Source organism: Henriciella sp. (assembly GCF_029937755.1).
In the GTDB taxonomy this organism is placed as follows: domain Bacteria; phylum Pseudomonadota; class Alphaproteobacteria; order Caulobacterales; family Hyphomonadaceae; genus Henriciella.
The window spans coordinates 1-57206 of sequence record NZ_JAPYPG010000003.1 but is presented as its reverse complement, the minus strand read 5'-3'; the positions used below and the strand labels follow the sequence as shown (position 1 = coordinate 57206).

Genomic DNA, 57206 nt, shown 5'->3' with positions numbered 1-57206 from the left:
GTTTTGTGGCAAGTCGCCTGTGCCGGGCCTTAAGGGACGCGTGTCGGCAAGGCCCGTGACGCCGGCAATCAGCTCAGCAGGGACGCCGGTCGCGATCAAGGCACGACGAGCTGCATTGGCGCGTCCGGCAGAGAGTTCCCAGTTCGAGTAGTCCGATCGCATAACCGGTTGACTGTCTGTATGTCCCTCAATCCAAATGGGTTGTGCCAGACGGATAATGGCTTGCGAGGCGAGATCGATAAGCCATAGCCCACGCTCATTGAGGGATTCTTCGCCGGTTTCGAACAGGGGTGTGTGGTCCAGATCAATCAATTCGATGCGAAAGCCATCGACTTCGCGGGTTAGGCTGACGTTTCCCGTTTTGGCCGAAAGAAGCTCTGATTGGCGTAACGTTGCTTCCGCCTGATCCAGGGCCGAAAGCTGGGAAGCAACCACATCAGAGACGGGCTTTGCGCCGAACTGTTCGGCAAGATTCGAACGTTCTTCAGATGTCGCGCCGCTAGCCAGCCACAGGACGATAAACAGCGCGCACAAGGCTGTCAGGAAGTCTGCATAGGCAAGCTTCCATGCGCCAATCCGGCGTACGGGCGCCCGAGGCGTTCTGCCTTCGATGCGCATTGAGGCGTATTCAGAGGCCATTCCAGTCCGATCTTTCTGATCTGAATATTGCCTACCAAAACATGCTTGAGGCCAGGTCGCTGGAATCCTTGCAATTTCAAAGAAATCAAACTGACTGGCTGATGTGGAGCAAATATGTTTCGTGCACTCGTTTGGAATGACTGGTCGTCACGATAAGTTGACGGTACGCACGAAGACAGCAGAAGAGGACAGATCATGAGCAAATGCGCCTTTCTCGGCCTTGGCGTTATGGGCTTTCCCATGGCGGGCCACCTCGCAAGGCATGGTCACACGACGAAAGTCTGGAATCGAACGACCGCAAAAGCGGACACTTGGGCAAAAAAGCATAACGGGGAAGCGGTTGGTGATGCTGCGGGGGCGGTATTCGGGAGCGAGTTTGTGTTCATGTGCCTTGGCGATGATCCCGATGTCGAAGCCGTATTCGACGAGATCGAATCGAATCTGGCTGCAGGCATGGTTGTCGTTGACCACACTACAGCCAGCGCGGATCTGGCCAGACGGCTGCACGAACGATGCGTTACCCGCGGGGCAAGCTTTATTGATGCACCTATTTCAGGCGGCCAGGCCGGTGCAGAGAATGGCAAGCTCACCATCATGTGCGGTGGCGATGATGCCGCGATGGAGAAGGCGGTGCCGGTCATGAAGGCGTATGGGCACCGCATCACCCATATCGGAAAATCGGGTGCGGGCCAGCTGGCCAAATCGGTGAACCAGATCTGTATTGCCGGTATAGTTCAGGGCCTGTCCGAAGGTATTCACTTCGCTGAGCGCAATGGTCTGAGCGTGAACAAGGTGATCGAGGCCATTTCCGGTGGTGCCGCTCAAAGCTGGCAGATGGAAAACCGGTGGGAAACCATGAGTGAGCGGAAATTCGACCATGGCTTCGCAGTCGACTGGATGCGCAAGGACCTGCGGATAGCCCTTGATGCGGCGCGTGGATCGGGCGCGAGCCTTCCTGTGACGGCACTTGTTGATCAATACTATGCTGATATCCAGGCGATGGGTGGCCGACGGTGGGATACATCCAGCCTGATCAGCCGGCTGAACTCGGAGGATGAATCCTAGGTGCGCCAGATCGATGTGCATCTGAAAGATCGCGACAAGGACACCGTCGTTCGGGCCATAAAGGCCTTTGAGCCGGTCGACTGGATGATTTTTTCGGTAGAACAACAGGATCGCACTCTGATCCGGGTGATCATGCATGACGGGCGCAGTCAGGCGCTAACGGATGGCCTACAGGACGCACTGAAGGATGGCCGGGATTGGCGGATTACCATGGCCCCGCTGGAAGCCACGCTGCCAGTACCTGAACCGTTGAAGGACGAGGAAGCCCGAGCAAACCTTCAGGTGCTTCGTGAAGAGCTGCTCGACGATGTAACACGCGACGCTGCGCTGAACCGGGACTTTCTTATCCTGTCAGGCCTATCAACCATCGTGGCTGCCATTGGCCTTAACTCTGATGGTGTTGCCGCTGTTATAGGAGCGATGGTGATCGCGCCATTGCTGGGCCCAATTCTTGGCTTCTCACTTGGGGCGGGCCTCGGAAACTTTGCGCTGTTGAGGGAATCCACACGCACGCTCGCAGCCGGGATTGGGGCGGCCCTCCTTGTAGCCTTTCTGATCTCCTTTTTGCTTCCGCTGAACAAGGAAAGCCACGAGCTCATGTCGCGAGCGGAGGTTCGTCTTGATGGCGTCGCGCTGGCTCTGGCTGCTGGCGGCGCCGCCGCACTCTCCATGGCACAGGGTAGGTCGGCCGTTCTAGTCGGCGTCATGGTTGCCGCAGCACTTCTTCCGCCGGGTGCCGCACTGGGCCTTTTCCTTGGGTCGGGGGAATGGGGGCTGGCATGGCGGGCCGGCATGCTGCTTTTGCTGAACATAACCTGTCTCATCTTGTCCGCATTGATCGTTTTCCGGTTCAAGAATATCCGCCCCAGAAAATGGCTTCAGCAGCGTAATGCGGACCGGGCCACCTGGATCAATGCTGGTCTTTCGACAGGCTTTCTCGCACTCTTAATCGTACTGATTGTTGTTCTCGACCTCGGTAAAGCCGTCGAACTTGGGTGATCTTGCCCGCGAGGATATCCTGTCAGCATGGGCTTGTTTTGGAACAAGGGGAAGCAGATGTGGAAGGCAGACAACAAGACGCAGCCGACGGCACAAACGCCTGAGAGTTTCATTGCACGCATAGAAAATGAAACGAGACGTCAGGACGGTTTTCGTCTTCTGGATATATTCAGGGAAGCGACAAACCTTGCGCCGAGAATGTGGGGACCAAGCATTATCGGTTACGGGCGCTACCACTACAAATATGAAAGCGGGCGGGAGGGCGACTTCCTGATGACCGGTTTTTCGCCCAGAAAGGCGCACCTCGCCATATATATCTTGCCGGGCTATCGAGATATGGGCGAACCGCTGTCGCGTCTCGGAAAGCACAAATTGGGCAAGTCGTGCCTTTACATCAACAAACTCGCAGACGTGGATGAGGCGGTGTTGTCCGAAATTATCCGCCAAGGCGTACAGTATATGCGAGCCAAGTACGAAACCTGGGAAGAGTAGCCTGCTAATCAGTAGGTCGCGATCAGGGTACGGAGCAGGCTATCAATCCGGCTGCGCGCCGCAGGATGGGTCATGGCGCTGTCATTGATGTAGATCGCAAACGTATATTCACGACCGCTTACCGCCTGGAAATACCCTGCCAGACCGTCTGCCCCGAAGACGCTACCACTCTTGGCGCGGACCGCTCCTTCCGGTAGCCCATTCGTCAACCGGTATTCGAGCGTCCCATCTTCTCCATTATCGGCAAGCAGGTTTTCCCAGCTTTCAAACCAGGTCTGATCGGACGCCCAGACAAGAAGACCACTCATCGCTTCCGGCGTGATACGATTGTAAAATGACAGGCCGGATCCATCGAACAGGTCGAAGTCGTCTTCCTCCGCGCCGGCCTCCATAAGGATGTGCGCCATAAGCTTCAGGCCGGCATCGGTCGTGCGATCCCGGAAGGTCAATGAAATATGATGCAGCAAGACTTCTGCGTGAACATTGTTGCTCTCATGAAGAATCTCCTGCAGCATTTTTCGCGGGTCGGGGCTGGCGTGGCGGTAGATTAGCTGCGGCTGTGGGGTCCGGGCTTCTATTGGGCTGACAGTTTCCCGGCGCAGGACCGTCCCATGCATTTCGATGCCAGCTTGGCGGAGTCGTTCGCTGAACAGCTGGCCCGCATAGAGTGAAGGGTCATCAAGCCCAAACTTCAGATCGACACGGCCGGCAGTTCTGCCGATCGTTCCTGTAATCTCCCCCGTGCTTGCCCCAGGGCGTTTGAAATAATCGAGATCGAATCCGTATGAGCTTGTTTGTGCTCTCGTGAGGTCGATACTGAAGGCGGGGACACTATCCCATTCGAGGACTGGGGGTGATCCTATCGCAGGCCCGGGAGCAATCGTTGCTTCAGCCACACCGTCATTGACAGAAAGTGCTGAAATCGCCGTACCATAGGCAAACCTAAGATCGTCTTGTGCCCAGCCCGCTGGCCATCTCGGTTCTTCGAACAGGCTGTCGTCAACCTCTATGTTCTGGATGTCCGTTATGCCCCTGGCTTGAACGGCCTGAACCAGCTGAACAAGGCATGAGCTGTCGCAATTTTGCCCGTCCGATAGCGTTGCATCGCCATTGCCCCTCAGAACAAGCGTTGGGAAATCGGCGGTCGGTCCATCGATGATATGAAGCGCCGTGCCGAGCGGCCAACCAGCGTTCGAGAAGTCTCCAAACAGATGAAGAGCTGTCGCCGTCGTTACAAGCTTCAGGGTTGAAGCGGGCACCACTCTCCGATCGGCATTCACCGACAAGAAGGGTGTCCCGTCGAGCGCTCGGACGCTCACGCTCCAGCGGCCGCCCTTGAGATCATCTTCTAGCGCCTGGTCCACTGTCGTCTGCGCCGTTGCCGAAGCGGCAAAGAGCAGAAGCGCCGGAAGGACTGCAGTTCGAATGGCAGATTCCAGAGACACGGCCAGCAGGGGGCGCATCAGGCCCCCAGAGCTTTCGCAGCGTCCTCAGCAAAGTAAGTGATAATGCCAGCCGCTCCAGCACGTTTGAATGACAACAGCGTTTCCATCATCACCTTGTCGCCGTCAATCCAGCCGCGTTCGCCAGCAGCCTTGATCTGGGCATACTCGCCTGAAACCTGAAAAACGATCGTCGGCACGGCAAAGGTCTCGGAGACCCGCCTGACAATATCGAGATAGGGCAGGCCTGGTTTGACCATGACCATGTCGGCCCCCTCGGCAATGTCCATCGCCACTTCCCGTAAGGCTTCGTCGGAATTGGCGGGGTTCTGCTGATAGGTTTTCTTGTCGCCTTTCAGGGCGGTCGCAGAGCCGATGGCGTCGCGATAAGGGCCATAAAATCCACTGGCATACTTGGCGGCATAGGACAGGATCATCGTGTTTACATGTCCAGCGCTCTCGAGGGCATCGCGGACGGCACCAATCCGTCCGTCCATCATGTCGGAAGGGGCAACCACGTCGGCGCCGGCTTCAGCCTGAACGATGGCTTGTTTGACAAGAAGCTTGCTTGTCTCGTCATTCAGCACATAGCCATCCTCGTCGATAAGGCCGTCATGGCCGTGACTGGTGAATGGGTCGAGCGCCACATCACAGATGATACCGACTTCGGGCGCGGCATCCTTCATCGCCCTGATCACGGTTGGTATGAGCCCATCTGGATTGAGCGCTTCACTGCCCGTTGCATCTTTGCGTGCAGGGTTGATGTGTGGAAACAACGCAATAGCGGGGATCGAAAGCTCCCGCGCACGACGTGCAGCCTTTGCGGCCTCCTCGATATTCAGCCGATAAAGGTCTGGCATTGATCCAACAGGAATGCGCGCTTCATCCCCATCATGGACCACCATGGACCAAATGAGATCAGATGGTGTCAGACCGGTTTCTGCCGTCAGAGAGCGAATCCAGGGCGAAGTGCGTAGCCTGCGAAGGCGGGTACGGGGAAATGTTTGGGGAAAGGGGGAAGTCATGCGCCCGTTCTAGCGCGAAACAAACGCTTGCGAAGGCGCTTTCTCATGAAAGTCCGTTTTGAAACATCCATATGCGCGGCCTGGGCGGCTTCGATTTCAAGCATGTATGGAAGGAAGTCGGCGCGTTTAATGTGCTTGTAGCCTAATGAAGCATAGAAGGGGGCGTTCCAGGCAACATCGCGAAATGTCGACAGAGTGAGCTCGCGGAAGCCAGCCGACACGGCTTCTTGCTCAATGTAGCGCATCAACGCACGGCCAATACCACTACGGCCCATGGCAGGATCGACGCTGATCTGATCAATATAGAGCGCCTCGCCCTTCTCGGTTGCCATGACAAAACCGATCGCCAGCTCTTCTTCTGTATAGGCTGCGATCAGCCAGCCTTTGGATACAGCCTGTGCGAGCGCTTCAGCTGGTACATGATCGGCGAGTGAATCCGCGCTAAGCAGTCCTGTCGGTTCGAAGAGGCCCGAGGCGCTTTCGTCGATTTCAATCAGGCGGGAAATGTCGTCCTTGCTGGCACGACGGAATGTGCATGCCACACCATCGCGCAGCAATATCGATGAAGATTCGCTGTAATCGAGAGGCAAGGAAGAATGTACCGTTTGATAAGTAAGCTAATCGGGTGAGACCTGCACCAGATAGGGGCTATCCGTTCAGCGTCTACCCCCGCCGGGCTACAATTCGATCGTTTCCGCGCTTAGCAGACGGATGCCGACGAGCGGGCCACGCTGCCACTGACGCGAAGACTTGCAGCGTTTGATCTTTCGTTTGTCCGGACTGACAATCTCAACTGTAAATCTCTCGGGCAGGACAACGCTATGCTGCAGCAGTAACTTTGCGCCACGCTGCGACATGTCTTTCACCACGAAAGGGATCTTGAACCCGGTGTCCAGGACGAGAGTGCCGTTGGTGCTGATGTCGAAACGCGGGTATTCGCGGCCATCGTTCATTGAGGCCGTCTCAGAGCCACTTGCCGGGGTGGGCTTTCTGGAAAAGCCTTGAGGAGATTTCTTCGGAAAGGTTGTCATCTGTTCGATAGTACCACTGCACAGTCAGGGACGCGACATTGTCCGCGCCCGGATAATACAATTCCTGTAAATACAAGTGATGCTTAGCTTTGTAACTACTTTCAAGTCCGCAACTGCGGCAAGAATTTAACCAAATCCACGCATTTTGTTTACGAATCGGCCCTCGGAAGGGGGTGTGTTTAACGAAATATCAGGAAGAGCAGTCTAAATCTCATCAAACTACAACAAAAGTTGAGTGATGATGGTGGTAACAATGAACAACGCTGCACAAGCAGTGACCGGAGAAGAGCCGGTTGCTGAATCTTTCCTGAAGTCTCTTTCCTTGCTCGAGCAGGCGCACCGCCGTCTGCATGATGTCGTCAAGGACGATCTCGAGCGTGGCGGGGAACGCCACCTTACAGGCGTTCAGGCTCTCCTGATCTACGAGATTGGCGAAGGCGAGACGCCGGCATCGGTCCTGCGGGCGCGTGGCGCATTTGCCGGAACCAGCCTTTCCTACAATATCAAGAAACTTCAGGAAGGTGGATATCTGGTGCAATCGCGGTCGGAAGCAGACAAGCGCACGGTGCATCTGCGGCTGACTGAACGGGGCCATAAAGTACGTCAGCGCGTCGAGGGACTTTTCTCCAAGCAGGCAACAGCCCTTGAGCCAACAGCCAGTGTTCGTCCGACGGACCTTGCGCAGCTCAACAAGACGGTCTCGCGTCTGGAGCGCTTCTGGTCCGACCAAATCCGGTTCCGCCTCTAATTTAGGCCTTCTCAACATCTGATGGAGTTTGTAAAAGGACTCCATCAATGCTGAGGTGGGTTCCGATATGTTTCGCAGCGGCGTGGGCTTTGCCCGCGTCGGCTTCGCCGTGGGCGCGCGGCGATAGCGAGCTCTATTCCCGGCTTGCTTTGTCCCGGCACAATGTCGAAGGCCTGAGCGGCACACGTATTGATGCCTACTCGGAATATGGCCTCACTGAGGACTGGACTGTGACGGGCAAATACGAGGGGCTCTATTTCGACCGCTTCGGGGAATTCAATCGCGATGGGTGGCGTGTAACAGCACGTCGCGGCTTTCACATTGCGGAGGGCGTTGTCGCTTCGCTGGAAGGCGGCATGCTCCAGGGGGAGGCGATCGGTGGTGCAGCGGGGTGTGATGCGTTTGGAGCTGAAGCCCGCATTGGGGTAGGGCAATCGTCCCAGCTGGGCGGAAAAACCAAAATGGATATTTTCTGGTTCGCAGAAGGGGCTCTGCGAGCACATGATGATGACTGCATGCGTGAGCGTCTCGAGATCGGTTTTGGTCAGCGCGTCTATCAGGATGTCTGGCTCGTTTCGCAGGCCTGGTTTGATCAGGGCGATCAGAATGCCGCGTCGAGCAAGTATCAGCTGGAGTATCTCTGGAAAGCACAGGGCTTCGATGTCTCAGCGGGGACTATGCTCGAATTCGGCGGCGAATTTGATGAGTCCGCCTTCTTCATATCTTTTGCGAAGACATTTTAAGGGTTCGATGCGTCTTTCTCGGACTTGGCTTCGCTGTTGGTCCTGTAGCCGCTCTCGATCATCAGATAGGCAATAACGGCATGGCGGTCTTGCGGACGATGTACGCCAGAGAAAGTCATATTATTGCCAGGCAGGAAGCTGCGCGGATTGCCGAGCCACTCTTCAAGTTTTTCTGGAGTCCAGAAGAAGTTGGCTTCCTGGAGAACCTCAGAATAGTTGAAGCCCTCAAGCGACCCAGCTTCCCGGCCGATGATGCCGTAAAGATTGGGCCCGACCAGGTTCTGACCGCCTTCTCTCACAGTATGACAGGACCCACAGAGCTTGAAGGTCCGCCGCCCCAGCGAATAGTTTGCCTCGTTGTAAGGGGCCGGAAGCTCTGAGAAGTCTTCCGAGTGTGCGTTGCTTGTAGTTGATGTGCTTTCTTTTTTTGCCGGTTGCTCCGAATTGGCTTGTTGCGGTGACCCGGGTGGCCGGCTATCAGCCGTTTGATCACCATTTCCACAGGCTGAGAGACTGAGAATGACAAATGGGATCAAGAAAACTATTAAAAATCGGAGGCTTATCGGCATAAATTTCTGTTGTGCTTAAGGGTGAAAATCCTGAGTGTTCTGAGAGATATATGTCTCTTGCGGCCTCAAGCCGTTAGGGCGCGTTGTCGCAAGCGTTGGCCTAAATGGCGCGTTTCTGAAAATCTCACTCGCAAGCGAAGGTTGCTGTTAAGCGCTGCGCTTCATGCTGTTGCCGATGATGAGTTGGGTGTTTCGGATCAGTGCTTTGCTGAGCCTGGCAACGTTGCTTGCCAGCGTTTCGGCCATGGCTGGCGACCGTGGGCCGGACATGCCGCTCAGCGTTTCGTGGCAGGCCGGTCGGGCAATCGCGCCGTCTTACCCGGCTGCTGCCGGACCGGTCGGCTTGCACAAGGTGCAGATCGGGACCGAGCGTGCCTTCCTGCGTATCCAGTACGCTGTTGGTGGCGACCTGATCGATCCTCGTGGGCTTGTCTCGGCTCTCGGTCGTGACATTCGGGAGGCTGAAGGCAGTCTTATTTTTGATCGCCCGCAGACCGAAAAGCGCGCTGAGCTTGATCTTGCAGATGGTGCCCTCCTCATTGATGGCCGCGTGACAGGACATCTGGATCTTGCCGAGGTACGCACGGGAAACCGTATATGGCTGAGCGCAAGCATACTCGAAGCCATGACGGGCCAAACAGTCGTGATTGAGGGACGAGAAAGGGAACCGCCAGTGGCAACCGGTAGCGCTAAACCAGAACGAGCGCAGGATATGTCGGCTTTGATGCTGCCTCGCCAGACCAGGCGCGAAGCAGAACCGGCACAGCTGCTTCTGGCGTCATTCAGGGGAGGCGCGAGCCGCAATTTAACATCAGGGAAAGCCAAGGGGGCTGACTATGCGGGGGTGCGCTCAAAGCTCCCTTCATTCGCTGAGGCTTTTGATGACACTGTGCAGATGCCGACGCAGCGTGAAGCACCGACAGACTGGCGTGCACGGACCTCTTGGGATGTCGTCCCCGTTATTGATGGCGAAGAGCTACAGGAAACGCCAAAGCCAAGGCTGCAGCCGGTGTCACTCAGAAGGGACATCACGAGAAGCGAGAGGGGCCCATCTCCAACCTCAGCCAAGTTGCGCGAGCGGCCCAAGCCGAAGGCCCATGGTCTCAACCAGCCCTTTGAGACGAGACCAAAGCTTCTCAGGGTGAAAGCCGTGCCCGAGCAGACTTTGGAATCTGTTCGCAGCGTCTTTCCTTCGGAGGTCGGGATGGTGGCCTCCAACTCATCTCAAACGTCTCGCCCAAAGCCCTACCGCGGTACCGACGTGCTATATGCGCGTCTTCGCGAAGCTGTCGCCGGGCTCTCCTCCGAACGTGTCGAGGTGACACCAGCTGTGTTGGAAGAGGTCCCTGTAGAAAGCGTGCCATCCGCCCTCAATACCACTGAAATTCGCGGTACAGTCTTTCTTGACCGTGATGGCGACGGGCGTGCGGGTGAGCGTGACCAGTCGCTTGAGGGTGAGGTTCTGTCCCTTATCCGCGTCGCAACAGGAGAAATCGTCGAAAAGCGAAGTGCAGCCTTCGGCCGATACGTGTTTGCCGACCTGCCCCCGGGGTTCTACAGGCTTCGAGCTATGGTGGGTTGGACAGAGCATGTGCGCGATGTGCAGATCACGTCCGGCGAAAGTGTTGTCGATCTATCTGTGGCGATAGGGACGGGCCCGCCTGATCCCCAACAGCGACGACACTTCGCCGGGATCTGACACGGACAGGCAAAGAAAAAGCCCGGCAGCGGACTGCCGGGCTTTGACGTACTGCGGATCCGTAATCGATCCTTATTCTTCGTCTTCGGCAAGAAGCTCGTCGCGCGAGACTTTCTTGTCCTTGACCTCGACCTGCTCGAGGAGGTGGTCGACGACCTTGTCCTCATAGATCGGGGCGCGCAGCTGAGCCATGGCATTCGGATTTTGCTGGAAGAACTCGATCACCTGGCGTTCCTGGCCCGGAAAGCGCTGGGCTTCACGGATCAGCGCCTGCTGAACTTCCTGCTCGGAGATTTTTATGTCTGCCAGGCGACCAATCTCGGCCAGCACGAGACCAAGGCGAACGCGACGCTCTGCGATCTTGCGATACTCTTCCTTGAGCTGGTCTTCCGGCTTGTCCTTGTCTTCATCAGCAACCCGTCCGGCATCCATCTCCTGCTGCAGCTGTTGCCAGATCTGGTCGAACTCCATGTCGACCATTTTCGGCGGCAGCTCGAAATCGTGCTTGTCATCGAGCGCGTCGAGAAGACTGCGCTTGGCTTTTGAGCGGGATGCACTGTCGAGTTCCTGCTGAAGCTGCTGCTTCACGAGATCCTTGAGCTCGTCGAGCGACTCGATCCCGAGCCCCTTGGCGAATTCCTCGTCGATATCGGGTTTCTTGGGAGCGCGGACTTCGTGGACGGTAACGTCGAACACGGCGTCCTTACCGGCCAGGTGCTCGGCCTGATACTGATCAGGGAACTTCACCTCGACGGACTTCTCGTCGCCGGCTTTCACGCCGACAAGCTGCTCTTCGAAGCCCGGTATGAAGCTGTTTGAGCCGAGCACGAGCGTGTGGTCTTCCGCAGCGCCGCCTTCGAACGGTTCGCCGTCGAGCTTGCCGACAAAGTCAATCACGATGGCATCGCCATCGCGGGCCTTGGCGGTCTTTCCGCGGGCCTCGTACTTCATGTTGTTTTCTGCGACGCGGTCGAGCGCCTCGTTGAGGGCCTCGTCATCCACCTCTGACACGGGACGTGTTACCTTCAGCGTCGTGGCATCAGCAGGTTCAAAGTCTGGCATGACGTCGACATGCATGTGATAGGCAAGATCTTCCTCGCCATCGAGCACCTTTTCCATGTCGCTTTCCATGTGCATGTCCGGCTGGGAAGCGGGGCGCACATTGGCGTCGGCAATGGCCTTTTCGCTCGTTTCCTTCATGGCGGCCTCGACGACTTCGCCCATGATGGATTTGCCGAACATCTTGCGCACATGGGAGGCCGGCACCTTACCCGGACGGAAGCCCTTGAGCTTCATTTGCGGGCGGATTTCCTCGATACGCTCATCGAGACGGGTCTTAAGCTCGCTTGCCGGCACCTTGACCTTGTACATGCGGCTGAGGCCATCGGTGGTTTCGGTGCATTCCATCGTTCTAATTCCTTGTGCCCATTGGGCGCTGATTGCGCGGGATTGGCATAGATTATCCTTGAAGCGGCGCTGTATGTCACAGGGCTGCTCCACTGTCTATGCGGGGGACATTAGCAATTTCACATGGTGCGGATGGAGGGACTTGAACCCCCACGCCTCGCGGCGCCAGAACCTAAATCTGGTGCGTCTACCAATTTCGCCACATCCGCATCAGTTGCGAGCCGTCCTGTTAATCGCAGCGGGCAGGGCATTCAAGCCTTGCTGTCATAGAAGTCCGCAAGCAGTGCAGGTAGCGCGTCTGGAAGGTCTTCAGCGATCAGGCCGGGGCCGAGACGGCAGCCAAGATCGCCATGGACCCAGCAGGCAGCGCAGGCCGCCTCGAAGACGGGCATGCCTTGCGCCATCAGGCCGCCAGCGATTCCCGCCAGAACGTCTCCGCTGCCTGCTGTCGCCAGGAAAGGCGAAGCATGGGTATTGCGCACGATGCTGCCATCCGGTGACGCAATCACGCTTTCTGCCCCCTTCAGTATGACGACAGCCCCCGAACGCACGGCCGCCATGCTGGCAGCTGCTTCGCGGGTCTCCGTGTCCAGCAGCTTCGGGAAGAGCCGCCCGAACTCGCCGGGATGGGGTGTGAACAGGGTAGGGCGATTGACCTTTTGAAACAGCGTTTCGGGCTCGTCCTTGAAGACGGTCAGCGCATCTGCATCGAGCACGGCTGAGCCGGCTTTTTCCAGTATTGTCAGTGTGTTGTTCCGAGTGGCGTCGCTGACACCGGCACCAGGGCCGATCAGGGCGCACTGACAGGTTTCGGCCAGAGCAGCGAGCTCTTCCGTGTCACGAAAGGGTTTCACCATGACAGCCGTCTCGTGGCTGGCATTCACGAGAACCGCGCCCGGTGGCGAGAAAAGGGTTGCCAGACCCGCGCCGACGCGCAGTCCGGCCCGGGCTGACAGGCGGGCGGCTCCGGTCGAGGCGGCTGGCCCTGTTACGCATCCAAGCGCACCCCGGGCATGCTTATGGGTGTCGCCTTCCGGCCACGGCCAGTGCTTGAACCATAGATCAGGAGAGTTGGTTTCGATGTCTTGGGCGCTCATGCGTAAGATAGACCTCGGGAGGGAAATTCGATCAAGTTTCCCGATAGGCGATCATGTGGCCGGTGGCAAAACGTCCGGAGGATATTCTGCCAGAATCGGGACTCCAGAAACGTTCCAGTTACAGCCCAATTACAGCCCACTTTTGGAAAGGCTTTTGGAGCGCCGCAAAAAGAACTGATCAGAGAACCTGGGTCGCCGCTTCGCTTCCCAATTCGCTCACCGACAATCCATCCGCCCCCTTGTTGAGCCGTGTTACAGAGCAATGACCCGGCCGGAAGCTGGTAACCAATTGCGAACCACTGAGATGCCCGACAATGCTATTGATGGCGATGAAATGCGTGAAGACGACGGTATTGTCGGGAAGGGCTTCGACCCGTTCGATAAGAGCTTTGCGCCAGTCGTGGAGCAGCGGCAGGGCCTCGTCCCAGGTGCCGGCCATAAAACCACGTAGCCAAGCGACGCGATCGTCAAGCCCCTCCGGCGTCGGGATCTCGCTGACCTTCGGTTCGGTAGCAATTGTGAGGCCGCTTCGCCTGGCGAAGGGGCGGGAGGTCTGCTGGCAGCGCGCCATGGGGCTTGAGAACGCCTGCTCGAAAGGCTGACGCGCGAGCTGTTCACCGACAGCCTCAGCCTGTTGGCCACCAAGCGTGGAGAGGCCCGGATCGGCCGCATGGCCCCAGCCGGCTTCGGCTTCACCGTGTCGGACGAGGCAGATCAAGCTGCCATTGCCTGATATGGATCCAGTCCGTGGGCACGGACGACCTCATGGGCCCGATGGTAGGCGGCCGGCTCGTGGATGTTGAGCTCACGGCGGACCTCATCAAGCTGGCGGGGAAGGAGGGCCTCGATATCCTGTTCGATGATGCGGCTGGCCAGCTTGCCATTGCGCCGGCCTTCGCGGATGACCTCTCGGATGCGCGCATCCCGGGGCGCCGCCTTGGCGATCTGGCGCCCGCCCATGAAGGCGATGAAGCTGACGCCCAGTCCGCCATGCTGGCTGTGCGTGAAGCCGAGTAGGGCGGCTTCGCCGAGCGCGTCGCGGCCATAGCCTGTGAGGATGTGCATCATGTCATGGGTGTCGCGCAGGCGATTGCCGTACCAGAGCAGGTCGTCCTTGATGTCCCGCCAGGGTGCGGGGCGCTTTTCGCTTTCAGCAACCAAACCGGCGGCTGAAAGCCCTTCGCGCTCCATGAATTCGGCATAGGTGCGTCCGACACTGCCGTCCGGCATTTGGTGTAGCGGGGCGTGGTCATCGAGAATGGGCGGCAGGAAGGTCCGTTTCCGAAGCTGTGCCTGGCCTTGTTCGGTCGCCATGAAGCGCTCGAAATCCTTGAGGGTCGAACTGCCGTTCAGCGATTCAATGATGTGGAAGACCTGCTCGGTGTCTTCCTTGTTCGCGATAAGACGTTGCATATGGGTCCAGGCCTTGAGGGGCCTGAATTTCGGGTGTTCCCGTGAGGGGTCTATATAATAACTGGCGGTTGTCATGGTGCTGTGCCCGCATCCTGTTCTTATTGCTGACAAGCTAGCATTCCGGCGGGATAAAAACAATGACGGAGGCGTCATTTTTGGCCCAGGAGGCGCTGCTCGATTTTTGGTCGCGTGCGCCCATGCATTGTGCAAATGTGTCTACAGCGACGCGAATTCCTTCCATTCGATTATCGCCTCCAGCAGCCATGCTGCTACGTCACGCCTCAGTGTTCGAGGGAAAGGTTCAAGCGGCAATGAAGAAGATTGAAGCCATCATCAAACCGTTCAAGCTTGATGACGTTAAAGAAGCGCTTCATGCAGTAGGCATGCAGGGGATGACAGTCACGGAAGCCAAGGGCTTCGGCCGACAGAGGGGGCATACCGAGCTTTATCGCGGTGCCGAATATGTCGTCGATTTCCTGCCGAAACTGAAAGTCGAGCTCGTCATCGCAGATGACAGCGTTGCGGGGGCTATTGAAGCCATCTCGAAAGCAGCGCACACCGGTAAGATCGGTGATGGCAAGATCTTCGTTTCCGACATAACCGAAGCGGTCCGTATTCGCACAGGCGAAACGGGCGAAGGCGCGCTGTAATAACAAAGTCCAATCTTTCCGCCTCCCGGGCGGCGAATACATTCGATATCAACTGGAGGGCTAAATGGCCGAAAACCTAATGAAGCTGATGAAGGAAAAGGACGTCGAGTTCGTTGACCTTCGTTTCACTGATCCGCGCGGCAAGATGCAGCACGTCACCTTCGACAAGGGCATGGTCGACGACGACTTTTTCGTCGAGGGCCAGATGTTCGACGGTTCGTCCGTTGCGGGCTGGAAGACGATCAATGAATCCGACATGCTGCTCAAGCCTGACACGAGCGCAGCGATCATCGATCCTTTCTTCCAGCAGACGACGCTCTCGGTCTTTTGTGACATTCTCGACCCGATGACCGGCCAGGCTTATGGTCGTGACCCGCGCACCACAGCCAAGAAGGCCGAAGCCTATCTGAAGCAGGCTGGCGTTGGCACCACTGCCTATTTCGGCCCTGAAGCGGAGTTCTTCGTCTTCGACGATGTTCGCTGGTCGACCGACCCGCACAATACCGGTTACTCGTTCGATTCCACCGAGCTGCCGTTCAACACCGGCAAGGAATACCCGACCGGCAATATGGGCCACCGTCCGCACACCAAGGGCGGCTATTTCCCGGTGCCGCCGATCGATTCCGAGCAGGACATGCGGTCTGAAATGCTCGCCATCATGGGTGAGATCGGCCTCGAGCCAGAAAAGCATCACCACGAGGTGGCGCCGGCTCAACACGAGCTGGGCTTGAAGTTTTCGACGCTGACCAAGATGGCCGACCGGCTGCAGCTGTATAAGTATGTCGTCCACAACGTGGCGGCCCAGTACGGCAAGACGGCGACGTTCATGCCGAAGCCCTACTTCGATGACAATGGCTCGGGCATGCACGTTCACCAGTCCATCTGGGACGGCTCCAAGCCAACCTTTGCGGGTGACATGTACGCCGGCCTGTCTGAGCAGTGCCTCTTCTATATCGGCGGCATCATCAAACACGCCAAGGCGCTGAACGCGCTGACAAATCCGTCAACCAATTCGTACAAGCGGCTTGTGCCGGGCTTCGAAGCCCCGGTCATGCTGGCCTATTCTGCCCGCAACCGGTCTGCCTCCATCCGCATTCCGTTCGGATCCAGCCCCAAGGCCAAGCGTATCGAGACCCGCTTCCCGGATCCGACGGCCAACCCGTATCTCGCCTTTGCGGCCCTGCTGATGGCTGGTCTCGACGGGATCGAGAACAAGATCCATCCGGGCGATGCCATGGACAAGGACCTCTACGACCTGCCGCCGGAAGAGGCGAAGTCGATTCCCCAGGTCTGCGGCTCGCTGCGTGAAGCGCTTGAAAGTCTCAATGCCGATCGCGGCTTCCTGACCAAGGGCAATGTCTTTGATGACGATCAGCTCGATGCCTATATCGACCTCAAGATGGAAGAGGTGGAGCGCCTTCAGCTGCACCCGCACCCGGTCGAATTCGACATGTACTACAAGGTCTAGGGCCGAATCTCCTTATGAGACGATTGCGCCGGGCCACGCGTCCGGCGCAATTTCATTTGGCGGCCAAAGATTTCCACGGCTGTCATCATAACCGGCCTTGCGTGAATGCGGTGCTGGACAAATATGCAAAGCTCTGCGACGACGCAGGCTGGAATCTTACATTTTTATGGCTGGAAGTGCTCGAATGAACGACCCCCACGAAACCGCTCTCAATCTTGTCCCCATGGTCGTCGAACAGACGAGCCGTGGCGAGCGGGCCTTCGACATTTTCTCCCGCCTTCTCAAGGAACGGATCATCTTCGTGACCGGCGGGATCGATGACGGCATGGCCGCGCTCATCACCTCGCAGCTTCTCTTCCTGGAGTCCGAGAGCCCGAAGAAAGAGATCTCGATGTATATCAACAGCCCCGGCGGCTATGTTTCGTCCGGGCTCGCGATTTACGACACGATGCAATATATTCGCTGCCCGATCTCGACCGTGTGCATCGGTCAGGCGGCCAGCATGGGCTCGCTCCTGCTTGCGGCCGGCAAGAAGGGGATGCGGATCGCGCTACCGAATGCGCGCGTGATGGTCCACCAGCCGTCCGGCGGCTATCGCGGTGTCGCAACCGACATTGAGCGCCATGCCGAGGAAATTCTCGAACTGAAACGCCGTCTCAATAATATTTACGTAAAACACACCGGTCAGGATTATGACACAATCGAGCGCAAGCTTGATCGGGACACGTTCATGACTGCGGAAGAGGCCAAGGATTTCGGCCTGATCGACCAGGTTTATGAGCGTCGTCAAAGCGAGGACGACAAATAGTCCGGATTGGTGTGCAGGTAGACTTGCGTGCCCGGGCTTAGAAAATAAGATCGAAAGCAAGCGAGCTTTTGCGCGCGGCATAAATCGTGCGTTAATGGGTCGCAAGCATTGAGGTAGCCATGACGAAACAAACCGGCACCGGCGATTCGAAGAATACGCTTTACTGCTCCTTCTGCGGCAAGAGCCAGCATGAAGTGAAGAAGCTCATCGCCGGCCCGACGGTGTTCATCTGCGACGAATGCGTCGAACTCTGCATGGACATCATCCGCGAGGAGAGCAAAGCGTCCGGCTTCAAGTCGAAGGAAGGCGTTCCGACCCCGCGCGAAATCTGCGATGTGCTCGACGATTACGTGATCGGCCAGCAGTATGCCAAGCGCATTCTGTCGGTCGCGGTCCACAACCACTATAAGCGGCTCTCGCATGCCTCCACCTCCGATGGTGTCGAGCTTGCGAAGTCGAACATCCTGCTTGTCGGCCCGACCGGTTGCGGCAAGACGCTGCTGGCCCAGACGCTGGCGCGCATCCTGGATGTGCCCTTCACGATGGCCGATGCCACGACGCTCACTGAAGCCGGCTATGTCGGCGAGGATGTCGAGAACATTGTGCTGAAGCTGCTTCAATCGGCAGACTATAATGTCGAGCGCGCACAGCGCGGGATTGTCTATATCGACGAGATCGACAAGATTTCCCGCAAGTCCGATAATCCGTCCATAACGCGCGACGTGTCGGGCGAGGGCGTGCAGCAGGCCCTTCTGAAGATCATGGAAGGCACGGTCGCATCGGTTCCGCCGCAAGGTGGACGCAAGCATCCCCAGCAGGAATTCCTGCAGGTGGACACGACCAATATCCTCTTCATCTGTGGCGGCGCGTTTGCCGGACTCGACAAGATCATCAGCTCGCGCGGCGAGGGGACCCGGATGGGTTTCGGCGCCGATGTGAAGGATCCGGACGCCCGTGGCGTCGGCGAAGTCTTGCGCGATGTCGAGCCGGAAGACCTGCAACGCTACGGCCTGATCCCGGAATTCATCGGCCGTCTTCCGGTCATCGCGACCCTGGAAGACCTCGATGAGGAAGCGCTTATCGAAATCCTCACCCAGCCGAAGAACGCACTGCTCAAGCAGTATCAGCGTCTCTTCGACATGGAGGATGTGGTGCTGACCTTCACCGACGAGGCCCTGACGGCTGTCGCCCGCAAGGCGATTGCCCGCAAGACCGGTGCCCGTGGCCTGCGCTCGATCCTCGAAGGCATTCTGCTCGACACGATGTTCGAGCTGCCGAACCTGCGTGGTGTTGAGGAGATTGTGGTCAACGGGGAAGTGGTCGAAGGCCACGCCGCGCCGCTGCACGTGCACGCCAAATCGGCGAAACCCAGCGAAGCGTCCTGATCCACAGGAAAGGCATGCGCAAGCCAGCTTGAATGGCGCGTATTTACCTCCACATCTTTCAGTAGAAGCCGGAATCGTCCAGACTGAACGGACGCCGGCAGGATCGCTGCTGAGCAGGATCCACGGATCTAGAGGAGGCATCAAATGCCCAAGCAAACCCTCCCTGTCCTTCCTCTGAGGGACATTGTGGTTTTCCCAGACATGGTCGCGCCGCTCTTTGTGGGGCGTGACAAGTCCGTCCGGGCTCTTGAAATGGTCGATGAGGGTGAGAACGAGATTATGCTCGTGGCTCAGAAAGACCCCTCGACCGATGACCCGACGGCCGAAGACATTCACCAGCTTGGTACTGTTGCCACGATCCTGCAGCTGCTGAAGCTGCCGGACGGCACGGTCAAGGTTCTGGTCGAAGGCTCAAGCCGCGCGCGTATTGTCGAATTCAACGACCGCGACACCTATTTCGACGCCGATGTCGAACTCGTCGAGCCGGAAGCCGGCGATACGGGTGAGGTGCAGGCCTTGGCGCGCGCCGTGATCGACCAGTTCGAGAACTACGCCAAGCTCAATCGCAAAATCCCGCCGGAATCCGTTGCGACGGTTTCGCAGATCACCGACGCCGGCAAGCTTGCCGACGCGGTCGCATCCCAGCTGCAGGTCAAGCTCTCTGACAAGCAGGAGCTGCTTGAAATGACCAATGCCCGTGAGCGCCTCGAGAAGGTGTTTGCCCTGATGGAGGGCGAAATGGGCATGATGCAGATGGAGCGGAAGATCAAGAACCGCGTCAAACGCCAAATGGAGAAGACCCAGCGCGAATATTATCTGAATGAGCAGATGAAGGCCATTCAGCGCGAACTGGGCGATGCCGGAGAAGGCGAGCGTGACGAGGTTGCGGAGCTCGAAGAAAAGATCCGCGAAACCCCTCTTAGCGAGGAAGCCCGCGCGAAAGCCGATCAGGAGATGAAAAAGCTTCGCCAGATGAGCCCGATGTCGGCAGAGTCGACTGTGGTTCGGAACTATCTGGACTGGCTGCTTGCGCTGCCCTGGGGGCACCGCAAGGAAATCTCTACCGATCTCGACAAGGCCGAGGAACAGCTCGATCATGACCATTACGGTCTGGAGAAGGTGAAGGAACGGATCATCGAATATCTGGCCGTGCAGAAGCGCACCCAGAAGATGAAGGGTCCGATCCTCTGCCTCGTGGGCCCGCCCGGCGTCGGCAAGACGTCGCTCGGTCGCTCGATTGCGGAAGCTACGGGCCGTGACTTCGTGCGCGTGTCGCTTGGCGGCGTGCGTGACGAGAGCGAGATCCGCGGTCACCGCCGGACCTATATCGGCTCCATGCCGGGCCGGATCATTCAGTCAATGAAGAAGGCCAAATCCGGCAATCCGCTCTTCCTGCTCGACGAGATCGACAAGATGGGCATGGACCATCGCGGCGACCCGGCCTCGGCGCTTCTCGAAGTGCTCGATCCGGCGCAGAATTCGACGTTCAACGACCACTATCTGGAAGTCGATTACGACCTTTCGGACGTGATGTTCGTGACGACGGCGAACTCGCTCAACATGCCGCAGCCGCTTCTCGACCGGATGGAGATCATCCGCATCGCCGGCTACACTGAACCGGAGAAGCTGCAGATCGCCGAACGTCACCTGCTGCCCAAGATTCGTAAGGATCACGGGCTTGCCGAGAGCGAATGGATCGTTAACAGCGAAGCCATTCGCGATCTCATCCGCTACTATACGCGGGAAGCCGGTGTTCGTAATCTCGAGCGCGAACTGGCACGCCTTGCCCGCAAGGCAGTGCGCCGCATCACCCAGAAGGGCGAGACGGTCATTGAGGTGACGGCCGACAACCTTCCCGACTTCGCCGGCGTGCGGAAATTCCGCTTCGGCCTGGCAGACGAGGAAGACCAGATCGGTGCTGTTACCGGCCTTGCCTGGACGGAGACGGGCGGCGACCTGCTGACCATCGAAGCCGTCCAGATGCCTGGCCGCGGCATGATGAAGGTCACGGGCAACCTGAAGGACGTGATGAAAGAATCGATCCAGGCGGCGAGTTCGCTGGTCCGGTCGCGATCCGTCATGGTCGGTATCAAGCCGAGCCAGTTCAACACGACCGACATTCACGTGCACGTTCCGGATGGCGCAACGCCGAAGGATGGCCCGTCGGCGGGTATCGCGATGACGACGGCAATCGTGTCGCTGCTGACCGGTAACCCGGTGCGCCGCGATGTGGCGATGACCGGTGAGGTCTCCCTGCGTGGTCGGGTGCTGCCGATTGGTGGCCTGAAGGAGAAACTCCTTGCGGCCCTGCGTGGCGGTATCAAGACCGTCCTCATCCCGGAAGAGAACGAGAAGGATCTCGATGAAATTCCGGACGAGGTGAAGGGTGGCCTGAAGATCGTTCCGGTGACGGACATCAATGAGGTCTTTGCCCGCGCGCTGACCCGTCCATTGTCGCCGATCGAATGGTCGGATGAAGATGAGGCCGCGCTTCAGGCGAGCCTGGCCGGCAAGCCGCAAGGCGACGATGTCGGCGAGTCCATCCGCCACTAGGCGCCTGATATATTCAGACTGAGACGGCCCCTGCACATGATCGGCAGGGGCCGTCTTGCTTTTCGCGATCACCTCACGCAAAAAGCGAAAAGCACAGGGGCGGTTAGCTCAGTTGGTAGAGCATCTCGTTTACACCGAGAGGGTCAGCGGTTCGAGCCCGTTACCGCCCACCATTCATTCCGGGTAGCGCTGTGTGCCAGAAATCAGTCCAGTGGACTGATTTTACGGAATGAATGCCCCGGCAGGGGCGCGCTTGATTGATCCCGATAACGCAGCGCTTGGGCCTTCCCATTCCTGCGCCCATATGTTTCCTGCAGGCTCATAGAACAGATGAAACCGGGAGGCGCTGTGAAGCCCATGAAGCTTACGGACGAACAGGTAATGATCCAGGACATGGCGAAGGCTTTCGCGCTTGATCGCTTGCGCCCAAACGCGGCGCGCTGGGAGCAGGAAGCCTCGCTCGACCGCGATGTCCTGAAAGCGCTGGGCGAGCTCGGCTTTGGCGGGATTTACACCAAGGAAGAGCATGGCGGGTCTGGTCTTGGCCGTCTCGATGCCGTGCTGATCTTCGAACAGCTCTCGCGCGGCTGCGTGAGCCACGCCGCCTTCCTGTCGATCCACAATATGGCGACGTGGATGATCGACAGCTTCGGCGATGATGCCCTGCGCGCGAAATATGTCCCACGTCTGACGGCTGTCGAGCTCATCGCCTCCTATTGCCTGACCGAACCGGGGGCGGGATCCGACGCCGCGAGCCTCAAGACGAGCGCGAAACGCGAGGGCGACGAATATGTCCTGAACGGCTCGAAGGCCTTCATTTCAGGCGCGGGGTTCTCGGACGTCTATGTCGTGATGGCGCGAACCTCCGATGATGGTGCACGCGGCATCTCCGCTTTCGTGGTCGAGAAGGACTTTCCGGGGCTCTCCTTCGGCAAGATGGAAGAGAAGATGGGCTGGCGCGCCCAGCCGACCGGTATGGTGAATTTCGACGACTGCCGCGTGCCGGCTGAAAACCGTATCGGCGCCGAAGGCGAGGGCTTCCGCTTCGCCATGTCGGGTCTTGATGGCGGCCGGCTGAATATCGCAGCCTGTTCACTCGGCGGTGGCCAGGACGCGATCGACCGGGCGCTGGGCTATACGAAGGAACGCAAGCAGTTCGGCCAGCGCATTGTCGATTTCCAGGCGTCGCAGTTCAAACTCGCCGACATGGAGACAGAACTCTCGGCCGCTCGCGCGCTGCTCTACCAGGCGGCGAGCAAACTCGACGATAAGGCACCGGACGCGACCAAGTCGTGCGCCATGGCCAAGCGCTTCGTGACCGATACGGGATCGAAGGTCGCCAATGACGCGCTGCAGCTGCATGGCGGTTATGGCTACCTTGCAGATTACGAGGTCGAGCGCATCGTGCGTGACCTGCGCGTGCACCAGATCCTCGAAGGCACCAACGAGATCATGCGCGTCATCGTCTCGCGGGAAATGCTGCGCCAATAGGCCGGGCGCTCAGGCCGCAGTTGAGGGTTCACGCCGACGCGCGCGGGCGGCCTGGACGTCCGCGATCATGGCATGGAATTCCTCGCTCAGGGGCGGGGACTCTTCTGTGAGGCCGAGCAGGTCGACGACGTCGGCGACCGTCACTTTTTCCTTACCGCGGCTCGCAAAACGGGCGACGAGGCGCACACGGGCCGTCTCCCGGCCGTTGCGAAGGAAACGGTGCTCCAGGCAGAGATAGGTATCGGTCCAGCCGACCAGCCGCGTCGCGACTTCGAAGGCCTGGTGAGCGCTAAGCATTCCGCCAAAGACGGCGATCTCTGAGCAGACGACTGGAAACCAGCCGCGCTTGCGCAGCTTCTTCCAGGCGCCGGTCCGGATGATGTAATTGATGATGGCAAGATCGCTGAACGAGAAATACCGGCTGTTCGTCATGTGCGCGAACATGTCCTGATCGGTCAGCATGACGCGTGAGCGGATCCGTGTGGTGTCCAGAATGCCTGCCTTCTTCTTTGACAGGCTGGCGCGGATAAAGGTCAGGACGAGGCGGAGAAAGAGGTTCATGGGGCAGGCGGGGTCTCAGTAGGGCACAATCAGAGAACCTTCTGCATTCTTTGCACCAACTCGGCATTGAAATTGACGATGTGGGAGACTGCTTCGTGCGAGAAGATCGCACCAGTATACCAAGTGCGGTTCTGTCCCTGAATGCTTTCCAGGTCGCTCAGGAGGCCGCTACGGATCGCCTCGGGACTGTACTGGGCGAAATACTTCCAGCGCTTCTGCAGGATGACGTTGGTGACTGTGCCGCCATGCTTCGTGATGTCCGCGCGCAGCAATTCCTCGAGTTCGGGCGCTGTATAGTCACCCGTCAACTGGCCGGCCAGATAGAGCGGGCCGCCGAGTTCGGCTTCATACCCATCGCGCCGGGCCGAAAGCATCTGGCCACGCTCGGCACCCGGCACGACGGCCTCGCGGAAGGCTTCGACGTGGACATCGTCGAACCAGTCCTCGGCCGCGACCAGCGTGGTGGTGTAACCATTCCATTCAACAGCCGCCGCGATCTCACGCTCAAGCGCGGTCGACTCCGTCATCTTGATGAATTCGTCGAGCGGTATGGCACAGACCACCGTGTCGAATTTCTGGGTCTGGCCGCCGTCTGTCGTTATGGTCACGCCGTCATTGCCACGCTCGACACCGGTCACGCGGCTGTTCAGGCGCACATCCAGGCGGGCTGCTACGCGGCGCCAGAACTCCGCCCAGCCCTCGACGGGCATCTTCAGCTGTTTGAACAGCCCCGTGAGGATAAGCTTCATGTCATTCCAGCGCAGGGCCTGAACGGTTGGCACCTCGTCGATGAACCCATAGGCAATATTTGTTGTGGACCGCAGCATGAAGTTCTCGATCTTGCCGAGATTGCGTTCGCGTAGCCAGGTCTGGATCGGCGTGGCGGCTTCCTCGATGGCAGACTGCGGCGGGTTGGGCCGGGCCAGCTGTCGCTCAAGGCGCAGCTTCTCTTTCCAGTAGGTGAGAACCTGGAAGGGAAGGGCGGGGCCGTATCCGGACTTGACGAACTTCATGAAGTCGTCGCCGTCGAAGCGCTGGTCGCCGAGTGGAGACATCGGCATGCCGAGATCCTTCATCCACTGGTTCGTGATCTTGTGGGAGAACGTTGCATAGCAGGTCCCCATCTCCACGACGTTTTCACCATGATAGAAGGTGAACGACTTGCCACCGACCTCGCCGAGCGCTTCGAATATGGTTACCTCATGGCCGAGTTCCACGAGCATCCTGCCCATGCTGAGACCACCTGGACCTCCGCCAATAATGCCGACCTTGCGTTTGCTACTCAAAATGACAATCCGGTTTTGTGCTCAATTATGGGTCACCCAGTCGTGACAGCCATGCTTATGCAAGATGTGTTCTGCATATTGTCCTTCTGATTCGTAAGCAGTCTCGAACAATTTCGGTTCTACGTTTGGGCGTGAATTAACTAATTTTGGGTATCGAGAGTGCGCAATGCGTATTGAGCGAGACCCTTCTGCCAGCTTGAGTGCTCTGTTCCGGCCCCTGCCAGCGCCGACAGACGCATTGCAGCAAGACGTTTACCGCGAACAGCAGATCACTGTGGTCAAGCACCTGCTGTCGATGGGGCTGATCAACATATTTAACGGCCTTCTCGTTGCGGTCGCCGCGGCTGCGAAAGTGCCACTGATCAATGTCGCCATCTGGTATTTCCCGATCCTTCTCATGGGTCTCTTCCAGCTCTTTTCCTCGTGGCGGCTGCGAAATGTTGCCCCCCCGAAAAAGGTCAGCGGCTCTTACCTGCGCAAGGCTGAATTCGCGACCATCATAATCGGCATGGTCTGGGGTTCGGCATCGTTGCTGCTCGGTGGTGATGGTGACGATGCTCACCTCTTCTTCGTCTGGATGATGCAGGCGGGTATGGCGGCCGGGCTGACAAGTCTGCTCGGACCGGTTCCACGCATGACGATGCGCTTTGCTATGGCCTGCCTGTTGCCGGTCACAGTCATCAACTTCGCCCGAGGTGGCGATTATGCCCTGACCATTGCGCTTTTGAGCCTCGTCTTCCTGGCGTCGCTGGTCCATGGCAGCATGAATAGCTATCGCCATCTCAAGTCGATGATCAAGACGGTGCGCGAGAACCGCCGCTCGCGTGAGAATCTCGCTGACGCCATTGAGTCCTCCAACGACGCCTTCGCCTTCTATGATAGTGACGACCAGCTGCTTATCGCGAACGCGCGGCATCGCCACTGGTTCGGCGCGGACAAGCCGACTTTCCATATCGGTGAGGAAAGTGTGCCCGTTCTTCTAAAGAATGGCCGCTGGCTGATGCGCTCCACGCGTGAGACCGGAACAGGCGGTGCGGTTGTCGTTCATACCGACATTACAGCGCTGAAGACCCGTGAGCGCGAACTGATCGAGGCGCAGCGCGAAGCCGTGGAAGCTGATGCCGCCAAGAGCCGCTTCCTGTCGACGATGAGCCACGAGCTGCGCACGCCGATGAACATCATTCTCGGTTTCTCGAAGCTGATGAACGGTGACTCGAAGATCCGCCTCTCTGAAGACGAGATCCGCGAATATGCCGACAATATCCATGCGAGCGGCACGCATCTCCTGAAGCTCATCAATGATATTATCGACTATTCCAAGGTTGGCCTGGACCGGATTGCCATCAACCCGACGGTCGTGGACACCAAGTCACTGCTCACGGAAGCGATCACGCTTGCCGCCGGTTTCGAGAGCAAGACGACCATCGATTCCTTCGATGTCGCCGTGTCCTCGAAGCTTTCCATGATGATGGTGGATGAGACTGCGATGAAGCGGATCCTGATCAACCTCATCACCAACGCCATTCGCTTCAATCGGGAAGGGTGCAAGGTTGTGATCCGGGCCGGCCTCGACGGCGAGGGTGAGCCGTTCATTGCTGTCCGTGACTTCGGCCCCGGCATCCCTGAGAACAAGCTGGAGCGGGTCTTCGAGGCCTTCTATCAGGGGGACTCAAGCCTCGACCGGCACTATGGCGGCACGGGCCTCGGCCTTACGCTCTGCCGGCACCTGTCGCGGCTGCTGTCTGGTGATGTCGAACTCAAGTCGCGGGTGGGCGTGGGGACGACCGCTATCCTGAAACTGCCGAAGTCCGCTTTGATCCACGATGAACAGGTCACCAAGTCCGGCCGGGACGACAAGCAGCGTAACGTCGCCTGATCAGCGGTCCCATAGCGCGTCGAGCGCTTCGCCGATCGCATAGGCTGGACGGGCCATGGCCGGCGTCGTTCGCAATCCGATCATGGCTGAGCCGGTAAGCGCCGTGTCCTTGTCGCTTTCCGGGGGCCACTTCGTCCCGGCGACAAAGCCAAAGTCGAGACTTGCCAGGAACTGTCCGAATTCCAGCTCACGCTCATCCTTGAACAGCGGCATCCAGACCAGGAACATGGCCTTCGGCCAGCGTTTCATCGCGCGCGGTATCCATTCAGCCAGAGCTTCCATGTCGCGATCGGTCTCGTAACTCGGGTCCAGGAAGGCGATGAGGCGTTCCTTGCTGCGCGGCTGCAGGCTCAAGGCGCCCTTGTAGCCATCCTCTTTCAGCGCACGCGTCCGCATGTCGCCGGAAAGTGCGTTGTTGAGTTTTTCGTATTCGGCCGGGTGCTTCTCGAAGAAGATCATGCGGTCTTCATCGCGCAGGCAGTGACGGGCGAGGGCAGGGGAGCCCGGATAGTTGCGCACCGTGCGTCCGCGCACATAATCGAGCCAGGGCTGCAGCGGCTCGGGAGGAGACTTCATCTCGAGCAGGCGGCCGATGCCATCATCGGCCTCGGCTGTCTTTCGTGCCTGGGTGCCGGTCAGGTCATAGGTGCCCGCGGCGGCATGTGTTTCGACGTAGAGCCAGGGATGGGTTGCCTGCGCGGCGACGCCGAGAACGGAAAACAGGACGGAATGCTTGAACACATCCGCCCTGTTTCCTGCGTGAAAGCCGTGTTGGTAGGAGAGCAAGCGCTACTCTTCTTTCTCCGCCAGCGATTCCTTGCGGGTCGCTTCGAACTCATTGCCTTCATACCAGGTTGGCCATTCGTCACTGTTGATGATTTCGAGGCCCACCTGGTAGAGCGCGGTGATGTCTTCCTGCATGCCGGAGAGGTTCCAGCTGTCGTCATACTCGTCCATCGGTTTGTGATAGCGCTGGACGGTATAGGCCTCTGACGCTGCCATGCCGGCGGCTTCGCCCCCGTCACGCTTGTCGATGCCGCCATCGGCATAGAGCATTGGGACGCCCTTCTTGGCGAACGAAATGTGGTCGGAGCGATAGAAGTAACCGGCTTCCGGTTTCGGGTCCGGTTCGACGATCCGGTCCTGGGAGTCCAGCTTGCTGGTCAGGATGTCTTCCAGTTCGGAGGCACCATAGCCGACGACGACCATGTCCTTTGTCCGGCCGATCGGCAGCATGCCATCCATGTTCACACCGGCGACGATCTGGTTCATCGGCACGGTCGGGTTCTCGGCATAATAGGCCGAACCCAGCAGGCCGGATTCTTCCAGCGTCACGGAGACGAACAGGCCTGAACGTGGATGATCTTCGGCAGCCATGGCTTCGGCGATTTCCAGCAGGGCGGACACGCCGGTCGCATTGTCGACTGCGCCGTTGAAGATGTCATCGCGGTAGAAGTCCTGGCCCGGTTCGCCGGTGCGTTCTTCGGACTTCTTGCCGAGGTGGTCCCAGTGCGCTGTGTAGAGAACGTATTCGTCCGGTGCTTCGGTGCCCGGCAGGACACCAACCACATTGCGGGAATTCATCCGGTCAACCGACTGCACGATCTTCCCGGAGGCTGTGAGGTCGCCCATGTCGACAGCCTCGAAGCCTGGCTCCTTGGCGGCATCCTTGAGATCGTCAAAGTCGAGACCGGCTTCGGCGAAGAGCTTGCGGGCAATTTCCTCGGTCACCCATGACTCGTAGACGGTGCGGTCGACGCCGCCATTCTCGCGAACGAGATCGGCCTGTGCGCCGGACCAGGAATTGGCCACGACATCCCAGCCATAGGAGGCCGGGGCTGTTTCGTGGATGACGATTGCGCCGGTGGCACCCTGGCGGGCGGCTTCTTCATACTTGTAGGTCCAGCGGCCATAATAGGTCATGGCCTTGCCCTTGAAGAGGTCGTCGGTCTCGCGCGCGAAGCCCGGATCGTTGACCAGCATGACCACGGTCTTGCCCTCGACATCGAGGCCCTCATAGTCATTCCAGTCATATTCCGGGGCGACAACGCCGTAGCCGACGAAGACAAGTTCGGAATCATCAAAGGTGAACTCGTTCTCGCTCTGGCGCTTGGTCCAGAGTACGGCATCTGTCTTGAGTTCCATCGGGAAGGTCTCGCCGGAACGGCCGCCTTCGAAGGTCAGGTTCGAGGCGCTCTCGTCGAGCGTCTGCTCGACCATGCCGACATTCTGAAACCATGAGCCATCATCGCCGCCCGGTTCGAGACCGACGCGCTGCATTTCTGCGGCAATCCAGTCGGCAGCCTTTTCGCCTTTTTCGGCGCCGGGGCCGCGGCCCTCATATGTGTCATCGGCCAGCGTCTTGATGCGGACCGCAAGATCGTCAGCAGTGATCGCATCCTCGGTGTCTTCGGGGAGCGGCAGTAGAAGATCGCCGGACGCGGCGTTCGCGGTTTCCATCTGCCCGTCAGACTCGTCGGTCTGGGCGGCTTCGGTCGTCGTATCGATGTCGGCAGGCTCGGCGGCCTCGTCTGCGGCAGGCGAACAGGCCGCCAGCGCGAGAAGGGCAACAGAGGACCAGAGCGAATACTTCATGGACGGGTCTCCCATAGGTCTATCCGGCCACGGTTCTTACATAGCGTCCATGCGGGAACAAGCTGGAGGCTGCTGCGAGGGCCACCAGGCCGGCCCTATTGGTCTTCCGGCAGGAGAATGTACTCCGTTTCACCTTCAGGCAGGCGGAGGGGCGTGCCGTCAAAGCGGCGGGCAATCGAATCGCGCCAGTCGGCCTTCGCCTGGTCGATGAGGTCCTTGTTGCTGGCGACGAGATTCCACTCGATTTTCCTGGGACCGTCCATGGTCTGGCCGCCTGCGAGCATCAGATGACTGCCGGGCTGTGCCTCCACACGGACCGTCGCCCCTGCCTTGAGAATGACCATCGTACCGGTTTCGACGGTTTCTCCATCGATACGGGCCGAACCACCCGCAACATAGACGGCCCGCTCCTCGGCCGCATTGTCCGGGATTTCGAAATCCGCACCGTTTGGCGCGCTTATGCCCACATACCAGATGCCCCACGGAAACTCGACGGGAGAGCGATGCCCCCAGGCCGTGCCAGCCAGCACTTGCGCATTTGCACCGCCAAGGTCGAAAGAGGGGAGACTTTCCTTCGGGTGATGAGTGAAGGAGGGCGCGTCCTGTTCATTGGCTTCGGGCAGGGCGACCCAGGTCTGGATTCCATGAAGGCGCATCCCGGCCGCGCGCTCCTCAGGTGGGGTCCGTTCGGAGTGGACGATGCCCCTGCCGGCCACCATCCAGTTCACAGCGCCGGGCCGGATCACGATGTCAGAGCCAACCGAATCCTTGTGCGCAATTGCACCGTCGAAGAGATAAGTGACCGTAGCGAGTCCGATATGGGGGTGTGGGCGGACATCCATCCCGTCGCCGGGCTTATAGTCGACCGGGCCGAAATGGTCGAAGAAAATGAATGGGCCGACGAGGCGGCGAGTGCGATAGGGCAGGACGCGCCGAACGGTAAAACCCCCGCCAAGCTCGTGCCGGCGCGCCTCGATGCGCTGCTGAATGCCGCTGTTCATGATCCTGCCTCCTTGAACTTGTCCCGGCTTGGCGCATTTTGCACCAGTGACCGGCGAACTCCAGCCATACCTCAAAGCGCTCAGGGCATGTCGCTTATGCGAGAACGACATGGACCGGGCGCCCAACCCCATCGTCCGGGCGTCGCAGGGCGCCCGCATCCTTGTCGCAAGCCAGGCGCCAGGCAATCTGGCTGATCGCTCGAGCCGGCCGTTCGCCGACCCCTCCGGCGTGCGTTTGCGCGACTGGATGGGGGTCTCGGAGGACGAGTTCTACGATGAGACGCGTATCGCAATCGCCCCGATGGGCTTCTGCTTTCCTGGCTATGACGCCAAAGGCGGCGACCTGCCGCCAATGAAAATCTGCGCGCCCACCTGGCGTGAAGGCCTGCTGACCCGGCTGCCCAATCTCGAGCTTGTGCTCGCGATCGGCGGATACGCGCAGGGCTGGCATCTCGGCAAGGCCAAGGCGAAGACGCTGACGGACACGGTCAAAGAGTGGCAGCTTCACCTGGCTGAGCGGAATGTCCTTCCAACACCGCATCCAAGCTGGCGCAATAATGGCTGGTTGAAGAAGCACCCATGGTTTGAAGCGGAGCTTGTGCCTGTGCTGCGCAAAAAGGTGAGGGCGCTGTTATGAGGCGTCTTCTGCTTGCAATAACGCTCTTGCTGGCCGCCTGCGCCACGCCCAGAATGCAGACCCGTCTTGAGCCGGAGACACCCGTGCAGCCCAGCTTTTCGCCTGACACGAACACCTTCACAAGTTTTGATGGCGCTGCACTGGGGCTGACTGTCTGGAAGGCTGATCAGCCCGAACCGGATTATGTCGTCGTCGGTCTTCACGGCATGAACGACTATGCGAACGCCTTCCACATGGCCGCACCATGGCTCGCCGAACGGGGCGTGACGACTTACGCCTATGACCAGAGGGGCTTTGGCCGCTCCGTCCATCGCGGCATCTGGCCGGATCCGGACCTGATGCGGCAGGACCTGCGCACGGCGATCAAGGTCGCAAAGGCTAATTACCCCGACACACCGCTTGCGGTGATCGGTATTTCCATGGGCGGCGCCGTCGCGATGACGGTGTTCGGGTCCGATAATCCACCGGAAGCCGTCGACAGGCTCATCCTGTCTGGACCGGGCCTCCGTGGCTGGGGCGCCATCAATTCGCTCTACAAGGCAAGCCTCTGGCTCTCGACGCATGTCCGTCCAGCCTGGATCGTTCGTCCGCCCAGAGGCGTGAAGATCGAACCCTCCGATAATGTCGAGATGCTGCGCCGGCTCTGGGAAGATCCGCTCGGCCTCAAGGATAATCGTATCGACCAGGTTTATGGGGTCGTGTCACTGATGGAAGAGGCTCATCAGGCCGCCACGGACTTGACGCCAGATATCCCGACCCTTCTGACTTATGGCGCAAAGGACATTGTGATTCCGGATGCAGCCATGAAGCGGACCGTGCGCACACTGCCGCCCCACGTACAGACCGCTTTCTACGAGAACGGCTACCACATGCTGCTGAGAGATCTTCAGTCGGAGGTTGTCTTTGCGGATATTCTTGCGTTTCTGGAAAATCCTTCTTCAGAGCCGCCATCAGGAGCGCCGTCCATTCCCGCAAGGTGAGAGGGCGGGTTGACCGTGCCCTTTAGAGCGCTAAGCCGCACGGCAAGTCGCTGGAGATTTAGAATGTTCGACCATCCGTCATACGACCATCATGAAGGCGTCCACTTTTTTGAAGATGCAGACAGTGGCCTGCGCGCGATCATTGCTGTGCATTCGACGGCACGCGGCCCCGCCGCTGGCGGCTGCCGCATGTGGCAGTATGAGACGGGTGAACAGGCCCTTCGCGACGCGCTTCGCCTGTCGCAGGGGATGAGCTTCAAGAATGCCATGGCGGGTCTCCCGCTGGGCGGCGGCAAGGCTGTCATCTGGGGCAATTCCAAGACGGACAAGTCTCCCAAGCTGTTCGAGGCCTTTGGGCGCGCGATCGAGTCGCTTAACGGGGCTTACTATACGGCTGAGGATGTAGGCGTAGATACCGATGACATGGCTGTTGTCGCTACGCAGACGAAATATGTGGCCGGCCTGGATACTGGCGAAGCGGCCAGTGGCGATCCTTCCCCGGTCACTGCCCTTGGTGTGTATCGCGGCATCAAGAGTTGCGCGAAGCGTGTCTTCGGAACGGATGACCTGTCGGGCCGGACCATTGCCGTTCAGGGTGTCGGGTCTGTCGGAGGCTATCTCTGCGACCATCTCGCCAAGGAAGGCGCCCGCCTCTACGTCTGCGACATTGACGAGGAGGAGCTCGCCAAGGTCTGCGCGCGGACAGGCGCCACGCGGATCAAGACTGACGAGATCTATGATGTCGATGCGGAAATTTTCTCCCCGAATGCGCTCGGCGCCGTCATCAACCGGGCGACATTGCCGCGCCTGAAGGCAAAGATCATTGCCGGTGGGGCAAACAACCAGCTTGCCAGCCCGGATATGGATAGCGCTGTACGTGAAGCCGGCATCCTGTATGCGCCGGATTACGTCATCAATGGCGGCGGCATCATCAATGTCGCGGCCGAGATTTCCGGCGCCTATTCACGCAACTGGGTCATCGGGAAGCTTAACGTTCTGATCGATACTCTGGGAGAAGTTCTCGACGACGCCCTGCAGAACAATCTGCCGACCAATAGGGTCGCCGAGCGGATCGCGCGTGAGCGGATCTCAGCCGCCAAAAACGGCTGAGATCGATCACGTTTCTCCTAGCGCCCGCGGGACCACCAGCCGCGGCGCTTGGGTTTCTTCTCTTCCCGGGTCTCTTCCTTGTCCTCGGTCACGAGGACGGGCTCGCTCGCGACGGGCTTGCCGGGCTCGTAGACAGCCGCTGAAGGCGTTGGTTCTTCAGCCGCCGTTTCGTTGTCTTCGGATGTCGTTTCCGGCTTGGCTGGTGCGGGCGCTGGCGTTTCAGTTTCAGGCTCTGGTTCGGTTGCCTTGGCCTCCGAGACCTTCTCAGCGTTGCCTTTCTGCTCCGATACAGCATCGTCATTTGCTGCTGTCGGCTGCTCGGCTTTCGCCTCTGCTATTTCCGGTTCGGGCGCTGGCGGTGAAGCTTCGGTATCGGGCGTTTCCTGCACCGGTTCGGCTGCCTCGGCCTTCCCTTCATTCTGCTCAGCCTGGGCCGCATTCTCCTTCTTGCCCCGGCGCGGACGGCGACGGCGGGAAGGCTTGGGCGTTGCTTCCGGCTCTTCAGCCTTTTCGGCTTCCAGAGCGACCGTCTTGGCAAGCTGCGGCTGCGAGGCGGCGGCACGGTTGGCGGCTTGCGGGTCAGGCAGGGCTGGCGGTTCCTCGTCAAACAGGGCAGGGGCGCTTACCGAAAGGCCATCGAGTAGCGCGCCGCCATCGGCAGGGACGATGGGGCCGGTCTCACGGCGTCTGCGGCGGCCACCCCGGCGGCCACGGCGCCGGCGCTTGCGCGGCTGGCCGGACTTGTCGTCATCGGCCTGCGAGGTGTCCTGATTGTCCGTTTCATCATCGGTATCGGTATCGGTGTCGTCGGCTTCCTCTGCCTCCTCGGCTTCCTGAGGCAGCTTGTCGTCATCCTCGTCGCCGATGATGTGCTTGTTGCGGTCGGACGAGCGCGACTTGCGCCTGGATTTCTGGTTGGGATCCTTTTCCGCATCGATCTTGAAGTCGCCCGGCAGAAGGTCGTCGGAGGAGCGAACCGAAACAGCAAAGCCAGCTTCATCCTCGATCTCGGTGATCGCTTCGCGCTTGTTGTTCAACAGGTAGAGCGCGACCTCTGTCGGTGCGTGCACCGTGATAGAGGCAAGACCACCACCGGAGGCGCGGGCCTCCAGCGTGCGGAGCAGTTGCAGGGCCGCAGACGGCACCGAGCGGCGGCGGCCGGTGCCGTTACAGGCATCGCACGGATCCGACGTCGCCTGCAGGACGCCTGCACGGCGGCGCTGACGGGAGATTTCCATCAGGCCAAATTGTGAAATCTTCCCGCACTGGACCCGGGCGCGATCGATCTTCAGGCAATCCTTCAGCTTTTTCTCGACGGCGCGGTTGTTCTTGTTCTCCTCCATGTCGATGAAGTCGATGACAACCAGGCCGGCGAGATCGCGCAGGCGCATCTGGCGGCAGGCTTCTTCAGCCGCTTCGAGGTTGGTGCGCAGGGCCGTCTGTTCGATATTGCGTTCGCGGGTCGCCTTGCCGGAGTTCACGTCGATCGCAACCAGCGCTTCGGTCTGGTTGATGACAAGATAGCCGCCGGACTTCATCTGGACGACAGGCGAGAAGATGGAATCGAGCTGTTCCTCGACATTCTCCGAGACGAAGAGCGGGGATTTGCCTTTCCACTGCTTCACCTTCCGCGCCTGGGTCGGCATGATCATCTTGGAGAGATCCTTGGCCTCGCGATAGGCGTCCTGACCCTGGATGATGACTTCCTCAATGTCCTTGTCGAACATGTCGCGCATGGCGCGGTGAACCAGGCCTCCTTCCTCATGGATGAGGCAGGGCGCGATGGATTCCAGCGTCTTGTTGCGAATATTGTCCCAGAGCTTCTGGAGATATTCGTAATCGCGCCGGATGTCGGTCTTGGTACGCTTGGCGCCTGCAGTCCGCACGATCAGGCCCATACCGTTCGGCACGTCGAGGCTGCCCATGATTTCCTTCAGGCGCTTGCGGTCCGACCCGTTGGCGATCTTGCGGGAAATGCCGCCGCCACGGGGCGTGTTCGGCATCAGGACACTGTAGCGGCCGGCAAGCGAGAGGAAGGTGGTAAGCGCTGCGCCCTTGTTGCCACGCTCTTCCTTGACGACCTGGACCAGCATGACCTGCCGGCGCCGGATCACTTCCTGGATCTTGTAGCGCTTCGACATGGAACTCTGGGACCGCTTGCGTGCGGCCGGCCTGGCGCCGTTATTCCCGCTATTGCTGTCGCCGTCGCCAGCACTGTCGTCGTCACTATCGTCGGAATCATCGTCAGAATCGATCAGGTCGGAGGGCGATTCCATATCGTCATCCGGGTCGTCGGCGTCGAGGTCGTCATTTTCGGCTGCTGCACGCGCAGCATCCTGGATCAGTGCTTCGCGGTCTTCCTGTGGAAGCTGGTAGTAATCCGGATGGATTTCGCTGAACGCCAGAAAGCCATGACGGTTGCCGCCATAATCGACGAAACAGGCCTGTAGGGAGGGTTCTACCCGCGTCACTTTCGCGAGGTAGATATTGCCTCTCAGTTGTTCCTTGCCGGTTGTCTCGAAATCGAAGTCATCAACTTGTCCATCCGAAACGAGGGCCACCCGGGTCTCTTCCTGGTGGACCGCATCGATCAGCATTAACTTGCTCATATGCAATCGCCTTGTTGGCTGGCGGCGCGGTCCTCCGGTTTTTCCGTGAGGCTCTGCGGCTATCGCCAGTGATGTTTTGTGGGGAGCTTGCAAGCCAGCTCATCCGCGCGCCTCGGGGCGCAATACGTGACGATCCTTGCTGGTTATCAAGCGACATAAGTATGGTCATCCGTGTCCGACTGGGCCGCATGCGGCATTACCTTAAGCCTGGCCACGCGCCTGTACGGGGATTTTACGTGTCCCCGTTTCGAACGGGGTAGGTCGAACATGCCCAAAGCTGAGCACGATGAAAAGCGTAAAATGACACAAAACGGAAAAACGCAGTGGCTGCGGTGACGGTAAATGTTGGATTAATCATGACTGTGGCATCAAGCAGCCAGATATGCTCACTGAACAAGTGGGAGAGATGGTGACCGGTCTGATTCGGATTCTTGCTCTGTGCGTAGCCTTTGGGCTGTCCTGTGGCCTGGTCCATGCGGCTGAGGTCAGCGAGATTCTCGTATCCGGGGACAGCGAGTATACGCGTATCGTTTTCGCCGCCGACGAGCCGCTTGAGGAAGAAACATTCCTGATGAGCGACGGGCAGGGGAGGCGGCTGGACATTCATCTTCCAGGGGCATCCGTTTCCCTCGATGCCCACACGCCACCACCGGACGGGGCGGTCAATTCCTATGAAATCCGGCAAGGAGAGATCATCCTCAGCCTGAATACGCCGATGATGGTCTCACGCACGATACCACTGTCTCCGACAACCGTTGACCATCGCCATCGTCTGCTGATCGACCTGGTCCGGGTCGCGCCCATCCGCTTCGACCGAGCCGCGCTTAATGACGACAAGGCACGCCAGCAATTTTCGGCTGCCCAAGCGCCAATGAAGTCAAGGAAGTTCGCTCCGATGGGCGCGAGGCCTGATCAATACGTCGTGGTGATCGACCCTGGCCATGGTGGAAGAGACCCAGGCGCTTCCGCCAGCACGGGCCAGCGGGAAAAGGCAATTGTCCTGGAAGCCTCAAAGGCCATCAAGTCCGTTCTGGAGCGCTCCGGGCGCTATCAGGTGCATCTTACACGCACGGACGATACTTATATCGAGCATGAAGACCGGGTCTCGATGGCGCGCAACTGGGGCGCCGATCTGTTCATCTCTGTGCATGCCGATGCTGCCGGCAATGCCTCTGTCTCCGGCGCGACCGTTTATACGCTTTCGGCGCGGGGAGAGCGCCGGGTCGACGGGACCGCAAAGTCCAATGGATGGCACCTGCCGATCGAGGACGGCACCTCGCAGGAGGTCAGCGTGATTCTCGAAGACCTGATCAAGCGGGAAACGAAATCGAACTCTTCCGTTTTTGCTGAACTCCTCATTCCCGAGCTTGAGAAGGCCGGGCCAATCGTGCGCAACAGTCACCGTCAGGAGAACTTCTTCGTGCTTCTGGCGCCGGATGTTCCGGCAGCGCTGCTGGAAATCGGTTTCCTGACGAATCGCTCCGATGTGGCGCGACTGTCGTCTGAAACCGGCCGCCGGAAGACAGCCGAAGCTGTTGGCCGGGCGATCGACGCATACTTTGACCGGCGCGACCTGCTATATGCAGCAAATTAGCTGTTTTTGGCTTTCGTCTGACAGGTGAGCGCCTTACTCTGGCCAGAGTGTGCTGCGAGACCTGTGCTCAGCTTCAATTCGATCTCAGACTGGACTTAAGATGACAGAACAGGCGACCAAGAAGCGCTTTCTGACGTGGAAGCTTGCGCGCCGCATTGCGCTCGCGCTGGTAATCCTGGGACTGCTCGCTTTCCTAGCAGTGACGGTCTATGTAGCGGTTCTCGCGCGCGATCTTCCGTCCCACAAACGGCTGGCAAGCTATGAGCCGCCGATCACGTCGCGGGTTCATGCTGGCGACGGCACTCTGATTGCCGAATTTGCCGAAGAGCACCGGGTCTTTGTGCCGATCGAATCGATTCCCGACCATGTGGTCGATGCCTTCGTCGCGGCTGAAGACAAGAAGTTCTTCGAACACCACGGTCTCGACTATGTCGGCATCCTGCGCGGCGCGATCAATTCCGCGAAGATCAAGCTGACCGGTGGCGGCAACCTTCAGGGTGGCTCGACCATCACCCAGCAGGTGGCAAAGAACATGTTGCTGACGCGCGACCAGACGATCCAGCGCAAGATCAAGGAAGCGATCATTGCGCGGCGTATGGAAGACGCCTTCACCAAGGACGAGATCCTCGAGCTTTATCTCAATGAGATCTACCTCGGTGTGCGCGCCTATGGCGTCGGATCTGCAGCGCTGATCTATTTCAACAAATCATTGCCGGAGCTCAACCTGTCAGAGGCCGCCATTCTCGCGTCGCTGGCCAAGGCGCCCTCCACGGTCAACCCTTATCGCCGTCCAGAGCGCCTCCTGGCGCGCCGGAACTATGTGCTCGGGCGCATGGTTGAGGATGGTTACATCACGCAGGAAGAGGCCGATAACGCCAGGGCGATGCCGCTCGAGGTGACTGAACGCCTTCGCGGGCCGGAATATGCGGCCGCGACCTATTTCGTGCAGGAATTGCGCAAGCAGCTGATCGAACAGTATGGCGAGGAGGCGCTCCAGCGTGGTGGCCTGTCGATCCGCACGACCATCGATACCAGGCTGCAACTGGCCGCTCAGGAAGCCCTGCAGACCGGGCTGGAGAGCTATGACCGGCGCCACAATTATCGCGGCCCCTTCGCTACGATTGATGCCAATGGTGATGTCCCGGCACAGATTGAGGAACTGACGCTTCCACCCGGCTATGGCAGCTGGGAAGCGGGTATGGTCTCGAAGATCAGCTCTGACGGCGCGACGCTCGTTCTGAAAGACGGTCGCAACACGTCGATCCCGAAAGAGGATATTGAGTGGGCGCGCAGCTTTACGGGCGATGATGGCGAGAAGGGGCTTTCCGTTGGGGATGTTGTCCTGGTTGAAGTCACGCGTACCGAACAGAAAAAGCCGGGGGCTCAGGCAGAAGGCGAAGGCCAGAAAGCCAGTGAAGATGCCTGGATTTACGTGCCCGATGATGTCTCCATCCTGCGGCAGGTCCCGGAGGTGGAGGGGGCCATTGTGGCGCTCGATCCGCACACGGGCCGCGTGCTGGCAATGGTTGGCGGTTATTCCTTCTTCAAAAGCCCCTTCAACCGCGTGACGCAGGCCGTCCGCCAGCCGGGCTCATCCTTCAAGCCATTTGTCTATGGCGCTGCGCTTGAGAATGGGTACACGCCATCGACCCGCATTCTGGATGCGCCTTTCGTCTATTATGACGAGCACACCGAAGAGATGTGGAAGCCGCAGAACTATTCCGAAGGCCGTTCCTACGGTGAAGTTACCATGCGGACCGCTCTGGAGCGCTCGTTCAACCAGGTGACCGCGCGGGTGGCTGTCGATATCGGCATGCCGGCCGTTTCCGAATTCTCGGAACGGTTCGGCCTCTATGACGACCTGCCGCCTTATCCAGCCATGGCGCTCGGCTCCGGCGAGACGACACCCTGGCGCATGGCGCGCGGCTATGCCGCTTTCGTCAACGGTGGCAAGGAAGTCACCCCAACACTGCTCGACCGCGTTCAGGACCGCCATGGCGACACGCTCTACAAGCATGACACGCGTCCCTGCGAGGATTGTCAGGCGCTGGAATGGGATGGTGAGCAGCCGCCCATCCTGCCGGATACGCGCGATCAGCTGGTCGATCCCGTGATTGCCTATCAGGTCGTCCACATGCTCGAAGGCGTGGTCGAGCGCGGTACCGCGCGCCGGGCACGTCGGGTCGGCAAGCCGCTCGCGGGCAAGACCGGTACGACCAACGATTACTTCGATGCACAGTTTTACGGCTTCTCGCCTGATCTCGTTGTCGGCATCTGGGTCGGCTTCGACTCGCCGAAGACCCTTGGGGTCGGGGAGGCCGGTGGCTCTGTAGGCGCGCCGATCTTCACCGACTTCATGGAAAAAGCGCTTGAGGATGAGCCGGCGCTGCCGTTCCGCATTCCGCCTGGCGTTCGCCTCGTGCAAGTCGACCACGATACTGGCGACCTGCCAACGGCAGGATCATCCGAAGTCATCGTCGAGGCGTTCCGGCCCGGGACGGAGCCGGGCGCTGTCTTCAACGAAGACACGGACTTCTCGATTTCGGGCAGCCGCAATGGCGGTAGCCAGAGAGACGACACGGCTGATCCACTCGACGAAGGCCTTCCTCTGGAACCGTTCGAACGGGATACGCCCGACGATGTCGCAGACGATAATCTCAGTGGAATTTATTGACGAGCGCGACAGTTTTCGGCATCGCAAGACCCCGTAATTCAAAAGGAATTGAGCAATCTCATGTCCACGGACATCAAGACCCTTGTTGACGAAATCCAGCAGTCTGCAGAGCTGCTGAGGAGGCGTCTTTGACTGGGACGTCGCTGAAAAACGTCTCGACGAGCTGAACGCGCTCTCAGAACAACCGGACTTCTGGAACGACCCTGAGCAGGCCCGCAAGCTGATGGCGGAACGCCAGCGGCTGGAGGAGGGCATCAAGACGGTGCTCGACCTCGAAAAGGAAGCTGAGGACGGGCTGGAACTCTATGAACTGTCGGAGGGCGACGAGGATATGGTCGCCGACGTTCAGGCCTCCCTGAACGCGACCCGCGAAAAGGCGGCCAAAGCCGAGCTTCAGGCGCTGCTTTCCGGAGAAGCCGACGCCAATGACTGTTACCTGCAGATCAATGCCGGCGCGGGCGGAACAGAAAGTCAGGACTGGGCCTCCATGCTTCGTCGCATGTATGTCCGCTGGGCTGAAGCCAATGGCTACAAGGTTGAAGAAGTCGACGCGCATGACGGCGATGAAGCCGGCATCAAATCGGCAACCCTCCTGATCTCGGGCCACAACGCTTATGGATGGCTGAAATCCGAAAATGGCGTGCACCGCCTTGTGCGGATATCGCCTTACGATTCATCGGCCCGGCGCCACACATCCTTTGCTTCGGTGAACGTGTCCCCGGTGATCGACGAGTCGATCGAAGTCGAGATCGATCCCTCGGATGTGCGCACGGATACCTACCGTTCCTCGGGGGCAGGGGGCCAGCACGTCAACAAGACAGATTCCGCGGTGCGCTTGACCCATGATCCGACGGGGATCGTGGTCGCCTGCCAGGCCGGGCGCTCACAGCACCAGAACCGGGCCAAGGCGTGGGAAATGCTTCGCTCCAAACTCTACGAACTGGAACTGCAGAAGCGGCGCGACGCGGCTCAGGACAGTCACGAATCCAAATCGGAGATCGGCTGGGGCCACCAGATACGGTCTTACGTGCTTCAGCCATATCAGCTCGTGAAAGACCTGCGAACCAACCACGAGACGTCCGATACGTCCGGCGTCCTTGACGGCGATCTCGACGCCTTCCTCAGTGCCGCCCTGGCGCACTCCGTCATCGGTGATGCGGAATCGGCCGCTTAGCCTCGATGTTATTCCAATAAAGAAAAAGGCCGCCTCCCGATCGGGAAGCGGCCTTTTCTAATCATTGGCCAATGGGGCAGGGGTCTCAGGAAAGAGCCGAGGAGCCGGGTGCAAAGTTGTGCACGCCACCGGTGGAGGGCTGAGCGGAAGAGGTGCTCTTGGCGTCGCTCTCAGCCGGCTTGCTTGCGGGCTTGTCTGTGTTGGCCGGTTTTGGCGCGGAGTCTTTGAGTGGATCCTGGTCATGCTTGACTTGGCCCTCGAAGATCGCATTCGGCTGAATGCTGAGCGAGGAGTGCAGGATGTCGCCGTGAACCTTTGCGCCGGTTTCCAGCTCGACTTTGCGAGCGCGGATCGAGCCGCGAACTTCGCCTTTGACCTTGACGGCTTCGGCTTTGACTTCGCCGATGACCGTGCCGCTTGCACCGATCGTGATGTCAGCTGCTGCGACATCGCCATCGACCAGACCATCGATCTGAAGCGCGCCTTCCGAGGTGATCGAGCCGTGGATCTCCATGTCGCCACAGATGATCGATGCGGCTGACCGGGCCGTTGGCTTGTTGGCTGCGCCTTTAACGGCGTCTTGCGCTGGATTCACGCTGGATGCCGTTGCGTCACTGTTGTCTTTGGTCTTCGTGAACATGTTTACCCGCCTTCAGAAAATCTACTGGATCGTAGGGTTTGCCGTTGAACCACACTTCGTAGTGAAGGTGTGGGCCCGTGCTGCGACCTGTTGAACCCATGGCGCCTACGACATCGCCAATGGCAACAGACTCACCTTTTTTGACATTGAGCCGCTTCATGTGCCCGTAGCGCGACTTGAAGCCATGACCGTGGTCAATCTCAACGATACGGCCATACCCGGATTTGGTGCCGGCAAAGCTGACAATGCCAGGGCCGGTCGCCGTGATCGGCGCGTTCCAGTATGCGCCAATGTCGATACCATTATGCCAGCCGGGACGCTTGTTGAAAGGATCGACCCGCAGGCCGTAATTCGATGTCACACGCCACGGAACGCCAACCGGGCCAGCCAGTGGCAGGTTGTCGACAACTTCCTGATAATAGCGTGCTTCTTCCATGCGTGCCGCGACTTGTGCGACGCGTTCGGCAAAGGCGGCTTCCTCGGGGCTCTCAAATTCGCCACGAGCGAGGCTCGCAAATTCGATTAGCGGGCCACCCATTTCGCGAGTGTTCTCGATACGGTTGGCGCCCACTGCCGTCAGGCGCAGAACCCCGCGAGCGGCCTCGGCGCGCTCAACGGCGATTTCCTCGACCTCATTAAGAAAGGCCTGCTGTTCTTCCTGGATATCACCGATCTGGCCACGCAGGCCGACATCGGCGGCATTCGTGCCGCTGCTCTCAGACGGGCGCGACTGACGACGGTCAGCTTCATCGATGGAGGCGTTGACGAGGAGGGGAGCATCATCACCACGAAGCGCAGCAGCTTCGAGTTCACCGCCATTTTTCAAAGCGGTGAGAAGAACTTCCAGTGTCTGGTGGCGGCGTTCGAAATTAACCGTAGCTTCCTGGAAAGCTTCGGTGCGCTCGACCAGCTGGGAGCGCGAAAGCGCATCACGGGCACGAAGCTCCTGTACCCAGCGCTCATATTTGTCGATTTCATACTGACTTCCGGTGACCGATGTCTGCTTCGGGAGAAAGACCAGATTAGCTGTCGCGAAGAGGGACCAGCCGACAGCTGCGGCAACTGCTGCAGCAAGAACGGCTTGTTGAGAAGGGGAGATCGTGAAGTAGCGGACGGTACCGCCGCTGCGATGGTAGATCTGACGCTCGGGAAACAGGCGACTGAAAAGTTCGCGAACCTTCATCGTCTTTTTCTTCATGGTGTTGCGCCTACCCTCGTTACTCTAACGGACTACGAAAAGTCTTAAGTGTTGCTCCCCCAACACACTTAAGTAGTAACCTAATTCGGCGTGTCGCGGAAAGGGGCTGATCCCATTTTTCGCCTGACTTTTTGCACAGCTTAGTAAAATCTCGCTTAATAAGCGGTATTTGCGGCTGATATATCAGCTGCAAGACGTGTGATCCGCCTAGATTTCCTTCAGCACTGTTTCCGCGTGGTCCTTGACCCGAACCTTGCGCCAGACCTGCTTGATGTCACCATCAGCGCCAATCAGGAATGTCGAGCGCTCGATTCCCATGAAGGTGCGCCCATACATCTTCTTCTCCACCCAGACGCCAAACGCCTCACAGGCCTTGCCGTCCTCATCACTCGCGAGGGGAATTTCAAGCGCTTGTTTTTCGATGAATTTCTGATGCGATGCCAGGCTATCACGTGATACGCCCAGAATATCATATCCCTTCGCATCAAAGGCCGCCTTCAGGCCGCTGAAAGCCTTGGCTTCAGTTGTGCAGCCAGGCGTGTTGTCCTTTGGATAGAAAAACAGGACCAGGCCTCTTCCGTTTGCCGGGGGAATCTGTGTCTGGCTTCCATCCGAGACGGGGAGTGTAATTGATGGGCAGGAATCGCCGGGCTTGATCGCTGCAGTCATGTGTTCAAACGTCCTATTTCTGCTTCATTAGGGGCGTAGTCTTTACGGGCACAAGGCAAAAGAGGACAACAGGACTTGGTCAGACAGACTGCCACTGTCGTAACATTCGAATTGCTGGGCGGCGTTTTGCTCCTGGCCGTCGCGGCCGTCGTAACCCTTGCCTTCATGCTCGCCCAGGGGCCGGTCGAGCTCAACATGTTCAAGAATGATGTCGAGCGCGCCCTCGAAGAAGCACGCAATGGCCGAGACATCGAGATCGAGCAGCTCACACTTCAATGGTCGCCTGCGGACCGCCGAATGATTGTCTCGGCGGACAATCTATCGCTGGCTGATGATGACGGAAATATTGCCGCAAGGGCTTCACAGGCCCTTATCACACTGGATGCGGGCTCGTTATTCTTCGGCCGGACGGAGATTCTGCGCACTGAATTGCGCGATGGCTGGGTCAATGTGCGCAATGTGACGCCGACCCTGTGGACCTTTGCCGGTGAACCGCTTCCCGAATTCGAAGCACGGGAACTCCCTCAAACGGTTGATGGCTGGTTGCAGCTGATGAACCGTGTCCTCGGCGACATCCTGGCTGGCCTTGAGACCACACGACAGGAAGGAACACTTGAGGCGGCCTCGTTCGAACGGATGGACCTGCGATTTCATGCCGCCGACGATTCCCTTATCGGCGAGATGACGAATGCCTCCGGCGCGATGGAGCGAAATGAAGAGGGGCTGTTCGTTCAGCTTGCAGGTAGCGGCACGGGCCTGGGGCTGCCTGGCGATATCGAGGCTAAGCTCGGTGTCCCGGTTGATTATGAAGCGCTCTCACTCCGTCTCGATCTGTTTGAGTGGAGTGTCGGGGATCTGGCTGCGCGTCTTGGGACGTTTGAGGACAAGATCAGCGGTTTCCCGGCTGATATAGGCTTGGGAATCACCTTTGAAGCGGGCACCGGACTGAGCGAAGTGTCACTGTCAGCGGAAGCCGAGGCGGGCGAAGTCATTTTCGCGGACCGGCCGCAGGAGGTCGATTCGCTTGTTTTTGACACGACATACGACCCGGCAAGCGACGTCTTGACGATTACAGATCTGGACGTTGCTTCGCGCCGTCTGACCGGGCGGTGGACCGGAACTGTCAGTCAGCCGCGCTCCGAGGACGAAAATTCTGCTTTCGATCTCCAGTCCGAAAAGGTCCGGCTCGACCTGACGCCATATTTCCCCGAGCCATGGGAGTTCGAAAATATTTCCGCAAAGGGGACACTCGATCTCGAGGACCAGCTCGCCACCGTCGAGGCATTCAGCTTTAATGTTCGCGATGCCGTTGTCCGGGGTGAGGCGCAGATCGAACCGCGCCCTGATGCCAGCGAGCAACAGCTCCCGCTGGCCGTCAAGCTGGAGGCAGAGCTCGAAGGCGACCTGCCAAAAGAACTCGCCCTGAGGTTCTGGCCGCGAACGCTCGGCTCAAGTGCGCGAAACTTCGCTGTCGAGCGGATCAACAGCGCCACGGCGACGGCAGCGAGTGTCCGGCTCGACCTGTCACCGGATAGTATCCAGAACGGGTATTTCCGCGATGAGGATCTGGAAGTGCGCTTTTATGTGGAGGATGCGCACGTCAAGTTCATGAACGATCTGCCGCCAATCACCCAGGGGAGCGGGACGGGACGGCTGACCGGTAACGGCTTCTCGGTCCAGCTCAATAGCGGCGAATATGGTGGCTGGCCGCTGAACGATGGCAGCGTCACAATTCCACGGTTCGATTCCAAGGAAGACCGCATGCGGGTCTATGCGAAAGGTGCCGGCCCTCTGGTGGATGCCATGCGGAACCTCGTCAATTCCGGCCTGATCGAAGACGATGAGGGCGACGAACTCGACCCCGAACGCTTTTCAGGAAACGCCTCGATGCGATTCGAGATGTTCATGCCTGTCCGGAACGAAATCGAGGATGATGAGTATGACATCACGCTCACCGGCAAAGTGACGGATGCCGGGCTCGCAAATGCTTTGCCAGGCCTGGACCTGGTGAATGGCGAGGTTGATATCCAGCTTTCGGACGCCCGTCTGGTTCTGACCGGCTTTGGCGACCTTGGGCCCGCGCCCGTCCAGTTCACCTGGCGAGACGACCTCGATGATGATGGTGCACCGGCCACGCTTTCAGCGAGCTCTTTCATCTCTCCGGACTTCCTGAACCGGTTCGGTGTGGTCGGGCGCGCCTATGTTAGTGGCGATATTCCGGTCGAGGTGCAGGCACTGGTCGCAGGCTCCGGCGTGAGAAGTCTTGATGTGAGCTTTGACCTCCAGCAATCGCGTGTGGATGTTTCCGAGCTTGGCTGGATCAAGCCGGCTGGAGAGGCCGCGCGGGCCACGCTGTCATATGGCGAAGGCGCCAGCATGACGGAATCAACATTCCAGTTCCGCAGCCAGACCGCCCGGTTTGACGGTGACGTTCGCCTGTCCACGAATGGCCAGCTCCAGAAGCTTGATGTCCGTGAGGCCTATGTCGAGGACTTCATCGATGTTGGCGGTAGCATCGAACGCCAGCCGGACAATACCTTCAAGAGTATGCTGACGGGCGATTTCCTGGACCTCAGCGCGTTTTTCGGCGATTTCGGTGATGTTGGCGGCGCCAGCGGTTTCAGCATACCGATCGAGCTCGATGCCGACATCACGACCTTGCGTCTGCGCCAGGCACTTGACCTGACCGACGCAACCCTCCGTTTCGAAAGCACCCGCGCAGGGGTGAAGGAAGTTATCGCGCGCGGGGATATTGAAACGGGAAGTGGCTCGCTCGTCGCCACATATACCGGGCCGACCGTCGAGAACCCCGCACGCCTGCGACTGCAAAGTGATGACGCTGGTTTCATCATGCGAGCCTTGCTGGACCAGGATTTCCTGTCGGGTGGCTCAATGATCCTCAGTGGTCAGCTTGCCCGGGGTGATTCACCGGCACGGCTCAATATGGAGCTGGAAAATGTGCGGATGCGGGATGCGCCTCTCCTGACGCAGGTTCTGTCGCTGGCCTCCTTGAGGGGGCTTTCTGACACGCTGGCGGGTGATGGGGTGTTGTTCACCGATGTTCGCATTCCCATCACGCTGGCAGGGGATCGTTTCATCATTGATGGCGCCACGGCAAATGGCCCGGCGCTAGGCCTGACGCTGAATGGCTGGCTGGGGCAATCGAATGATGAAATCCGCGTGAGCGGCGTTCTTGTGCCGAGCTTTGGCATGAACTCCATGCTGGGCGGCGTGCCGATCATCGGCGATCTTTTTGTCGGCCGCGATGGCGAAGGAATATTCTCGCTGACCTATTCAGTCCGCGGCACGCTTGACCGGGCTCAGGTTGCTGTAAATCCGCTCTCGGCGGTTACACCAGGCATCCTGCGGCGGATTTTCGAGAACCCGGCAGACACGTCGATTCCCGACAGCCTGCCAACCGACCCGAACCGCACGCCACCGGCGCCACCAATGCCGGATGCCGAGTTCATTCCTTCGGCCCCCGGCTCGGCTTCGAACAACTAGTCGCGCGGCACTATTCCTCGGATTTCACGTCCCGCCATAGAGATTCCTGCTGTTCAGGGGAGAGGTCTGAAAAAACCTCACCACGGCTCGCGGCAAGGAGTTCCATGGCCCTGAAGCGGCGCTCGAACTTGCCATTGGCCCGCCGTAAGGCAATTTCCGGATCAAGCTTGAAGCGGCGCGCCAGATTGGCCGCCACGAAAAGCAGGTCGCCGATCTCATCCTCGATGTCGTCGAGATTGCCGGAAGCGATGGCTTGCGTGACCTCTTCCGTCTCTTCGTCCAGCTTGTCGAGAATATCGGCCGGCTCGGTCCAGTCGAAGCCGGTTCGGGCGGCGCGTTTCTGCAGTTTCTCCGCGCGCATCAGCGCCGGCAGGGCTTTGGCGACACCATCGAGCGCCGATGAAGGCGCATCCTTGCCTTGCTTCTGGGCCCTTTCCTTGGCCTTGATTTCTTCCCACGCGGCCGTCTGGCCATCGGAGTCGCGGCCATCTGCCTTGTCAAACACATGCGGATGGCGCCGGATCATCTTGTCATTGCTTGCCCGCGCCACATCCTCGATGCCAAAGTGACCGGCCTCCGAGGCCATCTGGCTATGGAAAACGACCTGAAGCAGAAGATCGCCCAGTTCGTCACGCAGTTCGTCGAAATCGGAGCGTTCGATCGCGTCGGCGACTTCATAGGCTTCCTCGATTGTGTAGGGCGCGATGGAGGCGAAATCCTGTTCGAGATCCCAGGGGCAGCCGCCCTCAGGATCGCGCAGCTTTGCCATGATGTCTTTCAGCCGCTCGAACTCGGAAGAGGGGGAAGGGGGCATGAAGTCTTGTCCTCGTGTCTGGATAAGGTCACGCAACATGACCTAGCGCTCCGCGTCGCGCAGGTTAACAGCGGATTCAGGCTTCGGCAGGGGAGAGGGCATCAAATGGCTGGGGGAAGACACAAAAAGCGCGCTGCATGATGATGCTGTCGGTGACCCGGTGAGTTCCAAATTACAGCCATACAAGGTCAGGAAAGCGCATTTTGAGGAATGCCCAAAAGATTGCATAATCAATATTATGGGAAATTACAGATCTGTCTCTATAGACGGAAATCGAGGCAGAGGCCGTCATAAGCAGGTTCCACACCCTCCGGCAATTCCTTCAGGAGCGTCTGGTAATCCAAGTCGATATGGAGATTGGTGAGCCAGGCTTTCCGCGGCCCGATCTGCTCGACCCACTCCAGGGCCTGTTCCAGATTCGCGTGGCTCGGATGCGGTGTGTAGCGCAGCGCATCCAGGATCAGGATATCCACGCCTTCCAGCATTGCCAGGCTCTCTTCAGGAAAGCCGTGAAGGTCGTTACAGTAAGCGAGATTACCGATGCGGAAGCCCAGGCTCCTGATGCGTCCATGGAACTGCTCGACAGCCAGGAGTGTCACATCAGGACCGCGACCGGGGATTGTGAATGGCTGGCCAATCTCGATCAAAGGCTGCTGGTCAAGGATGGGTGGGTAGCCCCCCTTCCCCTCGAAGCAGTATTCAAAACGTTTTGTCAGCGACGCAGCTGTGGGGGCGTCTACATAGGTTGGAATCGTGCGGCGCATCCGAAGCGCAAGGCCCCGGACATCATCGATGCCATGAGACTGGTCGGCATGGTCATGCGTATAGACGAGCGCATCCAGGTGTTTGACTTCAAGATCCAGCAGCTGCTCTCGCAGGTCTGGCGAGGAATCGATCAGGATCCGCGTGCAATCATCGGGCGAGGACAGATCGCCGACGTCGATGAGCACGCAGCACCGGCGGCGGCGATTGCGTGGCTCTGCCGGGTCGCAAGCGCCCCAGTCATTGCCGACACGCGGCACGCCGCCGGACGATCCCGTACCGAGAAAAGTGAAACGCGCACCCTGCATCATTCGGCAATTTTCTTGAAAAATTTCAATGAATTCTGCTCACATATTGATGTAATGTCCTTGGCGTCTTCGCCGCGCAGCTTCGCGAGGGCTTCCGCGACATGGACGAGATAAGCAGGCTCATTCCTGCGACCACGATACGGTACGGGCGCCAGATATGGGCAATCTGTTTCCAAGATAATCCGGTCGAGTGGAATTGTGGAAATCACGTCGCGCACATCATGGGCGTTCTTGAATGACAGGATGCCAGAGACAGAGAAATAGGCACCCAGCGCAAGCCCCCTGTCAGCGAGCTCCTGGCCACCTGTGTAGCAATGCAAGAGAATCTGAAACGCGCCTTTTGCATATTCATCTTCAAGGATATCCGCCGTCATCTGGTCGGCTTCGCGCGTGTGGACAACAAGCGGCAGGCCGGTCTCGCGGGCGGCCTCGATATGGCGCCGGAAATTCGTAACCTGCTCATCTTCGGCCGAATAGCCATAATGGAAGTCGAGCCCTGTCTCCCCTATGGCGACCGTGCATGGGTCGCTGGCCGCTTCAATAAGCGCGTTGGGCGTCAGGTCCGGGAAATCCTTGGCGTGGTGCGGATGGACGCCGGCCGTGTTCCAGATATCGGAATTGGCCTCCGCGATCGCCTTCACGCGCGGATAATTGTCGAAGCGGTCGCAGATGGCCAGGAAGCGACGGACGCCGGCATTGCGGGCACGTGCGAGCACGTCTTCAAGGTCTTCGGCAAATGCATCCGCGTGCAGATTTACGTGCGTATCAAACATGGGCCTGAGCCTTTAACGGCTTGCGAAGGCGGATTGAAGACACGAAACCAGTTTCGAGGCAGCCTGGGCGGGCGGGATGTGCAGGCTGCGCTGTGTCGCGATGATTTGCTGTCCTTCGAACCAGACCTCCGACCAGCCGGGTTCTGTGTCCGCCTTGTCGCTGATCCAGCCAAGCACCTCTTCAGCGAAGATGCCGAAGGCCTGGTCGTCCTCGCCAGCGCTGAGAATGGCGTGAGAAAGTTGCGCCTCATTGGCCGACGGCATGGACTTCAGGAGCGACTGGGCGGCGCTGGCGGCTGCCATGACCTTGGGGCCAGCCAGCTCGGCGGCCCGGCCCGGACGACCCCGAACCAGGTCAGCCATATCCGCCGGCGTTTCGAGTTCCATTGTGTCGAGAACCGCTTTTGTTTCCGCTGTCGACAGAGGTTTCAGCCGCAAGGTCTGGCAGCGCGACCGTATCGTCGGGAGTACGGGAGCTGTCGCGTGCGAGATCAGGAAAAGCACCGCCTGGGGCGGCGGCTCTTCAAGCGTCTTCAGCACAGCATTGAGACTGCTGATGTTCATCTCGTCCAGCGCATCAAGGATGCCGACACGCCAGCCGCCGAGGGCCGGCTTCAGGCTAAAGAAAGCGTTGAGATCACGAACCTGATCGACCGAGATGTCCTGTTTCAGCGTCCCCTTCTCATTGGCTTCCCTGTGGACGTGCTTGAGATCAGGGTGGCCGCTGGACAGGATTTTCTGAATGACCGGATCATTGACGGGGGCGCCCGCCGGGTCTTCATCCGTTGGTTTCGCGCCAAGCATCACCGAAGCAAGACGCGTTGCGAACCGTGCCTTTCCGATGCCGGACGGACCTTCGAAGATCCAGGCGTGATGCAGCCGTCCGCTCTCTTTCGCCGACAGGAACTCAGCCTGCGCCTCACCATGGCCGAACAGAGGGAGCGCCACATCGCTCACGCAGGCACCAGCCTTTCACGAACGGCTTTCAATGCCGCGTCGACAAGCGCTTCAGGTGCGAGTTCGGCATTCAGAACCACGCAGCGGCCCGGATCGTTCCGGGCAATATCCAGAAATGCTTCACGCACCTTCTTATGAAATTCGATCGGCCGCCGTTCGAAGGCATCTGAGGTCCCTCGGGCGGTCCTGCGCGATAGCATCGCTTCAGGGGCCGCATCGAGGATGAACGTCATGTCCGGGCGGGCACGGGCTGTAACCTCGCTCTGCATGGCAAACAGGATGTCACGGCTGACGCCGCCGACGCCCTGATAGACAAGTGTGGAATCGGAAAACCGGTCGCAGAGGACCCAGTCACCTCGCTCAAGCGCCGGCCGGATCTTCTTTTCCACATGATCGCTACGCGCGGCATTCATCAACAGGGCTTCAGCCAGCGGTGTCCATGCATCGCCATCCGGTGGCGACAGGACTAATGCGCGGACGCTCTCGGCCAGCGGCGTGCCGCCCGGCTCGCGCGTGGTGATCACCGACCGTCCCTCGGCCTGCAAAGCTGCCAGAAGGCCTTTGATCAATGTGGATTTGCCACACCCTTCGCCGCCTTCAACAGTAATGAATGAGCCGCCCGACGCGCTCATGCGTCCTCCCGCTCACCGAGTTTGAGGCTCAACCCTTCAATGGCGCGTCCGAGGAAGCTGAGCGTTCCGACATCTTCCGTCGCCATCAGGGGCGCTGTGACGGGCTCACTCTTGCCCTCGATGCTGATGACCAGTTGGGCGATTTGATCGCCGGCCTGTATCGGTGCCTTCAGCGGCCCGTTATAGACGACCTCGGCCGTCGCATCCGGGAAAGCGCTACGGTGCGCTGCAACACGTAGCGAATCCGCCAGTTTTACGCCGACTTCGCGCGCCTCACCATTCCAGACCGGCAACGTCGCAATTGCTGCATCGCCGGGTTCGATCGTTCGAGTATCGAAGGCGGTGAAGGCCAGCCGCATCAACCGGCTCGCTTCATCGGCGCGGGCCTGTGAGCTGGGCAGGCCATTGATGACCAGAACACGCCGTTTGCCATCACGCACAGCGGACGCCGTCAGACCGTAACCCGAAATTTCCAGATGGCCGGTCTTCAGGCCATCGGCGCCGTCCATCTTGCCGAGTAGCGGATTGCGGTTCTGCTGGGTGATGCCATTCCAGGTCATCTCCCGCTCAGAGTAGTATTTGTAGTATTGCGGGAATTTGTCGATCTCCTGGCGGGCAAGCTTGGCAAGGTCGACGGCCGAAATGACGTGGCCTTCCTGATAGAGGCCGCTGGCGTTTTTGAAGGTCGCCGAGTCCAGACCCATGTCGTGGGCCAGTTCGGTCATGCGGCGGGCAAAAGCCTCCTCGGACCCTGAGAGCCCCTCAGCCAGAACGATGCAGGCATCATTGCCCGACAGGATGATCACACCCCGAAGAAGGTCCTCGACAGTCGGTGTCTCCCCAATCTCAAGGCCCATGGTCGAGCCACCGGTTGCCCAGCCGCCTTCGCGCCAGGCTCGTTCGCTCACGATAAGTTCGGTATCGAGGGAGAGTTCGCCGTTTTCGATGGCTTCGTAGATGACATGCGCCGTCATGATTTTCGTCATGGAGGCGGGGATCATCAATTCCTCGCCATTCTTGGAAAAGAGAACATCCTGCGTCTCGTAATCCATGATGACGGCGTAGTCCGCCTGCGTCTCGATCAATTGAGCGTTGGCAGTCAGGCATAGGCTCAGCGCGGCGATGAAGGGGGCGCAGAGTTTCGACATGGGCAGCAAGTCAGCACTCCTTGAGGTCAATTACGGTATGGAAACGTAAACTGACTCAAGAAAAGGGCTGCTTTGAGACCAAGGTCAATGTCTGCTGCGGTTTCAGCGCAGCGTGACGAAGCTCTCATCGACGCCGCGTGTCCGCAGTTGCACGCGTGCGCGCTCGGCGGCATCACGGGTCGGGAACGGGCCAACCATCACGCGGAAATAGTCTGCGCCGTGCATGTCGACATCTTCCACCTTGACCGGGAACATCCCACCGACCTGTGCGTGACGGCCCTGGGCGTTACCGATGTCGGCGAACGCGCCAATCTGGACATAGATCTGCTGAGTGAAGGCATTCCGGGCAGGCGCCTGAGAGGGCGTCGCTGACGCGCGGATGGTGCGAACCGGAGGCGCGTAAGGCGGCGCCGGTGCAGGATTATACGGCTGGACGGGTGCGAGAGACTCTTCACGGACATTAGCAGGAACAATGTCATTGGTCGCTTCAGGCGCAGAGGCCAGCCGCGCCGGTGTCGGGACATCCTTGCCAGGATCCGGAACGCCGAGATTGGGCTCCACACCCCCGAGCAGCATTTCACCATAAAGGTCAGGGCGGCTCATACGGCGGCTTGCTTTGTCGGCAGAGGCAGGCTGTGGCAATACACCCGCAGCCGTTTCAGCGGAGGCGAATTGCTGACCGGGCATCGCAGGTGCCGGGCCGAGATAGCGAACCACCACTGGCGCTTCGCCCTGCTCGACTATTCCGAGCGTCGATGCAGCCTTACGGGAAAGATCGATGATCCGCCCACCCGTGAAAGGCCCACGGTCATTGACGCGAACAACGATTTCCTTGCCCGTCTCTTCATTGATGACCTGAACCAGACTCGGCAGCGGAAGCGTCCTGTGCGCCGCGGTCATCGCTTCCATATCAAAGATTTCGCCATTCGCTGTCGGTTTTCCGTCAAACGCTTCACCATACCATGAGGCGAGGCCACGCTCTTCATGCGAGACCTTGGCTGCCTTTGGCGCAACCGGGCCGCTGGTCATGGCGGGCTTCCTCCTGGCTGGCGCCATCTCGCCCAGTGTGAGGGTCTGGATTGCGGGAGCTTTGGACGCATCAAGCGGCGAAGCGGTCGCTTCCGCAGGCCAGAGACGTTCAGGCTTCTTTGGCAGGGATGCGCGAGGGGTCTCCTCAACGCTGGCATATTGCTGGGCCGGTGCTGAGGCGGCAGGCGCGTTAGCGCCCGGATAACTGAAATTGATTTGCTCACGCTGATTCGGCAGGCTGACTGAACCCGTGCGGGTTACCGGTCCGCGCCACGGATCGCGACTGGCCGACGTATTGGGACGTGGCACGGCGCGCGAAGCGCTTTGAGCTCTGTTCTGCTTGTAGGATGGCCCCTGCCCCATATCGACATATTCGATGGGGGCCGGACTTTTGCGTTCGGCGCTCGCTGCAGGCGCAAGCGCTGCGCCAAGCGCAAGCAGTAAAACGGGAGAAAGACAGGACGCGACCGGACGTGCCATGTGAACCTCATTCTGTGGTCTCTTACCTGCTCGACCATTCTGTCGGGCAGCCAGGGATTCCCCTGATGATGATCGTTTACCATATCACGATGGACATAGAATGAATGACAACCATCAGTTTCAGCCAAGCGGGCAAGACAGTCTTAACCTTGTGACGAATTGGGGCAGAATTGAGGTTCAGCCGCCCTATTGCATTTCCCCGGATGATCGCCGAAACAGTCGCGCGGCCACGGAGGAGTGGCAGAGTGGTTGAATGCGGCGGTCTTGAAAACCGTTGAGCGTGCGAACGTTCCGGGGGTTCGAATCCCTCCTCCTCCGCCAGCACTATTCGGAAATCCTTCTCCGCGGGGCTAGTGTCGCTCAATATTTCAACGGCGCAAGCGCTTCTAGGGCACCGACCTCAGCACCTCGGTAATAGATGCAATCATCAAAATCGTTCTCTTGAGGACCAAATTCTCTGAAGCTCAACACTTCCGGGACCCCAGAACTGAGGTATCGGTGCTGAGAATTCAGCGGTTTCAGTTGATGACGAGCAGTCGGATTTCGAATCTCTGTTGTGCGAGACTAGTGGCTGCTGCCAGGGTCGAAACCGAAATGGGCAAGCTGTTCTTTCCAGCCGTATGGAAATTGCGCGAGCAGCTGATCCAACCCCAGCAATCGAGGCTGCTGACCGTTTAGAATAGCTTCGACAATGCGCGGAGAGAGGAGAGCGAGCCGGCTGACACGGCTAATGTAGGAGGCGCTCATATTCTCTGCGCGCGATATTTCAGCGATCGTCTGAAACTGTCCTTCATCCAGCATTCGGCGCCAACGGAAGCCACGAGCCAGGGCTTTGATCAGAAGTTCGTTCCGATTATCCGACCGACTGGTCTCAAGTGTCTGATCGGGCGTGATCACAAGCTTTCGTCCGCCGCGGATGGCAAACGTATATGGTATGGAGACGACATTCGCTTGCATATTAATCGAACGCTGCCGAGTCATCCCAGTGGCGGTCTTTCATATCAGTCCGAAATTTCACATCTATGGAATTGGCAGTGACATCCACGCGCTCGATCAGCAGAGCAACGAGGCGTGCCTGTTCACCGGGAAACAACGAATTCCAGACTGTATCAAAGTCCTTCCGGAGCGAGTGCCAGATTTCATCCTCCCCGATGTCCGAACCTGTTTTTTGCACTTCCCGAAATGTGCCGGTGATGAGATCAGCACTCCGCATCATCAGCCTCACCTGGTTTAGAACAAGGATCTCAACGTCGGCAGCTGGAATCCGCCCGGGCACACAGGCCCCGGCCCCATGCTTCAGAACTGTCTGGCTCGTGTAGTAGCGGTAAAGCTTTTGGTTTGATCGGGTGTGATGAGGCGACATCGCCGCGCCATCAGGGCCAAAGATAATGCCCTTGAGCAGCGCCGGCGTCTTTGCCCTCGTTCGGCCGGCACGTTTCCGGGGATGCTCTTTCAGGATCGATTGCGCCTGGTCCCAGACACGTCGAGAGATGATCTCTTTATGCTGGCCTTCATAATCTTCGCCCTTGAACGACACGAGCCCCAGATAGACCTTGTTCGTCAGGATCCTATAGATCGCTGACTTGTCGAACGGCTTGAGGTTTCGGTTCACGATCCCCTCTGCCCTAAGCTCTTTTGCTAGCACGGTCGCTGACCCGCAGTTCACAAAACCGTGGAAGACCTTCCGAACAACGCGGGCCTCGTCCTCTACGATCGTCAGCTTCTTCTGGATGGGCTTGTAGCCAAACGGAGGAGTGCCACCCGTCCAGAGGCCCCGCTTTTTTGCTGCAGCGACCTTGTCCTTCACGCGGTCGCTTGTCTGTTCGCGTTCGTATTGGGCGAATGATTGCAGCATATTGACGAAGAACCGCCCCATTGCGGTCGACGTATTAAAGTGCTCGGTCACGCTGACGAAATTGACTTCGTATTCTTCGAAAAACTCAAGAAGGTTGTAGAACTTGGCCATGGATCGGCAGAGCCGATCAGCCTTGTAGACGATGACCAGGTCCACCTTCCCTGCCCTGATATCACCCATCAGTCTTTGCAAGGCGGGTCGCTCCAGCGTGCCGCCGGAGTACCCGCCGTCGTCATAGCGGTCGTCCAGCAGGATCCAGCCGTTGCCAGCCTGGCTGGCGACATATTGCTCTGAACTTTCCCGCTGTGCATCCAGCGAGTTAAAGTCCTGCTCGAGACCGTATTCGGTTGATTTGCGCGTATAAATCGCACAGCGCTTGATCGACGTGTTGTGAGACATGTCCGCCATCAGGCGCCTCCTTGTCGCTTGAGACCGAAGAAGACCCAGCCATTCCAGCGCGTGCCGGTGATGGCGCGGGCGACAGCCGAAAGCGATTTGTATGGACGACCTTGCCATTCGTAGCCGGTCGATGTGACGGTCACGACCTGGTCTTCGCCTTTCCATTCTCGGATAAGTTGGGTGCCCGTTGCCGGGCGATTGTCGACACGCGCATGCCGGATGAGTGGATCACCGCCATCGACCCGTTCGCCGAGGTCCTTCAGGCGCCTCCTTGTGTCCTTCGACAGCCCGCCAAAGGCCAGCTCCTGGATCCGATAGGCCAAACGGGCCTCGAGGGTTTTTCGGTTGAAGGCCGGTGGATCGGTGTCGAACAGCCGGCGCCATTCTCGCTTTAGGTCAGCAATGTCCATTGCCTGCAATGAGGCCAGTTTTCGAATGATCGTCTTATCGTGGCCAGCCATCACTGCCCTGCCCTTTTCTCTGATTTGAAATCAGGTCCGCTCGGGTCGGATGGAAAGTCCAGTTCGGAATGCGGGTTGGGATGGTTTGTCGCTTGGCGCGACCGAACAATGGCGGTGGCCAGGAGCTTGCATGCCTCGGCAATCCGTTCGGCCGGGCTCATGAATTCGGGAGAGAGTTTGTTAGTCATGATGACTTAGCATCCTAGAACAAACTCAAGCGAAAAGGTTTCGCCGACTAGAGATGCACGCGAGTTAAAACCTTGAGTAAAAACAAGAGAGAACAAGCGTGTGACGTGAGATATGAGCTCAGTGAAGCTGTTAAGATCATGGCGGCCACGCCCGCCGATTTCGCTGCGGGAGCTCACCCTCAGGACTGGTTGCTCAGATTCGATATTGACGGTCTGCGAACACCTGCGGGGCGGCAGCCCCATGAATGCATAGAGATTGTTGAGTATCTGGCCAAGCGATCCACGGCATGGGTCGAGCGGGAACTGGCGGCAAAGCAGACGGCAAAATTGGCGAAGGACCTACTAAAGCTGGAGAGCCAAGCGGGATTGTTTGCGCGGTCACTTCGTGCGCTCACGTCTGATGACTTGAGGATTTTGCTAACGCTTGTCGAAAACGATGAGATCCAGAAACATCCTGCGCTCGCGGAATTGGAGCAAGCTATCGGTCGCGAAGAGTTCCTACCTGTTGAACCTGTGACCCAACCCCGTGATCCGGGCCGTTCATTCGGAGAGTCTGTTCGCCTTTCTT

50 protein-coding genes and 3 tRNA genes (1 of these 53 running past the window's edge) are annotated in these 57206 nt (G+C 59.0%); 23 read left to right on the top strand and 30 right to left on the bottom strand.

Going from position 1 to position 57206, the window contains the following annotated elements:
- Window positions 1-639: the 5' portion of an OmpA family protein gene (locus Q1K29_RS07920; RefSeq protein WP_300392992.1), read on the bottom strand. Its footprint begins 42 nt before the window's first position; the window shows 639 of its 681 coding nt (coding positions 1-639); the start codon lies at window positions 637-639; its stop codon lies beyond the left edge, outside the window.
- Between the two features lie 195 nt (window positions 640-834).
- Between Q1K29_RS07920 and Q1K29_RS07915 the strand changes: the two genes are divergently transcribed.
- The 3 genes from Q1K29_RS07915 to Q1K29_RS07905 are packed head-to-tail and all read left to right on the top strand — an operon-like array spanning window position 835 to window position 3195.
- Window positions 835-1704, top strand: coding sequence for an NAD(P)-dependent oxidoreductase (locus Q1K29_RS07915; RefSeq protein WP_300392989.1), 870 nt, complete (start codon window positions 835-837; stop codon window positions 1702-1704).
- Complete coding sequence (locus tag Q1K29_RS07910) at window positions 1705-2703, top strand: TIGR00341 family protein (RefSeq protein ID WP_300392987.1); 999 nt, start codon at window positions 1705-1707, stop codon at window positions 2701-2703. It abuts the gene before it with no gap.
- 57 nt (window positions 2704-2760) lie between these two features.
- Window positions 2761-3195: a DUF1801 domain-containing protein gene (locus Q1K29_RS07905; RefSeq protein ID WP_300392984.1), complete on the top strand. Its 435-nt coding sequence runs from the start codon at window positions 2761-2763 to the stop codon at window positions 3193-3195.
- A gap of 8 nt (window positions 3196-3203) precedes the next feature.
- Here the strand turns inward: Q1K29_RS07905 and dacB are convergent, their stop codons facing one another.
- From dacB to Q1K29_RS07885, 4 genes are all read right to left on the bottom strand, one after another.
- Window positions 3204-4658 (bottom strand): D-alanyl-D-alanine carboxypeptidase/D-alanyl-D-alanine-endopeptidase, encoded by a 1455-nt coding sequence (gene dacB, locus Q1K29_RS07900; protein WP_300392981.1) that lies wholly within the window; start codon window positions 4656-4658, stop codon window positions 3204-3206.
- Window positions 4658-5662, bottom strand: coding sequence for a porphobilinogen synthase (hemB, locus tag Q1K29_RS07895; RefSeq protein ID WP_300392978.1), 1005 nt, complete (start codon window positions 5660-5662; stop codon window positions 4658-4660). Before hemB ends, dacB begins: the two co-directional genes overlap by 1 nt.
- On the bottom strand, window positions 5659-6252 hold the full coding sequence (locus tag Q1K29_RS07890; RefSeq protein WP_300392975.1) for a GNAT family N-acetyltransferase: 594 nt from the start codon (window positions 6250-6252) through the stop codon (window positions 5659-5661). Before Q1K29_RS07890 ends, hemB begins: the two co-directional genes overlap by 4 nt.
- Window positions 6253-6339: 87 nt before the next feature.
- The gene (locus Q1K29_RS07885; protein ID WP_300392973.1) at window positions 6340-6615 is read right to left on the bottom strand and encodes a PilZ domain-containing protein; all 276 of its coding nucleotides are present in this window, start codon (window positions 6613-6615) and stop codon (window positions 6340-6342) included.
- A 331-nt stretch (window positions 6616-6946) separates the two neighbouring features.
- On the opposite strand from Q1K29_RS07885, the gene Q1K29_RS07880 reads away from it, so the two are divergent.
- Both Q1K29_RS07880 and Q1K29_RS07875 read left to right on the top strand, forming a co-directional pair.
- Window positions 6947-7441, top strand: a complete 495-nt coding sequence (locus Q1K29_RS07880) for a MarR family transcriptional regulator (RefSeq protein WP_300392970.1) — start codon at window positions 6947-6949, stop codon at window positions 7439-7441.
- Between the two features lie 47 nt (window positions 7442-7488).
- The gene (locus Q1K29_RS07875) at window positions 7489-8184 is read left to right on the top strand and encodes a hypothetical protein (protein ID WP_300392967.1); all 696 of its coding nucleotides are present in this window, start codon (window positions 7489-7491) and stop codon (window positions 8182-8184) included.
- Here the strand turns inward: Q1K29_RS07875 and Q1K29_RS07870 are convergent.
- A complete protein-coding gene (locus Q1K29_RS07870; RefSeq protein WP_300392964.1) occupies window positions 8181-8753 on the bottom strand; it encodes a cytochrome c family protein in 573 nt (190 codons plus the stop codon). The two genes, Q1K29_RS07875 and Q1K29_RS07870, sit on opposite strands and share 4 nt — an antisense overlap.
- 163 nt (window positions 8754-8916) lie before the next feature.
- Here Q1K29_RS07870 and Q1K29_RS07865 point away from each other — a divergent pair, with 163 nt between their 5' ends.
- Entirely contained in the window at window positions 8917-10452 is a 1536-nt protein-coding gene (locus Q1K29_RS07865; RefSeq protein WP_300392962.1) for a carboxypeptidase-like regulatory domain-containing protein, read from the top strand.
- Window positions 10453-10524: 72 nt separating this feature from the next.
- Here the strand turns inward: Q1K29_RS07865 and tig are convergent, their stop codons facing one another.
- The 5 genes from tig to Q1K29_RS07840 all read right to left on the bottom strand — a co-directional run bounded on the left by tig (window position 10525) and on the right by Q1K29_RS07840 (window position 14369).
- On the bottom strand, window positions 10525-11859 hold the full coding sequence (tig, locus tag Q1K29_RS07860; protein WP_300392959.1) for a trigger factor: 1335 nt from the start codon (window positions 11857-11859) through the stop codon (window positions 10525-10527).
- A gap of 124 nt (window positions 11860-11983) precedes the next feature.
- A tRNA-Leu gene (locus Q1K29_RS07855) sits at window positions 11984-12068 on the bottom strand.
- 42 nt (window positions 12069-12110) lie between these two features.
- Window positions 12111-12956, bottom strand: coding sequence for an NAD(P)H-hydrate dehydratase (locus Q1K29_RS07850; RefSeq protein WP_300392957.1), 846 nt, complete (start codon window positions 12954-12956; stop codon window positions 12111-12113).
- Between the two features lie 178 nt (window positions 12957-13134).
- The gene (locus tag Q1K29_RS07845; RefSeq protein WP_300392954.1) at window positions 13135-13674 is read right to left on the bottom strand and encodes a histidine phosphatase family protein; all 540 of its coding nucleotides are present in this window, start codon (window positions 13672-13674) and stop codon (window positions 13135-13137) included.
- Window positions 13671-14369: a Coq4 family protein gene (locus Q1K29_RS07840; protein WP_300392952.1), complete on the bottom strand. Its 699-nt coding sequence runs from the start codon at window positions 14367-14369 to the stop codon at window positions 13671-13673. Before Q1K29_RS07840 ends, Q1K29_RS07845 begins: the two co-directional genes overlap by 4 nt.
- Window positions 14370-14680: 311 nt before the next feature.
- Here Q1K29_RS07840 and Q1K29_RS07835 point away from each other — a divergent pair, with 311 nt between their 5' ends.
- The 7 genes from Q1K29_RS07835 (at window position 14681) to Q1K29_RS07805 (ending at window position 22724) form a co-directional block, all read left to right on the top strand.
- Window positions 14681-15019 (top strand): P-II family nitrogen regulator, encoded by a 339-nt coding sequence (locus Q1K29_RS07835; RefSeq protein WP_300394053.1) that lies wholly within the window; start codon window positions 14681-14683, stop codon window positions 15017-15019.
- Between the two features lie 64 nt (window positions 15020-15083).
- Window positions 15084-16487, top strand: a complete 1404-nt coding sequence (glnA, locus tag Q1K29_RS07830; RefSeq protein ID WP_300392950.1) for a type I glutamate--ammonia ligase — start codon at window positions 15084-15086, stop codon at window positions 16485-16487.
- A gap of 184 nt (window positions 16488-16671) precedes the next feature.
- Window positions 16672-17295: an ATP-dependent Clp protease proteolytic subunit gene (locus tag Q1K29_RS07825; RefSeq protein WP_300392948.1), complete on the top strand. Its 624-nt coding sequence runs from the start codon at window positions 16672-16674 to the stop codon at window positions 17293-17295.
- Window positions 17296-17414: 119 nt separating this feature from the next.
- Window positions 17415-18680 carry an ATP-dependent Clp protease ATP-binding subunit ClpX gene (clpX, locus tag Q1K29_RS07820; RefSeq protein ID WP_300392946.1) on the top strand — a complete coding sequence of 422 codons (1266 nt, stop codon included), beginning with the start codon at window positions 17415-17417 and terminating at the stop codon, window positions 18678-18680.
- A gap of 144 nt (window positions 18681-18824) precedes the next feature.
- Window positions 18825-21233 carry an endopeptidase La gene (lon, locus tag Q1K29_RS07815; protein WP_300392944.1) on the top strand — a complete coding sequence of 803 codons (2409 nt, stop codon included), beginning with the start codon at window positions 18825-18827 and terminating at the stop codon, window positions 21231-21233.
- Window positions 21234-21330: 97 nt separating this feature from the next.
- Window positions 21331-21406, top strand: a tRNA-Val gene (locus tag Q1K29_RS07810).
- 184 nt (window positions 21407-21590) lie between these two features.
- Window positions 21591-22724: an acyl-CoA dehydrogenase family protein gene (locus Q1K29_RS07805; RefSeq protein ID WP_300392941.1), complete on the top strand. Its 1134-nt coding sequence runs from the start codon at window positions 21591-21593 to the stop codon at window positions 22722-22724.
- A 9-nt stretch (window positions 22725-22733) separates the two neighbouring features.
- Here Q1K29_RS07805 and Q1K29_RS07800 read toward each other — a convergent pair whose 3' ends face one another.
- Both Q1K29_RS07800 and Q1K29_RS07795 read right to left on the bottom strand, forming a co-directional pair.
- Window positions 22734-23285 carry a thioesterase family protein gene (locus tag Q1K29_RS07800; protein ID WP_300392938.1) on the bottom strand — a complete coding sequence of 184 codons (552 nt, stop codon included), beginning with the start codon at window positions 23283-23285 and terminating at the stop codon, window positions 22734-22736.
- A 29-nt stretch (window positions 23286-23314) separates the two neighbouring features.
- Window positions 23315-24571: an FAD-dependent oxidoreductase gene (locus tag Q1K29_RS07795; protein ID WP_300392935.1), complete on the bottom strand. Its 1257-nt coding sequence runs from the start codon at window positions 24569-24571 to the stop codon at window positions 23315-23317.
- Window positions 24572-24737: 166 nt separating this feature from the next.
- Here Q1K29_RS07795 and Q1K29_RS07790 point away from each other — a divergent pair, with 166 nt between their 5' ends.
- Complete coding sequence (locus tag Q1K29_RS07790) at window positions 24738-26447, top strand: ATP-binding protein (RefSeq protein ID WP_300392932.1); 1710 nt, start codon at window positions 24738-24740, stop codon at window positions 26445-26447.
- Here Q1K29_RS07790 and rlmJ read toward each other — a convergent pair whose 3' ends face one another.
- From rlmJ to Q1K29_RS07775, 3 genes are all read right to left on the bottom strand, one after another.
- Entirely contained in the window at window positions 26448-27188 is a 741-nt protein-coding gene (gene rlmJ, locus Q1K29_RS07785; RefSeq protein WP_300392929.1) for a 23S rRNA (adenine(2030)-N(6))-methyltransferase RlmJ, read from the bottom strand. It lies immediately after the preceding gene.
- Between the two features lie 48 nt (window positions 27189-27236).
- Complete coding sequence (locus Q1K29_RS07780) at window positions 27237-29042, bottom strand: M28 family metallopeptidase (RefSeq protein ID WP_300392926.1); 1806 nt, start codon at window positions 29040-29042, stop codon at window positions 27237-27239.
- Between the two features lie 95 nt (window positions 29043-29137).
- A complete protein-coding gene (locus Q1K29_RS07775) occupies window positions 29138-30043 on the bottom strand; it encodes a pirin family protein (RefSeq protein ID WP_300392924.1) in 906 nt (301 codons plus the stop codon).
- Window positions 30044-30152: 109 nt separating this feature from the next.
- Here Q1K29_RS07775 and Q1K29_RS07770 point away from each other — a divergent pair, with 109 nt between their 5' ends.
- The 3 genes from Q1K29_RS07770 to Q1K29_RS07760 all read left to right on the top strand — a co-directional run bounded on the left by Q1K29_RS07770 (window position 30153) and on the right by Q1K29_RS07760 (window position 32770).
- Entirely contained in the window at window positions 30153-30680 is a 528-nt protein-coding gene (locus Q1K29_RS07770) for a uracil-DNA glycosylase family protein (RefSeq protein ID WP_300392921.1), read from the top strand.
- A complete protein-coding gene (locus Q1K29_RS07765; RefSeq protein WP_300392918.1) occupies window positions 30677-31660 on the top strand; it encodes an alpha/beta hydrolase in 984 nt (327 codons plus the stop codon). The genes Q1K29_RS07770 and Q1K29_RS07765 overlap by 4 nt, the downstream gene beginning before the upstream one ends.
- A gap of 63 nt (window positions 31661-31723) precedes the next feature.
- Complete coding sequence (locus Q1K29_RS07760; protein ID WP_300392916.1) at window positions 31724-32770, top strand: Glu/Leu/Phe/Val dehydrogenase; 1047 nt, start codon at window positions 31724-31726, stop codon at window positions 32768-32770.
- A 17-nt stretch (window positions 32771-32787) separates the two neighbouring features.
- On the opposite strand, the gene Q1K29_RS07755 is transcribed toward Q1K29_RS07760, so the two are convergent.
- Window positions 32788-35379: a ribonuclease E/G gene (locus tag Q1K29_RS07755; RefSeq protein ID WP_300392913.1), complete on the bottom strand. Its 2592-nt coding sequence runs from the start codon at window positions 35377-35379 to the stop codon at window positions 32788-32790.
- A gap of 382 nt (window positions 35380-35761) precedes the next feature.
- On the opposite strand from Q1K29_RS07755, the gene Q1K29_RS07750 reads away from it, so the two are divergent.
- The 3 genes from Q1K29_RS07750 to prfB all read left to right on the top strand — a co-directional run bounded on the left by Q1K29_RS07750 (window position 35762) and on the right by prfB (window position 40821).
- A complete protein-coding gene (locus Q1K29_RS07750; RefSeq protein ID WP_300392910.1) occupies window positions 35762-36973 on the top strand; it encodes an N-acetylmuramoyl-L-alanine amidase in 1212 nt (403 codons plus the stop codon).
- A 100-nt stretch (window positions 36974-37073) separates the two neighbouring features.
- The gene (locus Q1K29_RS07745) at window positions 37074-39647 is read left to right on the top strand and encodes a penicillin-binding protein 1A (protein WP_300392907.1); all 2574 of its coding nucleotides are present in this window, start codon (window positions 37074-37076) and stop codon (window positions 39645-39647) included.
- A 60-nt stretch (window positions 39648-39707) separates the two neighbouring features.
- Window positions 39708-40821 (top strand): peptide chain release factor 2 gene (prfB, locus tag Q1K29_RS07740; RefSeq protein ID WP_300392905.1). Its coding sequence is split into 2 segments (ribosomal slippage): window positions 39708-39776 and window positions 39778-40821, totalling 1113 coding nucleotides; the frame shifts between segments, so codons are not numbered across the junction.
- An 85-nt stretch (window positions 40822-40906) separates the two neighbouring features.
- Here the strand turns inward: prfB and Q1K29_RS07735 are convergent.
- The 3 genes from Q1K29_RS07735 to Q1K29_RS07725 form a co-directional block, all read right to left on the bottom strand.
- Window positions 40907-41461 carry a polymer-forming cytoskeletal protein gene (locus Q1K29_RS07735; RefSeq protein WP_300392902.1) on the bottom strand — a complete coding sequence of 185 codons (555 nt, stop codon included), beginning with the start codon at window positions 41459-41461 and terminating at the stop codon, window positions 40907-40909.
- Entirely contained in the window at window positions 41433-42659 is a 1227-nt protein-coding gene (locus Q1K29_RS07730; RefSeq protein ID WP_300392899.1) for a M23 family metallopeptidase, read from the bottom strand. The genes Q1K29_RS07735 and Q1K29_RS07730 overlap by 29 nt, the downstream gene beginning before the upstream one ends.
- A gap of 207 nt (window positions 42660-42866) precedes the next feature.
- Complete coding sequence (locus Q1K29_RS07725) at window positions 42867-43328, bottom strand: peroxiredoxin (protein ID WP_300392896.1); 462 nt, start codon at window positions 43326-43328, stop codon at window positions 42867-42869.
- 75 nt (window positions 43329-43403) lie between these two features.
- On the opposite strand from Q1K29_RS07725, the gene Q1K29_RS07720 reads away from it, so the two are divergent.
- Window positions 43404-46832, top strand: a complete 3429-nt coding sequence (locus tag Q1K29_RS07720; RefSeq protein ID WP_300392893.1) for a DUF3971 domain-containing protein — start codon at window positions 43404-43406, stop codon at window positions 46830-46832.
- 10 nt (window positions 46833-46842) lie between these two features.
- Here the strand turns inward: Q1K29_RS07720 and mazG are convergent, their stop codons facing one another.
- The 7 genes from mazG to Q1K29_RS07685 form a co-directional block, all read right to left on the bottom strand.
- Window positions 46843-47646: a nucleoside triphosphate pyrophosphohydrolase gene (gene mazG, locus Q1K29_RS07715; protein WP_300392890.1), complete on the bottom strand. Its 804-nt coding sequence runs from the start codon at window positions 47644-47646 to the stop codon at window positions 46843-46845.
- Between the two features lie 260 nt (window positions 47647-47906).
- Window positions 47907-48719 (bottom strand): MBL fold metallo-hydrolase, encoded by an 813-nt coding sequence (locus tag Q1K29_RS07710; protein ID WP_300392888.1) that lies wholly within the window; start codon window positions 48717-48719, stop codon window positions 47907-47909.
- Window positions 48716-49489 carry a TatD family hydrolase gene (locus Q1K29_RS07705; RefSeq protein ID WP_300392886.1) on the bottom strand — a complete coding sequence of 258 codons (774 nt, stop codon included), beginning with the start codon at window positions 49487-49489 and terminating at the stop codon, window positions 48716-48718. The genes Q1K29_RS07710 and Q1K29_RS07705 overlap by 4 nt, the downstream gene beginning before the upstream one ends.
- A gap of 12 nt (window positions 49490-49501) precedes the next feature.
- Entirely contained in the window at window positions 49502-50446 is a 945-nt protein-coding gene (locus Q1K29_RS07700) for a DNA polymerase III subunit delta' (RefSeq protein ID WP_300392883.1), read from the bottom strand.
- A complete protein-coding gene (gene tmk / locus Q1K29_RS07695) occupies window positions 50443-51078 on the bottom strand; it encodes a dTMP kinase (protein WP_300392880.1) in 636 nt (211 codons plus the stop codon). Before tmk ends, Q1K29_RS07700 begins: the two co-directional genes overlap by 4 nt.
- Window positions 51075-52226: a D-alanyl-D-alanine carboxypeptidase family protein gene (locus Q1K29_RS07690; RefSeq protein WP_300394051.1), complete on the bottom strand. Its 1152-nt coding sequence runs from the start codon at window positions 52224-52226 to the stop codon at window positions 51075-51077. The genes tmk and Q1K29_RS07690 overlap by 4 nt, the downstream gene beginning before the upstream one ends.
- Window positions 52227-52328: 102 nt before the next feature.
- Window positions 52329-53735 carry a septal ring lytic transglycosylase RlpA family protein gene (locus Q1K29_RS07685; RefSeq protein WP_300392877.1) on the bottom strand — a complete coding sequence of 469 codons (1407 nt, stop codon included), beginning with the start codon at window positions 53733-53735 and terminating at the stop codon, window positions 52329-52331.
- Window positions 53736-53966: 231 nt separating this feature from the next.
- Between Q1K29_RS07685 and Q1K29_RS07680 the strand changes: the two genes are divergently transcribed.
- A tRNA-Ser gene (locus Q1K29_RS07680) sits at window positions 53967-54056 on the top strand.
- Window positions 54057-54299: 243 nt separating this feature from the next.
- On the opposite strand, the gene Q1K29_RS07675 is transcribed toward Q1K29_RS07680, so the two are convergent.
- The 3 genes from Q1K29_RS07675 to Q1K29_RS07665 are packed head-to-tail and all read right to left on the bottom strand — an operon-like array spanning window position 54300 to window position 56450.
- Window positions 54300-54692, bottom strand: coding sequence for a hypothetical protein (locus Q1K29_RS07675; RefSeq protein WP_300392874.1), 393 nt, complete (start codon window positions 54690-54692; stop codon window positions 54300-54302).
- Between the two features lies 1 nt (window position 54693).
- Window positions 54694-55998 carry a recombinase family protein gene (locus Q1K29_RS07670; RefSeq protein WP_300392871.1) on the bottom strand — a complete coding sequence of 435 codons (1305 nt, stop codon included), beginning with the start codon at window positions 55996-55998 and terminating at the stop codon, window positions 54694-54696.
- Window positions 55998-56450, bottom strand: a complete 453-nt coding sequence (locus tag Q1K29_RS07665; protein WP_300392868.1) for a DUF2924 domain-containing protein — start codon at window positions 56448-56450, stop codon at window positions 55998-56000. The genes Q1K29_RS07670 and Q1K29_RS07665 overlap by 1 nt, the downstream gene beginning before the upstream one ends.
- A gap of 260 nt (window positions 56451-56710) precedes the next feature.
- Between Q1K29_RS07665 and Q1K29_RS07660 the strand changes: the two genes are divergently transcribed.
- The coding region (locus Q1K29_RS07660) for a hypothetical protein (protein WP_300392865.1) at window positions 56711-57206 on the top strand (496 nt) is incomplete at its 3' end.

Excerpts from the sequence above, each read along its gene's own strand:
- Q1K29_RS07915 (WP_300392989.1), top strand. The coding sequence starts at position 835 with ATGAGCAAATGCGCCTTTCTCGGCCTTGGCGTTATGGGCTTTCCCATG.
- Q1K29_RS07905 (WP_300392984.1), top strand. The coding sequence starts at position 2,761 with ATGTGGAAGGCAGACAACAAGACGCAGCCGACGGCACAAACGCCTGAG.
- dacB (WP_300392981.1), bottom strand. The coding sequence starts at position 4,658 with ATGCGCCCCCTGCTGGCCGTGTCTCTGGAATCTGCCATTCGAACTGCA.
- hemB (WP_300392978.1), bottom strand. The coding sequence starts at position 5,662 with ATGACTTCCCCCTTTCCCCAAACATTTCCCCGTACCCGCCTTCGCAGG.
- Q1K29_RS07885 (WP_300392973.1), bottom strand. The coding sequence starts at position 6,615 with ATGAACGATGGCCGCGAATACCCGCGTTTCGACATCAGCACCAACGGC.
- Q1K29_RS07880 (WP_300392970.1), top strand. The coding sequence starts at position 6,947 with ATGAACAACGCTGCACAAGCAGTGACCGGAGAAGAGCCGGTTGCTGAA.
- Q1K29_RS07875 (WP_300392967.1), top strand. The coding sequence starts at position 7,489 with ATGCTGAGGTGGGTTCCGATATGTTTCGCAGCGGCGTGGGCTTTGCCC.
- Q1K29_RS07870 (WP_300392964.1), bottom strand. The coding sequence starts at position 8,753 with ATGCCGATAAGCCTCCGATTTTTAATAGTTTTCTTGATCCCATTTGTC.
- Q1K29_RS07865 (WP_300392962.1), top strand. The coding sequence starts at position 8,917 with ATGCTGTTGCCGATGATGAGTTGGGTGTTTCGGATCAGTGCTTTGCTG.
- tig (WP_300392959.1), bottom strand. The coding sequence starts at position 11,859 with ATGGAATGCACCGAAACCACCGATGGCCTCAGCCGCATGTACAAGGTC.
- Q1K29_RS07850 (WP_300392957.1), bottom strand. The coding sequence starts at position 12,956 with ATGAGCGCCCAAGACATCGAAACCAACTCTCCTGATCTATGGTTCAAG.
- Q1K29_RS07840 (WP_300392952.1), bottom strand. The coding sequence starts at position 14,369 with ATGCAACGTCTTATCGCGAACAAGGAAGACACCGAGCAGGTCTTCCAC.
- Q1K29_RS07835 (WP_300394053.1), top strand. The coding sequence starts at position 14,681 with ATGAAGAAGATTGAAGCCATCATCAAACCGTTCAAGCTTGATGACGTT.
- glnA (WP_300392950.1), top strand. The coding sequence starts at position 15,084 with ATGGCCGAAAACCTAATGAAGCTGATGAAGGAAAAGGACGTCGAGTTC.
- Q1K29_RS07825 (WP_300392948.1), top strand. The coding sequence starts at position 16,672 with ATGAACGACCCCCACGAAACCGCTCTCAATCTTGTCCCCATGGTCGTC.
- clpX (WP_300392946.1), top strand. The coding sequence starts at position 17,415 with ATGACGAAACAAACCGGCACCGGCGATTCGAAGAATACGCTTTACTGC.
- lon (WP_300392944.1), top strand. The coding sequence starts at position 18,825 with ATGCCCAAGCAAACCCTCCCTGTCCTTCCTCTGAGGGACATTGTGGTT.
- Q1K29_RS07805 (WP_300392941.1), top strand. The coding sequence starts at position 21,591 with ATGAAGCTTACGGACGAACAGGTAATGATCCAGGACATGGCGAAGGCT.
- Q1K29_RS07800 (WP_300392938.1), bottom strand. The coding sequence starts at position 23,285 with ATGAACCTCTTTCTCCGCCTCGTCCTGACCTTTATCCGCGCCAGCCTG.
- Q1K29_RS07790 (WP_300392932.1), top strand. The coding sequence starts at position 24,738 with ATGCGTATTGAGCGAGACCCTTCTGCCAGCTTGAGTGCTCTGTTCCGG.
- Q1K29_RS07780 (WP_300392926.1), bottom strand. The coding sequence starts at position 29,042 with ATGAAGTATTCGCTCTGGTCCTCTGTTGCCCTTCTCGCGCTGGCGGCC.
- Q1K29_RS07775 (WP_300392924.1), bottom strand. The coding sequence starts at position 30,043 with ATGAACAGCGGCATTCAGCAGCGCATCGAGGCGCGCCGGCACGAGCTT.
- Q1K29_RS07770 (WP_300392921.1), top strand. The coding sequence starts at position 30,153 with ATGGACCGGGCGCCCAACCCCATCGTCCGGGCGTCGCAGGGCGCCCGC.
- Q1K29_RS07765 (WP_300392918.1), top strand. The coding sequence starts at position 30,677 with ATGAGGCGTCTTCTGCTTGCAATAACGCTCTTGCTGGCCGCCTGCGCC.
- Q1K29_RS07760 (WP_300392916.1), top strand. The coding sequence starts at position 31,724 with ATGTTCGACCATCCGTCATACGACCATCATGAAGGCGTCCACTTTTTT.
- Q1K29_RS07755 (WP_300392913.1), bottom strand. The coding sequence starts at position 35,379 with ATGAGCAAGTTAATGCTGATCGATGCGGTCCACCAGGAAGAGACCCGG.
- Q1K29_RS07750 (WP_300392910.1), top strand. The coding sequence starts at position 35,762 with ATGCTCACTGAACAAGTGGGAGAGATGGTGACCGGTCTGATTCGGATT.
- Q1K29_RS07745 (WP_300392907.1), top strand. The coding sequence starts at position 37,074 with ATGACAGAACAGGCGACCAAGAAGCGCTTTCTGACGTGGAAGCTTGCG.
- Q1K29_RS07735 (WP_300392902.1), bottom strand. The coding sequence starts at position 41,461 with ATGTTCACGAAGACCAAAGACAACAGTGACGCAACGGCATCCAGCGTG.
- Q1K29_RS07730 (WP_300392899.1), bottom strand. The coding sequence starts at position 42,659 with ATGAAGAAAAAGACGATGAAGGTTCGCGAACTTTTCAGTCGCCTGTTT.
- Q1K29_RS07725 (WP_300392896.1), bottom strand. The coding sequence starts at position 43,328 with ATGACTGCAGCGATCAAGCCCGGCGATTCCTGCCCATCAATTACACTC.
- mazG (WP_300392890.1), bottom strand. The coding sequence starts at position 47,646 with ATGCCCCCTTCCCCCTCTTCCGAGTTCGAGCGGCTGAAAGACATCATG.
- Q1K29_RS07710 (WP_300392888.1), bottom strand. The coding sequence starts at position 48,719 with ATGATGCAGGGTGCGCGTTTCACTTTTCTCGGTACGGGATCGTCCGGC.
- Q1K29_RS07705 (WP_300392886.1), bottom strand. The coding sequence starts at position 49,489 with ATGTTTGATACGCACGTAAATCTGCACGCGGATGCATTTGCCGAAGAC.
- tmk (WP_300392880.1), bottom strand. The coding sequence starts at position 51,078 with ATGAGCGCGTCGGGCGGCTCATTCATTACTGTTGAAGGCGGCGAAGGG.
- Q1K29_RS07690 (WP_300394051.1), bottom strand. The coding sequence starts at position 52,226 with ATGTCGAAACTCTGCGCCCCCTTCATCGCCGCGCTGAGCCTATGCCTG.
- Q1K29_RS07685 (WP_300392877.1), bottom strand. The coding sequence starts at position 53,735 with ATGGCACGTCCGGTCGCGTCCTGTCTTTCTCCCGTTTTACTGCTTGCG.
- Q1K29_RS07675 (WP_300392874.1), bottom strand. The coding sequence starts at position 54,692 with ATGCAAGCGAATGTCGTCTCCATACCATATACGTTTGCCATCCGCGGC.
- Q1K29_RS07670 (WP_300392871.1), bottom strand. The coding sequence starts at position 55,998 with ATGGCGGACATGTCTCACAACACGTCGATCAAGCGCTGTGCGATTTAT.
- Q1K29_RS07665 (WP_300392868.1), bottom strand. The coding sequence starts at position 56,450 with ATGGCTGGCCACGATAAGACGATCATTCGAAAACTGGCCTCATTGCAG.